The organism is Streptomyces barringtoniae (assembly GCF_020819595.1).
Classification (GTDB): Bacteria; Actinomycetota; Actinomycetes; order Streptomycetales; family Streptomycetaceae; genus Streptomyces; species Streptomyces barringtoniae.
In genome coordinates, this window is record NZ_JAJHNP010000002.1 from 341,180 (window position 1) to 396,099 (window position 54,920).

Genomic DNA, 54,920 nt, shown 5'->3' on the forward strand with positions numbered 1-54,920 from the left:
TGGCCGCCCTGGCCCTCGCCAACGGCGGCCACCAGGTGGCGTACGGCGAGGACGAGTACACCGAGAACCTCCAGCGGATCATCCGCAGCCACTTCGGGGCCACCGCGGAGGCCTTCCCGGTCTTCAACGGCACCGGCGCGAACGTGGTCGCGCTCCAGGCGGTCACCGACCGCTGGGGCGCGGTGATCTGCGCCGAGAGCGCCCACATCAACGTGGACGAGGGCGGCGCGCCCGAGCGCATGGGCGGCCTGAAGCTGCTCACCGTGCCCACGCCGGACGGCAAGCTCACGCCCGAGCTGATCGACCGGCAGGCCTGGGGCTGGGAGGACGAGCACCGCGCGATGCCGCAGGTCGTCTCGATCACCCAGAGCACGGAGCTCGGCACCCTCTACACGCCGGACGAGATCCGCGCGATCTGCGAGCACGCCCATGCACACGGCATGAAGGTGCACCTGGACGGCTCCCGGATAGCCAACGCGGCCGCCTCGCTGAACGTGCCCCTGCGGACGTTCACCAACGCGGTCGGCGTCGACATCCTCTCGCTGGGCGGGACCAAGAACGGCGCCGTCTTCGGCGAGGCGGTCGTGGTCCTCAACCAGGACGCGGTGCGGAAGATGAAGCACCTGCGGAAGCTGTCGATGCAGCTGGCCTCCAAGATGCGCTTCGTGTCGGTGCAGCTGGAGGCGCTGCTGGCGAAGGACCTGTGGCTGCGCAACGCCCGGCACGCCAACGAGATGGCCCAGCGGCTCGCCGAGGGCGTGCGCGCGGTGCACGGCGTGGAGATCCTCTACCCGGTGCAGGCCAACGGCGTCTTCGCCAAGCTCCCGAACGACGTGTCCGAGCGTCTGCAGAAGCGCTTCCGCTTCTACTTCTGGGACGAGGCCGCCGGAGTGGTGCGCTGGATGTGCTCCTTCGACACCACCGAGGAGGACGTGGACACCTTCGTGGCCGCGCTCAAGGAGGAGATGGCGCGCTAGCCGTCTATGCATAGGTATGCGGTCACTCGAAAAGTCATTGACTGGCGAGTGGCCGCATTCCTATGCTCTGCGGGCATGGAGCTGATCCAGAACACGCCTGACCTGTCCGCCTACTTGGCTGCGGACGAGGTCGTCGACCATCACCATCCCGTGGTCCGGGAGACGGCCGCAAGACTGGCCGCCGGGGCCGCCGACTCGTATGCCTATGCGCGGGCCGCCTATGAATTCGTCCGGGACACCATCCCGCACTCCCAGGACTCCGGCGACCTGCGCGTCACCTGGCGCGCCTCGGACGTGCTCGCTCTGGGCACCGGCATCTGCTACGCCAAAGCCCACGCCCTGGCCGCCCTGCTGCGCGCCGAGGACGTCCCGACGGCTCTCTGCTACCAGCGGCTGACCGACGACCAGGGCGGCCACGCCGTGCACGGACTGGTCGCCGTCCGCTTCCACGGCGCCTGGCACCGGCAGGACCCGCGCGGCAACAAACCCGGCGTGGACGCCCGGTTCTCCCTGGACGGGGAGCGGCTGGCCTGGATCCCCGACCCCGCGGCCGGTGAGCTGGACTATCCGGTCCTGTATGCCGAACCGCACCCGGTCGTCCTCGACGCCCTGAAGGCGGCCCCGGACCGGCCCTACCTGTGGAAGACGCTGCCCGACGCACTCTGAGGGCAGGGGGCACCCCCGCCCGGCGCCGTCGCGATCGCACTCGCTAATCTCCCCGCCATGAGCAACGGGGGAGCAGCAGAAGGCGACGTCAACGGCACGGAGCACGGTTCGGCGGACGACCACGGCGGCGCCGGCGTAGGTGGCCGGTTCGCTCGGCTGCGCAAGCACAAGGTGCTCGCCTCATCCGTGGCGGCGGCCCTCGCCGCGGGTGCCGTCGCGGTGCCGCTCGCGCTCGGCGTGTGGGACGACTCGTGCAAGGAACTGCCCGCCGCCACGCGCGCGTTGGCGAGGGACCCGGCGGCGGCGACCCGCACCCTCGACCCCCGGGACGACATGTCCCGCTACGACGCCGCGGCGGGACTCCTGCCCACCGGCAGGCTGTGCGGCGACGGCGGCCGGGTGCTGGGGCAGGTGGTGGACGCCGCCACCGGCTCCCCCGTCCCCGGCAAGCTGCACACCGCGGCCCAGTCCCGCGTCGTCCACGCGGTCAGTGCGATCTACCAGGACGCCGATGTTCCGTCCGGTGCCGAGCCCGGCGTGGCCCGCGTGCTCGCCGGTTACGTCGCCGACACCACCGCGTTCAGCTTCCTCGACCCCGATGCCGACACCCCGGCGGCCTCCGGCGCCGAGGCCGCCCCCGACCAGGCCGGCTGGTCCCGCTTCGGCCGGTTCCTCGCGCCCGGCGAGGCACACCCGCAGTTCGGCTTCGACCACACCGGCACGCTGACCGCCGACCCGGCACGGCTCTTCGAGAAAGTGGCCGGGGACCCGGAGGCGTTCGCGATCCTCTACGACGCCGAACGGGCCTACCTCGCCCACTACCTGGAGCGTCTCACCCCGCAGGGCACGGACCCGGACTACCACCCCGAGAAGGAGCCGGGGGAGGAGAAGACGCCCCTCACACACGGCCCCGACAGGGACCTCAACGACATGGCCAGACGCATCGGCGCCCTCATGTACGCCCGGGCGAACGGCGCCCGGGACGGCCGCATCGCCGACCTCGACTCCTTCGACGCGTCCGTGCGGCGGCACACGCGCGGCGCCTACCGGGCGGCCCCACGGCAGGTGACCGGCCGGCCCCCGATGAGCGGCATCGCCCGTCGGCCGGCGAGCGGGGCCGTGCCGGGCGATCTCATGGACGGGCGCCGTCAGATGTTCCTGACGGTGGACGCCTGGGCGAAGGCCCGCGGGGTGCCGGCCGCGCGGGTGTCGGTCATCCGGCAGGTCCTCGACGACGGGTACCTGGCGACGTACCGGTACGGGTCGATGTGACGGCGCCCGTGCCGGGAAGGGGCGTCACCCTGTCGTGCGCAGCCCCGTGCAGCCGCGCCGCTCTACCTGGTCCTCGGCGAAGGCCTTCAGCAGCCTGCGCTTCTCCGCCGTACCGATGCCAGGGATCCTGTGCTACGCGCTGACCGCGAAGTTGGCCGCCTCGCCGTCACAGCGGGCGGTCGCCGTCAGGGCGCTGCGCACCCCGCCGTCCGAGACCACTCGGTTGCTCCAGTCGCCGTACCAGGCGGAGAGGTACAGATACTCCTCCGAGTCCGGCGAAGCGGCCCTTTCCAGGTCGCACCGCACGGCCGGTGCCGTGTCGTTCGTCAGCGGCTCCACCCGCCACTTGGCGGCCTGGGGGAGCCGTGCGCGAGCCACCCATCCGCAGCCGGTGGCCGCCGCCTCGGTGACCGGGACCGACTCCCGTCCCTTGTCGGGATCCGGCGGCGCCGCGTCGCCCTTGGGTACCGCCAGCGGCCTGGCGCCGCAACCCAGGTGCCGCGACGCGGAGTTGACGAGGGGTACGACCATCTCGTACACGGCGTGGCTCGTGCGGGCGGTGGCGTAGCCGATGTCGGCGCTCACCAGCATCCTGCGCGGTCTGCCCGCCGCGTCCTTGCCGAGACCCGGACAGCGCAGCAGGAACTGGAGGTCGCCGAACTTGTCGACGTAACCGGGCAGACCCTGCGGCATGGGGTGCATGGGCGAGAAGCCCTGCTCCGGGAAGTCGAAGAGGAACTGGGCGTCCTGGTCGTCCCGCCCGGTGTAGGCGGTCATCCGCACCACCAGCGTGGACGCGCCGTGTCCCTCGAAGCTCAGGCTGCACCCGTAGTCGCCCAGCCGGGGATGCGCCGACGCGTCAGCCTTGGTGAAGTGGCCGCCACCGGCCGCGAGTTGGTGCAGCGGTCCGGAGGGGAGCGCGCCGTCGCAGGCGGTGCGCACCAGCCACCAGTCCTTCACATAGGGCGCGCTGACCCAGCCGGCCAGAGCCAGCACGGCCGCAGCCGCCAACGTCACCTTCCACCAGCGCCGCATCGTCGAGCCCCCGTACAGCGGTCGGCACACGAGAGCCTCCCGGCTCCCCCGTCACGATCGCGAACCCTATCGACAAGCGCCGCCGCCGCTGACTGCCGGGTATCCGTGAAAACGACGGCTCTGCAGTTCCCCGGGAGCGCGGGGCCGTGTCGGTTATGCGGCTCCGCCGCGCGGGCGCGCCCAGCCCTCACCGGTGCGCGGCCGAACGATCCCCCTGAAGCCCCCAAGCCCCCACCCGGCCAAGGCGCTGCAGGTCATGGCACCGCAGGTCACTGCGCGTCGGTCGCCCGCAGCTGCTCCACCGTCGGTGCCGTACCCCCCAGGTGCGCGGGCAGCCACCAGGAGTCCTCGGGGCCCTTGGGGCGGCCCGGGTAGGCGCGCTGGGCGGCGTCCAGCAGGTCCTGGACGCGCTCGCGCAGCCGGCGGGTTATGGCGCCGGCGTACTGGTCGCGGGGTGCCTCGACCGCCTCGCCGACCCGGATGGTGACGGGCAGGTGGTTGCGCTTGAAGTTGCGGGGGTGGCCCTTGGTCCACAGCCGCTGGGTGCCCCACACCGCCATCGGGACCAGCGGGACGCCGGCGTCCTGGGCGAGCCGGGCCGCACCGGACTTGAAGCTCTTCAGCGTGAACGACTGGGAGATGGTGGCCTCCGGGAAGACCCCGACGACCTCACCCGAGCGCAGCGAGTCCAGCGCGTGCGCGTAGGCCGCCTCGCCCTGGTTGCGGTCCACCGGGATGTGCTTCATGCCGCGCATGAGCGGACCGGAGATCCTGTGGCGGAAGACGGACTCCTTCGCCATGAAGCGCACCAGGCGCTTCTGCGGCAGGGCCGCCAGACCGTTGAAGACGAAGTCCAGATAGCTGATGTGATTGCTCACCAGCACGGCGCCGCCCGAGCGCGGGATGTTCTCCGACCCCTGGCAGTCGATCTTCAGGTCCCAGACCTTGAACAACGTCTTGGCGAATCCGACGACGGGACGGTAGACCAGCTCTGCCATGGGCGGGACGGACCCTTTCTGCTCTGCTCGGGAAAGGGGGCTCCCGGCGGGTAAGTTACGCAGCCGTAGGTTTACGGCGTCTCGCAGATCGTGCCCGAAGAACGGACGGGTAGCCAGCCCTGGTGCCCGGTGGCGGCGAGATTCTCGTCACGTCGGCCTACATCCCACCTCGGATTTTTGAGTACCCTTTACTCCGCCCGTACGGTGGCCCTCTTCAGAAGCAGGAACATCTCGCACCCCAGGCAGTAACCGAACGCCGCGTTCAGGAACGCGGCGGCGAGGGCCGCGCCGGTCGCGGCGAGACCGAGCCACTGCGGTCCCACGGTGAACCCGACGAGACCGAGCCCCGCGAACACCAGGCCCACGGCCTGCGCGAAGCGCGGCGGTTCCGGCGCCTCGAACTCCTTCGGCGGCCCGAGCCGCGGCCGTACGGCCGTGCGGAAGGCCCAGCCGTACGGCGAGTGCTGCACCCCCGCGGCCGCTCCCAGCGCGAACGCCAGCGTCTGCCAGCCCAGTACCCAGGCGTTCTCCAGGCTGAGTGCCGCGGCCAGAACGGCCGTCGTCACGGCCGCCCCGAAGCGCGGCCCCCTCACGTCGATGTCCATGAACCCAGCATTCCGCAACGGAAACTCGCGCGGGAGGCGGGAATCTTTTCAGTCTCGTGAATGCTTGGGCGGATGATGACCGGAGTGATGGTGTGCGTGGCGGTGCTCGTCGTGGCGAGCGCCGCCGGGGTGCTGCACAAGCGGCGGGGCGGGAGAGTACGGGTGCGCGGGCGGGACGAGGGCAAGCGGCTGGGAGCCGCCGAGCTGGGCGGCGACCTCGGCGAGCGCGCCACGCTGGTCCAGTTCTCCAGCGCCTTCTGCGCGCCCTGCCGGGCCACCCGCCGGGTCCTCGGCGAGGTCGCCGCAATGGTCCCCGGGGTGGCCCACGTCGAGATCGACGCCGAGGCCCGCCTGGACCTCGTACGCGAACTCGGGATTCTCAAGACGCCCACCGTGCTGGTGCTCGACGCCGGCGGACGCGTCGTGCGGCGTGCCACGGGACAGCCCCGCAAGGCCGACGTCATCGCGGCACTGGGCGAGGCCGTGTGAGGGGGCCTCAGGAGACGGGTCGGTGTCTTCCGTATCCCGGACCGTGCTTGACTGGGCGCACCAACTATCGTCAGCCTGACCGTATGCCGACCGAACTCCTTCTCCACGGGCGGGTCCACGTCGACCTCTCCCGCACCGCGAGCGCCATCTGTCCGGGCTGTTGAGACCCGACGGCCCAGCTCGCGACCTCCAGCAGAAGGACAACTCCATGACGGCCTCGCCCGACCTCGGCACTGTTCAGCTCGCCTCTCCCGACCTGTTGCGCTCCGCCTTCCGCCGGCACGCCGCCGGTGTGGCGGTGATCACCGCGCGTGGCGCCTCCGGCCCGGTCGGCTTCACCGCCACCTCGCTCACCTCGGTCTCCGCCGAGCCCCCGCTCGTGTCCTTCGGCATCGGCACGGGCGCCTCCAGCTGGCCGGCGATAGCCGAGACGGACCACGTCGGCGTCCACATACTCGCCGAGCACCAGAGCGAGCTGGCCGCCACCTTCGCGCGCAGCGGCGCCGACCGCTTCGGCGCGCCGACGGCCTGGCGCGAGGGCCCGGAAGGCGTACCGGTGCTCGACGGCGTGCTCGCCTGGCTGGTCTGCCGGATCGTCGAGCGCGTCGCGGCCGGTGATCACCGGCTCGTGCTCGCCGAGGTCGTCCTGGGTGACCCCACGGGCGCCGGCCGCCCCCTTCTTTACCACCAGGGCCGCTTCAACGGCCTGCGGGATTGATCACGCACGCCTCTCCTGCGGAGTCGTCGAGTTCCGGTTACGCTGCGTTGCGAAGGTCACAGTTCAAAGCGCTTGCTTAGCGGGCAGGAACTGGGTGTACTGACGAGTAATATTTCGGTCGGAGCGCGCGGACGCCCCGACCGGGATCGGCCGCTTGAGGCGCCTATGCTGCCTGCAAGAGGCAGCCCGGAAATGACGATGCAGTAGGAGAGCCGGCGTGAGCTTGAGGATCGTTGTCACTGTGAAGTACGTGCCCGACGCCACTGGCGACCGGCACTTCGCCGATGACCTGACCGTCGACCGCGACGACGTCGACGGTCTGCTCTCCGAGCTGGACGAGTACGCGGTCGAGCAGGCTCTCCAGATCGCGGAGAACGCGGACGACGCCGAGGTCACCGTCCTGACCATCGGCCCCGAGGACGCCAAGGACGCGCTCCGCAAGGCCCTGTCCATGGGTGCCGACAAGGCCATCCACGTCGAGGACGACGACCTGCACGGCACCGACGCCATCGGCACCTCCCTGGTCCTGGCCAAGGCGATCGAGAAGGCCGGCTTCGACCTGGTCGTCTCCGGCATGGCCTCCACCGACGGCACCATGGGCGTCGTCCCCGCGCTGGTCGCCGAGCGCCTGGGCGTCCCGCAGGTCACCCTGCTCTCCGAGGTCTCCGTCGAGGACGGCACGGTCAAGGGCCGTCGCGACGGCGACGCCGCGTCCGAGCAGCTTCAGGCCTCGCTCCCGGCCGTCATCTCCGTGACCGACCAGTCGGGCGAGGCGCGCTACCCGTCCTTCAAGGGCATCATGGCGGCCAAGAAGAAGCCGGTGGAGTCCTGGGACCTGTCCGACCTGGACATCGAGGCCGAGGAGGTCGGCCTGGACGGCGCCTTCACCAAGGTCGAGGCCGCGAACGAGCGCCCGGCCCGTACGGCCGGCACCATCGTCAAGGACGAGGGCGAGGGCGGCAAGCAGCTCGCTGAGTTCCTCGCGAGCCAGAAGTTCATCTAAGGGCTCGCCCCCGCTGACCGCCCCTCAACTTCGTTACGCAGGAGAGCAATCCCATGGCTGAAGTCCTCGTCTACGTCGACCACGTGGACGGTGCCGTCCGCAAGCCCACCCTGGAGCTGCTGACCCTGGCCCGCCGCATCGGCGAGCCCGTCGCCGTCGCGCTGGGCAACGGCGCCGCCGACACCGCCGCCACGCTCGCCGAGCACGGCGCGGTGAAGGTCCTCACCCACGACGCCTCCGAGTACGGCGAGTACCTGGTGGTGCCGAAGGTGGACGCCCTGCAGGCCGCCTACGAGGCCGTCTCCCCGGCCGCCGTGCTGGTCCCCTCCTCCGCCGAGGGCAAGGAGATCGCCGCCCGCCTGGCCCTGCGCATCGGCTCCGGCATCATCACCGACGCCGTCGACCTCGAGGCCGGCGACGAGGGCCCGGTGGCCACCCAGTCGGTGTTCGCCGCGTCCTTCACCACCAAGTCCCGTGTCATCAAGGGCACCCCGGTCATCACGGTCAAGCCGAACTCGGCCGCCGTCGAGGCCGCCCCGGCCGCAGGCAGCGTCGAGGCCCTGTCCGTGTCCTTCTCGGACAAGGCGACGGGCACGAAGGTCACCGCGCGTACGCCGCGTGAGTCGACGGGCCGTCCGGAGCTGACCGAGGCCGCGATCGTCGTCTCCGGTGGCCGTGGCGTCAACGGTGCCGAGAACTTCTCGATCATCGAGGCGCTGGCCGACTCCCTCGGCGCGGCCGTCGGTGCCTCCCGTGCCGCCGTCGACGCCGGCTGGTACCCGCACACCAACCAGGTCGGCCAGACCGGTAAGTCGGTCTCGCCGCAGCTGTACATCGCCAACGGCATCTCCGGCGCGATCCAGCACCGTGCCGGTATGCAGACCTCCAAGACGATCGTGGCCGTCAACAAGGACGCGGAGGCCCCGATCTTCGAGCTGGTCGACTACGGCGTCGTCGGCGACCTCTTCGACGTCGTCCCGCAGCTGACCGAGGAGATCAAGGCCCGCAAGGGCTGAGCCTCACCCGGCACACCCGAGGCCCCGGCGACCCGCGCGGTCACCGGGGCCTCGGTGCATCCTGGTGACGATCCGCCGGGCGCCGACCACGCTCCGGACGGGGTGTTGACCAGCGAGAACCACCCGGATAACTTCATTCTACGGATTGTTGATTCCGTACAGCGGAAAATTGGAGGGTGTGGGATGGGTCAGCAGGAGAAGGTGGCGACGAGCCTCGCGGGCGCCGTGAGCGAGGAGATCAGCGCCTCCCTCGCGCCGGTCGACGCGGAGCTGGAGCGCCGCTACCCCGGGGACCCCGGCACCCGGCAGCCCGTCCACACCGTCTACGTCCCCGGTGACGCCTTCGCCGCCGACACCATCCGCTCCTGGGGCGACCAGGCCCTCGCCGCCCTCGACGAACATGCCCCCGACGTGGCTTCCTTCGCCGCGGTCCTCGGCCTGTCCGACGAGCTCGCCGAGCCCGTCTACTCCCGCGTCCGCGCCAAGCTGGAACGCGAGCCGATCGAAGACCTGCGCGTCGACTTCGAGGACGGCTACGGCCCCCGCCCCGACGCCGAGGAGGACCGGGCGGCTGCCCGCGCGGCCCGCCTGATCGCGGAGGCGTACGCGAACGGCACGGCGGCGCCGTACATGGGCATCCGCATGAAGTGCATGGAGGCCCCCGTACGCGACCGGGGCATCCGAACCCTCGACGTCTTCCTGACCGGCCTCACCGAGTCCGGCGGCCTGCCCGAGGGCCTGGTGCTCACCCTGCCCAAGGTGACCTACCCGGAGCAGGTCACCGCGTTCGCGCGCCTGCTGGACGCCTTCGAGAAGGTGCACGGCCTGGACGCCGGCCGGCTCGGCTTCGAGATCCAGATCGAGACCAGCCAGTCCATCCTCGCCACCGACGGCACCGCCACCGTCGCCCGGATGATCCAGGCCGCCGAGGGGCGCGCCACCGGGCTGCACTACGGCACCTTCGACTACAGCGCCTGCCTGGGAGTCTCCGCCGCCTACCAGGCCAGCGACCACCCGGCCGCCGACCACGCCAAGGCAGTCATGCAGGTCGCGGCCGCGGGCACCGGGGTGCGCGTCTCCGACGGCTCCACCAACGTCCTGCCCGTCGGCCCCACCGCGAAGGTGCACGACGCCTGGCGCCTGCACTACGGCCTCACCCGCCGCGCCCTGGCCCGCGCCTACTACCAGGGCTGGGACATGCACCCCGGCCACATCCCGACCCGGTACGCCGCCGTCTTCGCCTTCTACCGCGAGGGCTTCGAGCAGGCCGCGGCCCGCCTCGCCCGCTACGCCAACCGGGCCGGCGGCGACGTCATGGACGAGCCCGCCACCGCCAAGGCCCTCAGCGGCTATCTGCTGCGCGGCCTGGACTGCGGCGCCCTCGACATCGCCGAGGTCGCCCGCCTCGCCCGCCTGACCCGCGCCGACCTGGAGGGCTTCGCCGCTCCCCGGCGCGGCGACCTGACCGCCTCCGCGAAGTAGAGGTCGCGGCCCGGTCACAGCCCCCGGCCGGGGGAGTGGCCCGGTACCGCCGCCCCGTACGCCGGACGCCACGCATCGACCAGGCGGACGCGACCAAGCACGACAGAGGAACGGGGCGGCGGTGGCAACACCGCGTCCACGTCAGCGACGTCTACGTCAAGGGCGGGAACAACGACGAACCGGTGCCCGGGCTCCCCGCCTGCCGACCGTCGGCGTACGGCTCGCAACCCGACTCCGTCACCCACTTCTGCTCGGCGAACAGCCGAGTGCCCCGCGCGCAGAGTTCGGGGTCACGGCGTGCCCGCGCGCAGAACTCCTCCGGCGTGACCCCGAACAGCGCGCGCAACGGAGTCGATCGGACGAGGAGTTCGCCGAGCAGGGCGCGCTGGTCGCCGGGATGGCGGCGGGGTGCGCCGGTGCCGTCGTGCAGCACGCCGTGCCGGTTGACGTAGGCGTACGCTCCGGTGAGCGCGCAACCGTCCGGCAGCTCGATCCGCACCTGGGGCGCGGGCAGCCAGCCCCGCCGGAAGTGGGGCTCGCTGGCGTCGATCACCTCCAGCTGGCGCCGGTCCAGCCAGATGACGAACAACTCCCGTAACGCCCGCGGTGACTTGACCGGAGACGCGGAGACATAGCCCAGGCGGCTGACGTGCGCCGAGATGCCCACCTCGAGCCCGGACACCCGCGACCGCACCATCGGCACGGGCGAGTCGATCCCGAACTCGGCCATCTTGTGGCGCAGTTGACCCGGACAGGCATTGGAGCCGACGGCGAGCACCGGCACTCGGTCGTCGTACACCAGGCGCTCCAGCGGGAACATCCGGTCGCCGTGCAGCAGGCCGGAGTCGCCGGGCCAGGCGCCGGGATAGGTCAGCGGATGGTCGCGGGGAGCGTCGGCGAGGCCGAGCTCCGCCAGGGTGCGGCCGGTCACGGGCGGCTCAGTCGGCCGGCGGGAGCTCGCCCGAGCCGCGCGTGATCAGCCGGGTGGGCAACTCGATGCGCTCCGGTGCGACGAGCCCGCCGTCCAGCTGACGGAACAGGCGCTCGGCGGCGGTACGGCCGAGGGCGGCCGAGTCCTGGGCGACGACCGTGACGCCCGGCTGGAGCAGATCGGCCAGCTCGATGTCGTCGAAACCGACGAGGGCGACCCGGCGGGACTGCTCGGCCAGCACCCGGATCACGGTGACCGTCACCCGGTTGTTGCCCGCGAAGATCGCGGTGACCGGCTCGGGACCGGAGAGCATCTCCTCGGCCGCCCGGCGCACCCGCTCCGGGTTCGTCTGCCCGAGGGACATCCAGGCGTCCTCGACCGGTATCCCCGCGTCCTCCATGGCCGCCCGGTAGCCGCGCAGCCGCTCGGCGGCGGTGTGGATGCGCGGCATGTCGCCGATGAAGCCGATCCGGCGGTGCCCGTGCGCGATGAGATGGGCGACGCCGTCTCGGGCACCGCCGTAGTTGTCGGAGAGGACCACGTCGGCGTCGATGCGCCCGGCCGGACGGTCCACGAACACGGTCGCCACGCCCGCCCTGATCTCCGGTTCGAGATAGCGGTGGTCGTCCCCGGCCGGGATGATCACCAGACCGTCCACCCGCCGTGCGCACAGGGCCAGCGCCAGCTCCTGCTCCCGCTCCGGGTCCTCGGCGCTGGAGCCGTTGATCAGCAGGGCGCCGTGGGCCCGGGCCACCTCCTCGACGGCGCGGCTGAGCGGGCCGTAGAAGGGGTCTGCGAGGTCCTCCAGGACCAGCCCGATGCTCGCCGTACGGCCCTTGCGCAGCACCCGGGCGCTGTCGTTGCGGCGGAAGCCCAGCGCGTCGATCGCCTCCTGCACCCGGCGCTCGGTGTCCGGGGTGACGCCGGGCTCGCCGTTGACCACCCGGGAGACCGTCTTCAGGCCGACCCCGGCCCGCGCCGCCACGTCCTTCATGGTCGGGCGGTTGCCGTAACGGGTGCCGGAAAGGCTGTCTGTGCGGCGGGTGGTCTCGGGCACGATGCGGTGTCCTGTCCTGTCGTCCGTCTTGTCGTCCCTCTCGGCCACGGAACCGGTGCGTGCCAGGTGGTGCGCCGGTGTGCAGGAGGTGGTGCACCCCGGTGATGCGCCGATCAGTAGCTTGTATGAGGATGTGGCGTCGAGCATAGAGCCTGGACAACGTTGTCAGATGCGCGAGACACTGTCCACCACTGTCTGTCGGCCTGCGCCCCACCGTGTGACCGGCCTGCGTGTCTTTGGTTCTCAAGCTTCAACGGGGAGATCTGACTCTGATGCACACCGACCTCGTGGCGGCCCTGGACATCGGCGGCACCAAGATCGCCGGCGCGCTGGTGGACGGCGACGGACGGATCCTGGCGCGGGCCCAGCGCGGCACGCCCGCCCAGCAGGACGGCGAAACGGTCATGCGGGCCGTCGCGGAGGTGCTCGACGACCTCGCCGGATCGCCGCTGTGGGAACGCGCCGGTGCCGTCGGCATCGGCAGCGCCGGCCCGGTGGACGCCTCTGCGGGCACGGTCAGTCCGGTGAACGTGCCGGGCTGGCGTGACTTCCCGCTGGTCGAGCGGGTGCGGGCGACCACCGGCGGACTCCCGGTCGAGCTGATCGGCGACGGCGTCGCGATCACGGCGGCCGAGCACTGGCAGGGGGCCGCGCGGGGCCACGACAACGCGCTGTGCATGGTCGTGTCGACCGGAGTCGGGGGCGGCCTGGTCCTGAACGGCCGGCTGCACCCCGGGCCGACCGGCAACGCCGGGCACATCGGTCACATCAGCGTCGACCTCGACGGCGACCCCTGTCCGTGCGGCTCGCGCGGCTGTGTGGAGCGGATCGCGAGCGGACCGAACATCGCCCGCCGCGCCCTGGACCGGGGCTGGCGGCCCGGCCCCGACGGCGACACCTCAGCCGCCGCCGTGGCCGCCGCCGCCCGCGAGGGCGACCCGGTCGCCGTGGCTTCCTTCGAGCGCGCGGCACAGGCCCTGGCCGCCGGCATCGCGGCCACCGCGACCCTCGTCGAGATCGACATCGCCGTGATCGGCGGCGGCGTCGGCAAGGCGGGCGACATCCTCTTCACCCCCCTGCGCAAGGCACTCACCGACTACGCCACGCTGTCCTTCGTCCAGCGTCTGCGGGTCGTGCCCGCGCAGATGGGTACGGACGCGGGGCTGGTCGGCGCGGCGGCAGCCGCGCTGGCCCGGCGGCCGGACGCGACGGCGGGGGTCTGAAGGGCGCGGGGCTGTATCGACATGCGGCTCCGCCGCGTGGGGGCGCCCAAGCCCGGACCCACCCGCAGTCGCGTACGGTCTCAACCGCCCCGACGGGTGGGCATCCTCAGCAACTCACTTGCGCATCCGCCCAGTCCGCATGGTCCGAGTCGTTGCCGTCTCCCGCGTCGGTGACGACCAGGCGGAACGCCTGGGCGCCGGTGATGTCGGCGGTGAGGTGCTGGGCGGGCATCGCGTTGGTCAGCACGCCGGTCGAGGCGACCTTCGTGCCGTCGGCCCAGATCTCGAAGGTGACGGTGCCCTTCGTGCCCTTCTCGTCGTCGACGCCGACGTCCGCGGTGACCTTGCTGCAGGCCTTGCCGGTGTAGAAGGAGACGTCGCTCGGGGCGTGGACTCCGAGGCCCTTGGTGTACACGGTGCCGCCGATGGTGATCGGGTGGCCGTCGCCCCCGGCGCTCTCGCCGTTGCTGGTGTCGCGTTCCACCGGCCCCCAGCCGCTGGTCGCCGACAGCCAGGACAGGTCGCTGAGGTACGACGTCCCGGCGGGCGGCCGGACGACGACGGACGCGGTCAGCGGGAGTGCGCTGGTGACGCGTTGCCCGGTCGGCGAGAGGTAGCGCGTCTGGAGCGTGAGGCCGTAGGAACCCGTGGGTGTCCCGGCCGGCGCGGTGACGGTCCAGCCGGTGCGCAGGGTTCCGCCGGTGGCGAGTGCGGTGGCCGTGGTCGCAGACGAGGGCCGTACGGTCCACCCGTCGGGGGCGGTCAGTGCCACGGACACCTGGCGTGCGGGGGTGCGGCCGAGGTCGGTGACGGTGCTGGTCAGCGTGGCCGGCCTGCCCGCCTCCAGCAACGGGCTGCCGTCCAGGCCCAGTTCGGCGGCGGGCGGGTGTGCGGCCCAGCGCGGGTCGGCCGAGACGCGCAGCAGGACCGTGCCGTGGGCGGGCACGGTGGCGGCGATGGTGCCGGCGGTGTTGTAGCTCTTGTGCTGCCACAGGTCCCGCTGGGTGTACGCGGTGGCGTCGGGCAGGCCGACGGCGGACGCGGAGGTGGCGATACGCTGCGCGGTACCGGACTCGTTGAACAGGGCCACCGCGCGGCTGCCGTCCTTCATCTCCTTGGCGATCACCCAGCGTCCGCCCGCCGACGTAACGACCGTGCCCTGCTTGCCCAGCGGGTCCTGGTCGACGGCGATGACCTCCTTGTCGTCCAGGATGTCGAAGGTCGCCTGGGAGGCCTTGCGCAGGTCGGTGCCGATCAGCAGCGGCGCGGCCATGACCGACCAGAGGGAGAAGTGCGAGCGGTACTCGGTGTCCGTCATGCCGCCGTTGCCGACCTCCAGCATGTCCGGGTCGTTCCAGTGGCCGGGTCCCGCGTACGGCGCGAGTGGCAGGTTCTGCTTCAGGATCGACAGCATCGAGCCCCAGTTGTCACTGATGTCGCCCGTGGTGCGCCACAGATGACCGACGTCCGCCGCCCATTCCCAGGGCTTGTTCTGGCCCCATTCGCAGATGCTGTAGACGATGGGCCGCCCGGTCGCCTTGAGGGCGTCCCGCATGGTGGTGTACCGCTGCCTGGCGTCGACGCCCTGGTTGTTGCAGTTGTCGTACTTCAGGTAGTCCACGCCCCAGTCGGCGAACTGCTGGGCGTCGCTGTACTCGTGGCCGAGTGCGCCCGGGAAACCCGCGCTGTTGCAGGTCTTGGTGCCGGCGCTGGTGTAGATGCCGAGTTTGAGCCCCTTGGAGTGGACGTAGTCGGCGACGGCCTTGATGCCGTTCGGGAAGCGGGCCGGGTCGGGCACCAGCTTGCCGTCGGCGTCGCGCTGCGGCAGCGCCCAGCAGTCGTCCAGGTTGACGTACCTGTAGCCGGCGTCCTTCAGGCCCTTCGCCACGAAGAGATCGGCGATGCCCTTGACCATGGTCTCGTTGAAGTCCGCGCGGCAGTGCGTGGAGTTCCAGTTGTTGAAGCCCATGGGCGGGGTGAGGGCCAGTCCGTCGGCCAGGGCGGGAGCGGCGGGCTCCTGTGCGGGAGCAACGGGCTCTTGGGCGGGGGCGGCGGCCAGGGCGGGGGCGGCGAGGCCCGCCGCGCACAGCAGGCCTGCGGTGGCTGCTCCGACGGCTCTTCGCAGGGTTGTGCGGGTGCGGCGGGTCGTGCGGGTGTGAGGGTTACGCATCGTTGACGTTCCTCCGACTCGCGAAAGGTGGCTGACGACAGGGCGGCGCCTGGGCGTCATGTATGTGTCAGCTGTGCGCGTTTACGGTAGGACGTGTCGGACTGTGTTGGAAGAGGTGCGACCTGACGGTTCGATATGCCGTCAGACGTGGTGACAGCAGGAGAGTTTGACTCGATGGCAGCTGTCGGGCGTTCGGATGTGTTCGCTTTCCGGGGCTCACGCCTCGTCGTCGACGCGGCCCCAGCCGGGCAGCGGAGGCTGCGGCCAGGCGGGCGGGGCGGGCAGGACAGGGACGGGACCGTCGGTCGTCAGCACGGCGGCCGGAGTTCGTCCGCTGAGCCAGCCGAGCACCTCGTGCCCGGCCCCGGCGACCGAGGGGCCCTCCGACGCCACGGACCAGCGCCGGCCGAGATCCACGGCCTCCACCGAGGCGACCGGAAAGCCCTGGGCGCGCAGCGTGGTGAGGGTGTCGTCCAGCGCCCAGGAGACATAGCCGTCGGGCCACTGCCCCGTGCCGTGGCCCACGCCCAGGTCGAAGTGATGCGTCTCCAGCTCCCGCAGGCAGCGCAGCAGGAGGTACCAGGCCGGGTGCCGCCAGCCGGCCAGCGCGGGGACCAGACGGTCCCAGGCGGGGGCGGGCAGCGCGTGCGCCTGTGCCGCGAATCGGTCGAGGCTCTCGCGCAGTCGGGACGCCAGGCGCTCGGCGGACAGCGCCGCGTCCCGCTCGACCGCGGCGGCCAGGGTCGCCGCGTCCGTGCGGGGGCCCGGTGGGCGCCCGGCGTGCGCGAGCCGCAGCAGCCAGACGTAGGCGTCGACGCTGTGGGCGACGTGGGCGAGCACATGGCCCCGAGTCCACCCCGGCAGCCCCGACGGGGCACGCAGTCCCGTGTCGGACAGGCCGGCCGCGGCCCGTACGAGCCGGTCGCCCGAGCGGACGACTGCGGCGCGGAAGACCGGGAGCCCGTTCACCGGAACTCCCGCACGAGCTCGATCCGTCCCACGATGTGGGCGTTGAACTCGTCCAACTCCTCTGCCGGAACCCACAGTTCCAGGATCGTCCGGCCGCCGGCCTGCCGGACCGGATACCGGGCGAGGAACTCCGTTTCGACCTCGAACCGGGTCACGAAGCCGGCGCCGTCGTGCTTGACGTTCCAGTCCCGGGCGATGCGGATCGCGTAGTCCTCGTTGAGGACCGGGTAGAAGATCGGCTGCTCCGGGAGCCGGGGCGGCCAGGCCCGCCAGTCGAGCGCGCGCACCAGCTCCAGCTCCTTGGGGCCCGTGGGGCGCCAGAGGGTCGTCGTCAGGGCCGCGCTGGTCATGATGGCGTGTCTCCGGTCGGCGCCTGCCGCGCCGGAGGGCAGGTCGGGACGTCGGACGATACCGGCCTCGCCCATCGGCGGACCAACGGATTTCGGCCGGGCCAGCCTCTCACGGCGCCGCGAACCGCCGTGCCGGATCGCGGTGATGGGCGACTGCCCGCCCGACCCGGTCCCGCTCGGCGGTCGTTCCCGGCCGGCCGGGCAGGTGGTGGTCGAGCCGGTCCGCGAGCCGCCGGTGCCCACCGCGGGCGTGTCCGCGGCGCGGCAGGCAGGTGACGAACTCGTGGTACCGGGACACTGAGGCGCGCGGCACTCGCAGGCCACAGCCGGTGGTGGCTTCGGCCGGGAGCGTGCCGACCGCGCCGAACGTGGCGGCCGGCATATTGCACACCGCCGCGGCGTCGCCCAGCGCCTAGACGAGGACGTGCGCCCGTCGGACTCCTCCCTACGCCTCCCACCCGGAAGGTGGCCCGGTCCTCGTGTCTGGAAGGTAGCCCGACCCTCGCATTGGGAAAGTAGCCCGGCCCTCGTGTCCGGACGATAGCCCGGCCCTCGCGTCCGGGAGGTAATCCTGCCCGCGCATCGGCAAGGTAGCCCGGCCCGCGGCCGGGACGGTAGCCCAGCCCTCCCGCCCGGAAGTCGACCCGCCGTTCCCATCAGGCCGGTATCCGCGTGCTTGCTGGGCCGGTAGCCCGTCGTGTCCGTTGGGCCGGTGGCCCGCGTGCTTGCTGGGCCGGTAGCCCGTCGTGTCCGTTGGGCCGGTGGCCCGCGTGCTTGCTGGGCCGGTAATCCGTCGTGTCCGTTGGGCCGGTGGCCCGCGTGCTCGCTGAGCCGGTAACCCGTCCTGTCCGCCGGGCCGGTACCCCGCCCCTCCCGCCGGGACGCCACCTCCAGTCGTCCGCTCGCGGGTATCCGCGTGACTCCTGGCCCCGTCCGCAGTTGATCAGCGCATGAAGAAGCGCAGCATGCTCGCCATCGCCTCCCTGGCCACCGGATTCGTCGTGGCCGCCGTCACCCCCTCCCACGCGGCGGACAAGGGCTCCCTCAACGGCCTCAACGGTCTCAACGCCCTCAACGTCCCGGACACACTCAGCTCGGCCGGTCACCCGGTCACCCTGGACAGCCTCTCCATCGACGACCAGCCCCACGGTCAGCGGTAGGCCCGACGGTTCACGGCGCGCGTGCCGGTGTCCCCGCCGAAGGGGGCACCGGCATTCCCGTTCCGGCGCCCTAACCGGGGCGGGGTTTCCGTGGCAGGGTGGAGCGGGCAAGCCTCAGGGGGCCAACACAAGAGGGGGGAGTCCGTGACCGTCGTCTGGATCAACGGCGCGTTCGGTGCGGGGAAGACCACCACCGCACGGGAGCTGATCGAGCTGATCCCGAACAGCACGCTCTTCGACCCCGAGGTCATCGGCGCGGGGCTCACGCACCTCCTGCCGGCCAAGCGCCTCGCCGAGGTCGGTGACTTCCAGGACCTGCCGATCTGGCGCCGGCTCGTGGTCGACACGGCGGCCGCGATGCTCGCCGAGCTCGGTGGGACCCTCGTGGTGCCGATGACCCTGCTCCGCCAGGAGTACCGCGACGAGATCTTCGGCGGCCTCGCCGCCCGCAGGATCACCGTGCACCATCTGCTGCTCGCCCCGGCTGAAACGATCCTGCGGCAGCGGATAGCCGGGCGGCAGATCCCGCCGGACCTGCCCGACGGCGAGATACGGCAGCAACAGTGGGCCTACGACCACATCGAGCCCTACCGCGCCGCCCTCGCCTCCTGGCTCACCGCCGACGCCCACCTCGTGGACACCAGCGCCCTCACGCCGTACGCGACCGCGGTCCGCATCGCCGACGCCGTCGGCAGCGGTGCCGTATCGCCCTGTGACATCGTGCAGACCCCCGAGCCGACCGCCGAGACCCTCGCCGCCGGGGTGCTGCTCTTCGACGAGCACGACCGGGTCCTGCTCGTGGACCCCACCTACAAGCCCGGCTGGGAGTTCCCCGGTGGCGTGGTGGAGCGCGGCGAGGCACCGGCCCGTGCCGGGATGCGCGAGGTCGCCGAGGAGACGGGGATCCGGCTGCGGGAGGTGCCCCGGCTGCTCGTCGTGGACTGGGAACGGCCGGTGCCGCCCGGCTTCGGGGGGCTGCGGCTGCTGTTCGACGGCGGCCGGCTGGAGTCCGGTGAGGCGTCCCGGGTGCTGCTGCCGGGCCCGGAGCTGCGCGGCTGGCGCTTCGCCAGCGAGCAGGAGGCCGCCGGGATGCTGCCGCCGGTGCGCTATGAGCGGCTGCGCTGGGCCCTGCGGGCCCGTGAGCGCGGGACCGCGCTGTATCTGGAGGCCGGGGTGCCGGTCGGCTGAGCCGGTCGCCGCGACGGCCGGGACCGCCGCAGGACCACGCGACGGGACAGGCGCCGTGCGACGGTCACCCGCTCTCCCGCGCCGGGGCCCGGGCCCCCACGTCGGCGGGCGGCCGGCGCCGGGCGGCAGCGGGTGCGCCCGGTGATCAGGCGGTGGCCGCCACCTCGCGCAGGGCCGTCGCGGCGCCGGTCAGCACCGCGTCCCCGTGCCCGAAGCACGCCACCTCCGCCTCCAGCTCGGCCAACCGGCGCAGGGATGCCAGGAGTTGGGGTCGATCGAGGTTGAACACCCCCGGCATCACCGATCCGTCGAGCGGCGAGGCCGCCACCGTGTCCCCGGTGAACAGCACGCCATGCTCGGGCAGGAACAGCGCGATGCTGCCGTCGGTGTGCCCCGGCACGTGGATCACCCGGGCGCCCCCGCCGAAGTCCAGCACATCGCCGTCCGACACGCCGGTGACCGCGGCGGGCGGCACCGGCCTACCGTCGGGGAGATGCTCGGCCACCGCCGCGTGGATCGGCAGCTCCCAGTCCTCGAACCGCGGGGACGGGCCGGGGAGTTCACCCCGGACGAACGGCGCGTCCAGGTGGTGTGCCAGCACCTCGGCACCGCTCAGCGCGGCGAACTCGCCCGCCCCGCCCACGTGGTCCTCGTGGAAGTGGGTCAGCACGATCCGCCGTACGTCCCCGGGTGCGTGCCCCAGTTCCTCGACCGCCTCGGCGATCGCACGGCCGGCGCCGATCGTGCCCGCGTCGATCAACGTCAACTCCTCGGCGTCGCGCCAGAGATAGGCCTGACCGACGGGGAAACGCAGGAGGTGCAGCCGGGGGAGCAGTTCGATGACGTCCATGCGCCGACGGTAGGCGGCGCCCCCGCCCGTGGGCGAGGGCGCTCTGCCGGAGGCAGAAGGGCTCAGTCCGCCGCGTAGTTGCGCAGGAAGAGCGCCTCGGCGACCGACAGCCGCTCCAGCTCCTGCGGGTGCACGCTCTCGTTGACCGCGTGGATCTGCGCCTCCGGCTCGCTGAGGCCGATGAGCAGGATCTCCGCCTGCGGGTACAGGCCGGCCAGGGTGTTGCACAGCGGGATGGAGCCGCCCTCGCCGGCGTACTGCATGGTCTCGCCCGGGTAGGCGACCGCCATCGCGTCGGCCATCGCCTGGTACGCCGGGCTGGAGGCGTCGGCGCGGAAGGCCTGGCCCTGGCCGATCTGCTCCGTGGTGACCCGGGCGCCCCAGGGGGTGTGTGCCTGGATGTGCGCCTGGAGCAGCTTGGTCGCCTCCGTGGCGTCCACGCCCGGCGGCACCCGCAGGCTGATCAGCGCGCGGGCGCTGGAGTGCACGGACGGGGTGGCGCCGACGACCGGCGGGCAGTCGATGCCGAGGACGGTGACGGCCGGACGGGCCCAGAGGCGGTCGGCGACCGAGCCGTTGCCGATCAGTTCGACCCCGTCGAGCACCTTGGCGTCCGCGCGGAACTGCCCCTCGGTGTACTCCAGGCCGTCCCACGTCCCGGTGGCGTCAAGACCGTCGACCGTCGTGGAGCCGTCCTCGGCGCGCAGCGAGTCCAGCACGCGGATCATCGCGGCGAGCGCGTCCGGGGCGGCGCCGCCGAACTGGCCGGAGTGCAGGTTGCCCGCGAGGGTGTCGATCCGCACCCGGACCAGGGTCATACCGCGCAGCGTGGTGGTCACCGTCGGCAGGCCGACGCGGAAGTTGCCCGCGTCGCCGATCACGATGGTGTCGGCCTCCAGCAGCTCCGGGTGCTCCTCGGCGTACCGCTCCAGGCCGCCCGTGCCCTGCTCCTCGGAGCCCTCGGCGATCACCTTGATGTTCACCGGAACGCCGCCGTTCGCCTTCAGGGCGCGCAGCGCGAGCAGGTGCATGATCACGCCGCCCTTGCAGTCGGCGGCCCCGCGGCCGTACCAGCGGCCGTCGCGCTCGGTCAGCTCGAACGGCGGGGTGGTCCAGCCCGCCTCGTCCAGCGGCGGCTGCACGTCGTAGTGCGCGTAGAGAAGAACCGTTTTAGCGCCCTCCGGGCCCGGTAGGTAGCCGTAGACCGACTGCGTGCCGTCCGGGGTGTCGAGCAGGGCCACGTCGACGAATCCCTCGGCACGCAGCGCGTCGGCGACCCAGTTCGCCGCGGCCTCGCTCTCGCTCTTCGGGAACTGCGTGAAGTCGGCCACCGACTTGAAGGCGACCAGTTCGGCCAGCTCCGCCTTGGCCCGGGGCATGAGCGAGGCGACGGTCTCGGCGACCGGATTCGACGACATGGGCACGCTCCTCGTGGGTGCGACGTTGAACGGTTTGAACAGGGTATGTGCCCGATACTCCCACAGTGGCCTGCGACGACGGCCGCCGTAGGATGCGAGGGACACTACGGCAGCGGCTTGATCGGAGCGGTAGACCAACGTGAGCGGCGAGAACTCTTCGGCGGACGGCGTGGAGCGGGTGTGGGACGTCGTCGTGGTGGGCGCGGGACCCGCGGGGGCTTCGGCCGCCTACGCGGCGGCGGTCGCGGGACGCCGCGTGCTCGTGCTGGAGAAGGCCGAACTGCCGCGGTACAAGACCTGCGGCGGCGGCATCATCGGCCCCTCGCGCGACGCGCTGCCGCCCGGCTTCGAGCTGCCCCTCCGCGACCGGGTGCACGCGGTCACCTTCTCGAACAACGGCCGCTTCACCCGCACCCGCCGCTCCAAGCAGACGCTGTTCGGGCTGATCAACCGGCCCGAGTTCGATCAGCAGCTGGTGGAGCACGCGCAGAAGGCGGGCGCCGAGCTGCGTACGGGCGTCACGGTGCAGCGGGTCGAACAGCACGGCTCGGCGGTCCCCGACCGGCGCACGGTCGCCGTCGTCCTGCAGGGCGGCGAGACGGTGCTGGCCCGCGCGGTCGTCGGCGCCGACGGCAGCGCCAGCCGCATAGGGGCGCACGTCGGGGTGAAGCTGGACCAGGTGGACCTCGGCCTGGAGGCGGAGATCCCGGTCCCGGAGTCGGTCGCCGAGGACTGGAGGGGACGGGTGCTCATCGACTGGGGCCCGATGCCGGGCAGTTACGGCTGGGTGTTCCCCAAGGGCGACACCCTGACGGTCGGCGTGATCTCCGCGCGCGGTGAAGGCGCCGCCACCAAGCGGTACTTGGAGGACTTCGTTGCCCGTCTCGGCCTGTCCGGCTTCGAGCCGGCCATCTCCTCCGGGCATCTGACCCGCTGCCGCGCAGACGACTCGCCGCTGTCCCGGGGCCGGGTGCTGGTCTGCGGTGACGCGGCCGGGCTGCTGGAGCCGTGGACCCGCGAGGGCATCTCCTTCGCGCTCCGCTCGGGCCGGCTCGCGGGGGAGTGGGCCGTGCGCATCGCCGAGGCGCACGACGCGGTGGACACCCGCCGCCAGGCCCTGAACTACGCGTTCGCGATCAAGGCCGGGCTCGGCGTCGAGATGAGCGTCGGCAAGCGGATGCTCGCCGTGTTCGAGAAGCGTCCCGGCCTCTTCCACGCGGCCCTCACCGGCTTCCGTCCCGCATGGAGGGCCTTCCGGGACATCACCCAGGGCTCGACCTCCCTGGGCGAGATGGTCCGCGCCCACCCGATCGCCCAGCGCGCCCTGACCGCGCTGGACCGGGAGCAGGCGGTCCCGCTCGAGGAGCCGGCCGGTTCCTGACCGGCCCGGCCCGGACGGGGCTGCGCGGACCGCGCAGGTGGGGGACGGCACGGTCCGGGGGCCGGGCTGCAGCCCGGCGGAGGATCCGGTCAGTTCATGACCGTGATGTGGAAGACGGGGTGGTCGGGGGCGATGCGGCGCAGGTCCTCGTCCGGGGAGTCGGGGCCGACGCTGTCGAAGAAGACACCGACCTCCGCCTTCCAGCGCCTGAGGTAGGCGCGCAGCAGCGGGACCTTGTCGTCGTCGGCGATCTCGGTGGCGCTGAAGACGTCCACGTTCTTGCCGAGCCGCAGCTCGCCGCCGCCGGCCGCCCGCATGTTGTGGGTCCACTGGACATGCCCCCGGGGTGCGAGCAGGTACTGCTGTCCGTCCACCGTCAGCAGGTTCACCGGAGTGGTGCGCCACTGTCCGCTCTTGCGACCGCGCACCGCGAGGACCCGGGAACCCCAGACACTGACGCCGCGCCGGGTGAGCCAGCTGACTGCCCGGTTGAAGACGTTCACGGTGAACCAGCCCGGCTTCTTGACGTGTGTCGACATGGTGACCCCCACGGTTTGGGAGAGCGGTGCTCTCGCTCGACTTCAGTGTGGGGGAAACAGGCGCTCCAGAGCAAGAGCGGTGCTCTCTTTTGTGTGCGCCGCTCTCTGTTCATGGCACACTGCTCGCATGAGCACCGCACAGGGCGCCCGGGCGCGGGCCAGGACGGAAGTCACGGCAGCCATCAAGGAAGAGGCGCGCAGACAACTGGGGAAGGAAGGCGCGGCCAAGCTCTCGCTGCGGGCCGTCGCCCGCGAACTGGGCATGGTCTCCTCGGCGCTCTACCGCTACTTCCCGAGCCGTGACGAGCTGCTCACCGCCCTGATCATCGATGCCTACGACTCCCTCGGCGAGGCGGCCGAGGCGGCCCATGCAGCGGCCGCGGGCGCGGATCATGTGCGGCGCTGGACGGCCGTGTGCGAGGCGGTGCGGGCGTGGGCCCTCGCCCATCCGCACGAGTACGCCCTGATCTACGGATCGCCGGTACCCGGCTATTCCGCCCCCGAGGCCACCGTCCCGGCGGCCTCGCGCGTCGGCCTGCTCCTCATCGGCATCGTCCGCGACGCCCTCCAGGGGCCCGGCCTCGTCGACCTCCCGCTGCCCGCCGAGCTGCGTCCCGAGGCCGAGCGCATGGCGGCGGACCTCGCGCCCGACCTGCCCCCCGAGGCGGCCGTGGCGCTGGTCGCGGCCTGGTCCCAGCTGTTCGGGCTGGTCGGATTCGAGCTGTTCGGGCAGTTCCACCGAGTGGTGGAGGACCGGGACGCCTTCTTCCGGCATGCGGCGGCCCGGCTCGCCCGGGGCGTGGGGCTGGTCGGCCCGTGACGCCCGCAGGCCGGGCCCGGCTCCTGGCTATGCACCGGGAATCAGGACGACCTTCCCGGTCACCGTGCCGGACTCCGCCAACCGCATCGCCTCCGCGACCTCGGTGAGCGGCAGCCGGGCGGCGATCCGTGCGGTGACCTCGCCGCGTTCCAGGGCGTGGAACACCTGGGTGAGGTCGGCGCGCAGCCGACTCCGGAAGCGGTCCTTGTTCACGGCGCGACCCGCCCAGACGTTGAAGAAGCAGGCGCGGCGGCCGTTGGGCAGCGCGTTCCACCACCACACCCGGCCGAGGATCTTCAGAACGGGCCACTGCTTCGAGCCCGAGTCGTCCCGGGTGGTGGCGCTGCCGTAGGCGACGAGGGTCCCGCCGGGGCCGAGCAGCCGCCAGGAGTCGGTGACGCTGCGCCCGCCGAGGTGGTCGAAGACGGCGTCGACCCCGTCGGGCGCGAGTTCCCGGACCCGGGCCGGGACGTTCTCGGTGCGGTAGTCGACGGGGGTGACACCCAGTTCGCGCAGGGCCTCGTGGTGGCGCGCGGACGCCGTGCCGATCACCTTCAGGCCGGCCGCACGCGCGAGCTGGACCAGGACTGTGCCGACACCACCGTTGGCGCCGTGCACCAGGACCGTTCCGCCGCTGCGCACCCGGGCCTTGCGATGCAGCATCTGCCACGCCGTGATCCCGTTGACCACCAGTGTCTCCGCCTCCGCCGCCCCGATCCCGGCGGGCACCTCGACGGCGTCGGCGGCGTCGAGCACCACATGGCTCGTCCAGCCGCCGACCTTGACCAGCGCCGCCACCCGCTTGCCGACGAGGCTCGGTGTCACGCCGGTGCCGGTCGTGAGAACCGTGCCGACCAGGTCGTAGCCGGGCACGAACGGGAACGGCGGCTGGTCGTAGTAGCGGCCGCGGCGCATCTGCTGCTCGGCGAAGGACACGCCGGTGGCCTCCACCCGCACCACGATCTGCCCGGCCCCGGGCAGCGGGACGTCCCGGTGCCGGAGCACCAAGTCCTCCGGCTCGACCGTGCCCGGCAGGACGACCTCGACGAGTTTCTGGCTTTCCATGACGACCTCCGGGTCGGAGAGGGGTGGCTCGTGCAGCACTCATGGCTAGAGTGCTTCGCTTGAGTTAGAAGCTATAACTAAAATGACTTCTCCTAGTCCTGGTGTCAAGGCTTCGCCGTCGGTTTCGTTACGGCCTCTCCCTGTAGTGATAGGTTGAAACAAAAGGGCGAGGAGGGCGAAGGCGATGGCGGCAGGTGCGGCGAATCCCCGGGAGCGATACCGGAGCCAGGTGCGGGCGGAGATCAAGTCGAAGGCCTGGGAGCAGATCGCCACCTCGGGCGCGTCGGGGCTGTCCCTCAACGCCATTGCCAAGGAGCTGGGCATGAGCGGCCCTGCGCTCTACCGGTACTTCGACGGCCGGGACGACCTGATCACCGAGCTGGTCCGAGACGCCTACCGCAGCCTCGCGGACACCTTCCGTGCCGCGGCGGACGCGGGCTCGGGGCTGTCCGGCCTGGCCCGGGCGATGCGCCGCTGGGCGCTGGAGGATCCCCAGCGCTATTTCCTCGTCTACGGCACACCGGTCCCCGGCTACCGGGCGCCGGACGACACCACCGCGACCGCCCGGGAGATCATGGCGGCCCTGCTGGACGTCTGCGCGGCCGAACAGCCCCGGGCCGCGTCTCCCGACGCGCTCGAGAGTCACCTCGCGGACCATCACGGCTGGGCGGGCGACCACCCCGCCCCACCGTCCGTGCTGCGCCGGGCCCTGGCGTTCTGGACCCGGCTGCACGGGGTCCTCTCCCTGGAACTCGCCGGCCACTTCACGGGCATGGGCTTCGATCCGGAGACGCTCTTCACCGCCGAGGTGAATGCCCTGGCGGACGGGGAGTGAGCGGAGGGGCGGCCGTACTTCGCCGGGAGTACGCGTGATCACCTCGTCCGGCTGACGTCCGTGCCGCCCGGCGGCGTCTACCGTGGCCTGCATGGAAGAGCAGCGCGCCCCAGGTCAGTGGTGGCGGCACGGGCCGCCGTGGGGGAGCGCACCCGGCGAGACGGAGCCGCCCCGGGCCCACTGGCCCTGGCGCAGCACGGTGCTGCTCACCGCGTTCGTCCTGATCGGCACCCACTTCGCGGCCCACAGCCAGCCCCACCGCCTGCCCCTGGACGGCTACGCACGCGTGCTGCTGCTGGTCGCCCCGGTCCTGCTGCTGTGGCGGCACCGGCACCCGGTGGCCGTGGCCTACGGCACCGCGGCCGCGACCCTCGGCTACCTCGCCGCGGGCTACCCCTACGGACCGGTCTTCCTGACCGTCGCCGTCGGCTGCTTCAGCGCGGTCGTCGCCGGTCACCGGCGCGCGGCCTGGGGGGCCGTCGGCCTGCTGTGGGTGGGGCACGCCCTGGTCGCCCTCTGGCTCTACCGCTGGCTCCCGCCCTCGGGGGACAAGGGGGCGAGCGTCTATCAGGAGATCGGCATCGGCGCCTGGGTGCTGGCCGTCATAGCCCTGGCGGAACTGGTGCGGGTGCGGCGCGAGCAGTGGGCGCGGGAGCGTGCCGACCGGGCTCAGGCGGCGCGGCGCCGCGCGGACGAGGAACGGCTGCGGATCGCCCGCGAGTTGCACGACGTCCTCGCGCACAGCATCTCCGTCATCAACGTCCAGGCCGGCATGGGGCTCGCGCTGCTCGACAGCGAGCCCGAGCAGGCGCGGGCCGCGCTCGCCACCATCAAGGCCGCCAGCAAGGAGGCCCTCGGCGAAGTGCGCCAGGTGCTCGACACCCTGCGCGCCCCCGGCGCCGCGCCGCGCGCCCCCGCTCCCGGCCTGGGCCGGCTGCCGGAGCTGGTGGAGCAGGCGGCCGCGGCCGGGCTGACCGTGGAGACCGAGGGCGAGTCGCCGCAGCTGCCGCCCGGTGCCGACCTCGCCGCCTTCCGTATCGTCCAGGAGGCGCTGACCAACGTCGTACGGCACTCCGGATCGCGGCACGCGCGCGTGCGGTTCGCCCACGACGGCGACGCGCTGCGGCTGCGCATCGACGACGACGGTCCGGCCACCGGCGCCCACGCCGGGGGCAGCGGGAAGGGGCTGGCCGGCATGCGGGAACGGGCGGCCGCGCTGGGTGGCACCATCGAGGCGGGCCCGCGCCCCGACGGCGGCTTCCGGGTGCTCGCCGTACTGCCGTCGCACCCCAGGGAGGACCAGTGATCCGGGTACTGCTCGCCGACGACCAGTCGCTCGTGCGGGCCGGTTTCAGGGCGTTGCTGGACGCCCAGCCGGACATCGAGGTGGCCGGGGAGGCGTCCGACGGCGAGGAGGCGCTGCGCCAGGTGCGGGAACTGCGGCCGGACGTCGTCCTGATGGACATCCGCATGCCCCTGCTGGACGGTCTCGCCGCGACCCGGCGCATCACCGGCGACGCGGAGCTGAAGGACGTGAAGGTGGTCATGCTCACCACCTTCGAGCTGGACGAGTACGTTTTCGAGGCGATCCGCTCCGGCGCCTCCGGTTTCCTGGTCAAGGACACCGAACCGGAGGAACTCCTGCGCGCGGTGCGGGCGGTGGTCCAGGGCGACGCGCTGCTGTCGCCGGGCGTCACCCGCCGGCTGATCGCGGAGTTCGCGGCCCGCTCCAAGGAACCCGCGGCGGCGGACGCCCTCGGCCGGCTCACCGAGCGCGAGCGGGAGGTGATGGCGCTGGTCGGCATCGGCCTGTCCAACGAAGAGATCGCCCGCCGGCTGGTGGTCAGTCCGCTCACCGCCAAGACCCATGTGAGCCGCACGATGGTGAAGCTGGGCGCGCGGGACCGCGCCCAACTCGTGGTCCTGGCCTACGAGTCGGGGTTGGCACGGCCCGGCTGGCTGGGCTGAGCCGCCTGCCGGAAGCGCACCAGCACGCTCACCACCCGGGCCACGAACACGACCGGTGCGACCGTCATGCCGAGCCGCAGCAGGACCTCGGACAGCAGCGGCGGCAGCTCGAAGAGCAGTGCCGGCCCGGCCACGGCCCCGAACAGCACTGCCGCCGCGAAGGCGGCGCTCACCAGCGCGTAGCCGATCTCCACCGTCGCCGCGTCCTGTTGGGCCTTGCGGCGTCCCCCGTATGCGTACATTCCCTCAGCTTCACAGACGGGCGCCCGGCGGGGCAATCGGCCCCGCCGGGCGCCCGGTTGGAGGCTTCCCCCTAGTCACGGACCGCCACGCGCTCCGCTTCTGCCTCCTCCACGGTGGACCTGGCGACCACGAGGGACCGCTGTGTACGCCGGCCGCGCAGACCGGTGAGGGTGATCAGCAGACCGGCCGCCGCGATGCCCGTGACGACCATGAAGCCCGGCCGGTAGCTGTCGAGGACGGCCTGCGGGGTGGCGTGCGCGGGGGTGTTCGCGGTCACCACGGCCGTGACCACGGCCAGGAAGATCGCGCCGCCCACCTGCACCGAGGTGTTGAGCAGACCGGAGACCATGCCCTGCTCGTGGTCCTCGACCCCGTTGGTGGCCTGGATGTTGAGCGAGGGGAAGACCAGCGCGCAGGCCGCGCCGATCAGCAGCATGGACGGCAGGATCACGGCCGCGTACACCGGGTCGAGGTCGACCCGCAGGAACAGGGCGTAGCCGAGGACCATGAAGGCGAAGCCGGTGGCGATCAGCCGCGGGGTGCCGAACCGGTCGACGATTCCGCCGACCTTCGTCGAGGACACCGCCACCAGCGCGCCCGCCGGCAGGAACGCCAGTGCCGTGTGCAGCGCGGACCAGCCGAGCAGGGACTGCATGTACAGCGTGGTCAGGAACTGGAAGCCCACGTAACTGCCGAAGAAGGCGATCGCGCCGAGCTGGGCGCGCACCTGGCTGCCCGAGCGCAGCACGCCCAGCCGGATCAGCGGGCTCGGCGAGCGCCGTTCGAGCAGGACGAAGGCGGTCAGCAGGACTGCGACGGCGACGAAGGACAACAGCGTGCGGGCCGAGGCCCAGCCGGCCTCGGGCGCCTGGACGACGGTGAAGACCAGCAGCAGCATCGCCGCGGTACCGAGGACGGCGCCCGGGATGTCGTAGCCGTCGTGGTTGTCCTCGCGGGCGCTGCGCGGCAGCAGCCGCAGGCCGGCGAGCAGCGCGAGGAGGGCGATCGGCGCGGGCAGCAGCATGGTGAAGCGCCAGCTGGCCTCGGTGAGCAGGCCCGAGAGCACCAGGCCCATGGAGAAGCCGGTGGCGGCGCAGGTGGTGTAGATGGAGAGGGCGCGGTTGCGCAGCGGGCCCTCCGGGAACGTCGTGGTGATGATCGACAGGCCGGCCGGGGCCGTGAAGGCCGCGCTCAGGCCCTTGACGAAACGGCTGGCGATCAGCAGTGGACCCGAGTCCACGAGCCCGCCGAGCAGCGAGGCGAGCGCGAAGACACCGAGGGCGACGAGGAACACCTGACGCCGGCCGAGCAGGTCGGCGGTGCGGCCGCCGAGGAGGAGCAGGCCGCCGTAGCCCAGGATGTAGCCGCTGACGATCCATTGCAGCGTCGATGTGGACAGGTGGAGGTCGGAGCCGATGGACGGCAGCGCGACGCCGACCATCGACACGTCCAGCGCGTCCAGGAACATCGCCGCGCAGAGCACCAGCAGGGTGCCCCACAGCCGGGGGGTCCAGCGAACCGCCGGGGACGGGGCCGCGGAGGGGGTGAGCGGAGAGGTCATGGCGAAGACACTACATGCGCATGCATCGAATGCAAATGCATTTAATTCCGATGCAATAATCTTGTTTCTCTGCTACGGTGCGCCCATGGCGTCGAACAGGGCCGAGCAGGCGCTCGTGGAGCAGTGGCGGGACATCCTCGCGCTGCATGCCCGCACCCAGTGCGAGCTGGACCGGGCGCTGCACGGACACGGCCTGTGCGCCAGCGACTTCGAGGTCCTCGACCTGCTGGCCGAGGGCGCGGCGGCGGACGGCGGCTGCGCCTACCGCGTCCAGGAGATCTCCGACCGCGTCCACCTCAGCCAGAGTGCCCTGTCCCGGCTGATCGGGCGCCTGGAGAAGGACGGCCTGGTCGAGCGCGCCATGTGCGCCGAGGACCGGCGAGGGGTGCGCGTGGCGCTCACGGCGAAGGGGCGCGCGCTGCACGGCGAGGTACGGCCGGTGCAGCGCGCGGTACTGAGCCGGATGCTGACGGACTGAGCGCCGTCAGCTCCAGGTGACGGCGGACTTCTCGCGCCACAGTGCGGCGACCGAGGCGTCCCCGGTCACGCTGGGGAACGGCACCCGGTTCCACAGCGACAGGTACAACTCGCGGCCGGCCCGGCGACTTCGCAGTCGGCCTCCCCGGTCGCCTCCCGCACGGTCACGGGCGGTTCCGGCGACAGGCGTACGGTCCACACCGCGCCGTCCACGTCCGTCGCCCGCATCCTGAGCACCCGCGGCTCTTCGCTCCGAACCCTGCTCTTGGCGCGCGCGTGGAACCCGCACAGCAGCTCGTCGACGCCGTCCGCGGCGAAGCCGGGCGCGATCTCGCCGGGGGCGCCGCCCCTCGCGGACTCGGCGTCGACCCGGTGCACGGTCGTCTCGTGCGCCTGCCTCCGGACCCAGAACGCGAGCGGCGACGGCGCCGGCAGGAAGTGCCAGCACTCCACGTCGGGCGCGGCGGAGGCAAAGGTGTCGACGAGATACCGGTGCCCTTCCCGGAACCAGGCGAGCAGCTCGGCGCCGTCCAGGTCGGGCAGTCCGCCGTCGGGGTGGTAGGAGGTGTGCCCCTCGGCGACGAAGGCGGCGGCCCAGCGGTGCACCATCCCGGTGTGCCGCAGCAGGTCGCTCACCTGCCATTCCGGGCAGGTCGGCACCTTGGCATCGGTCCCCGCCGCGGCGGCGGCCGCCGCGAGCAACCGGCCCTCCCGGTCCAGGGTCTGAAGGAAGTCGGCAGTGTCCATGGGCGTGAGTTTGCCGGACGGGTGCTTGCCGGGCCGGTGAATTACGGAGTGCTGGCCGGGTCCGGTGGGGTTCGGTGGGGTCGGCTGGGACCTCCCTGGGGTGGCCGGCCGGGCGTGCTCGGTGCGGGGCCGATCGTGCCGGACGGATGTGACCGGGCTTGTGGGCGGGGCTCGACACGCGCACGGGCACCTTCCCGCCGGACAACTGCCCGGACCGGCACGCTGGAAAGACCCCTGGGCAACCCCGCGGGCCGGGTTCCGTCGGCCGCCGGCTCACGCGCCCATCGTCCGCCGCGTGGACACCCCGATGGCCGCGGCGACGGCGGCCAGCGCCGCGACGCTGGTGAGCGCGGCCGACAGGGAGAACCAGTCCGCCATGAACCCGATCGCGGGCGGCCCGAGCAGCATGCCGCCGTAGCCGAACGTCGAGGCGACGGCCACGCCGGACGGGCCGGTCAGCGCACCGGCCCGCTCCACGGCGACCGGGAAGAGGTTGGCGAGCCCGAGCCCGGTGACGGCGAAGCCGATCAGCGCGGCCCACACGGACGGTGCGAGTGAGCCGAGCAGCATCCCCACCGCCGCGACGGTGCCGCCGCCGATCACCGTGCGGGCACGGCCGAGGCGCTCCAGGAGGCTCGTGCCGGTCGCCCTGCCCACGGTCATGGCCAGCGCGAAACACGAGTACCCGGCCGCCGCCGCACCGGACGACGCCGCGAGGTCCTGCTGGAGGTGGAGCGCGCCCCAGTCGGCCATGGCGCCTTCGCCGTAGGCCGTGCACAGCGCGATCAGCCCGAAGACGACGACCAGCCCGCGGCCGCCGGTCCGCCGCGCCGCGGCACGGTGCGTCTCCGGGGGCGAGGAGGGCGCGCGGTCCACCGGGGCGGGCGGCTCCTGCCGCAGCAGGGTTCGCCCGGCGACGGCCGTGACGAGCAGTCCGACCAGGGACAGGCCGAGCAGATGCCGCGTGGGGGAGAGCGCACCGGCGACCAGTCCGCCGAGACCGGCGCCGATCATGCCGCCGAGACTGAACGCGGCATGGAACGACGGCATGATCGGCCGCCGCAACGCGGCCACCAGATCGACGGCGGCGCTGTTGAAGGCGACGTTGATGCCACCGTAGGCGGCGCCGAAGACGAGGAGTACGGCGCCGAGCGCGGGCGCGGAGTGGGTCAGCGGGGGCAGGCTGACGCTGAGGGAGAGCAGGACGGCGCAGACCACGGTGACCGGGTGGCTGCCGTAACGGCGGCACAGCCGACCGGTCAGCGTCATGGTGATGACGGCGCCCGCGGAGACGCCGAGGAGCGCCAGGCCGAGGGCGCCGGCGGAGGAGCCTGTCTGCTGCTTGATGGCAGGGATGCGGACCACCCAGCCCGCGAAGACGAAGCCGTCGAGGGCGAAGAAGGCGGTGAGCGCGATGCGGAGCCGGGAGAGATCGCGGCTGTCACCCGGCACGACGCTGTGCGATCGGGGTTTGTTTATTAGCGGCACAAAGTCAGGCTAGGCGGGGCGGCGGGGCGGGGCAAGGGATATCGCGAGGGTGCGGCAGCCTGGGCGGCGTGGGTGAGGCGAGGGGGCGTACCCGGGGCGCGTTCCCCCGGTGAACGGTTCCCGTGCCCCGCCCGCTTTCGTGTGCCGTGCCGACCATGCCGCCCGAGCCGCTCGGTTCGGCAGCTGCCCGCGCGAGCCCGGCAGCCCCGCCGCACACCCACGGGCTTGTCGTTCTCACACTGCGAGACGGCCCCGATCTGCGCCATCACTCGCTTCGGCGACAACGCCTTCTGCCCCGCTTCGGGCCGCCCCGGGTATTTCCGTGACCAGAGCCCGAGTGGCCGGGAATCGACCGATGTGCCCTTGACCTGCACCGACTTGTGCTCGCGCGGACCGGTGGGCGCGTCAACGCGGCGGGACGCATGCCTCGTTGAGTGTGCTCCGAGGCCGTCCATGGGCGCCCCGCGGTCGGATACAGGTCGGTTAATGCTTGCTCACGAGCTGGTTGCCGAGGGGTGAGCGGGCCATGATGGGCCCATGACGTTGGCCTCGCGCGCGCTCGCGCAACTGGCGACCTGGCCCGACCTGAGCCAGGCGGTCCCGAGCTGCGGCCTTGGGCAGGCGGTGAGTTCGGCCCAGGGCGAGATCGCCCACTTCCACTCGGAGCGCGATGTGGATCTGCGGCTGACCGACCGGGCGATCCGCCGGTTCGCCAAGGATCTCAGGGGCTCGGGCGCGATCAGGATCGTGCCCGGTTCGCAGTGGGTGACCCTGCGCCTCGACGCGGCGAGCGATGTCGACCTGTTGCTGACCCTGGTGAGTGTGGCGCTCCAGGCCCAGCAGACCTGGCCCGACCCGCTCGACCGGCCACCGGCGGGCTGCAACGACCAACGCGGCGCGGGGTTCGTGAAGGCCGACCGCAGCGGCATCTGAGCCGGGCTGGCGTGGTGCGGTGGCCGTGGAGGGCGACGGCGGTGGAGTCTGCGCGGGGCGGTGTGGCGACGGCGGTGGAGTTTGAGCCGGGCGGTGTGGTGCGGTGGCGATGAGGGTCGACGGCAGGGGTATTTGAGCCGGGCGGCACGGCGTCGTGGGTACGAAGGCCCACTGCAGCGGCACCTGAGCCGGGCTGGCGTGGCGCGGTGGCCGTGGAGGGCGACGGCGGTGGAGTCTGCGCGGGGCGGTGTGGCGACGGCGGCGGAGTGTGAGCCGGGCGGTGTGGTGCGGTGGCGGTGAAGGCCGGCCGCGACCGAGTCGCGTGCGGTGTCACACCGGGACGACCCGGACGCCCGCCTCCTCGAAGCGGCGCACCGTTTCCTGTGCCACCGCCGTGTCCGTCACGAGCGTGTCCACCAGCTCCGCGCCGCAGATCCGGGCGAACGCCCGCTGGCCCAGCTTGCTGGAGTCCGCGGCGACCACGACCCGCTCGGCGCGCTCGCACAGGAGCCGGTTGATCGCGGCCTCCGCCTCGTCATGGGCCGCCGCGCCGTGCGTGACGTCGAAGGCGACGACCCCGAGCACCGCCACGTCGAGCGTGATCTGACCGAGCACACCGTCCGCGAGCGGTCCGATGAGCTCGTACGACTGCGGGCGTGCCACACCGCCCGTCACCACGATCTTGAACTGGGGCCGTACGGCGAGCTCGTTGGCGATGTTGAGCGCGTTGGTGACGATGGTCAACGCGGGCGATCCGGTGGACAGATCGCCGCGCACGGCCAGGGCGCGGGCCACCTCCGTGGTGGTCGTGCCGCCGGTCAGCCCCACCGCCTCGCCGGGCGCGACGAGTTCGGCCACGGCCTTGGCGATGCGCTGCTTCTCCGAGGCGCGGCGGGCCGTCTTGTAGCGCAGGGGGAGTTCGTACGACACCCCGTGCACCACGGCCCCGCCCCGGGTGCGCACCAGCATCTGCTGCTCGGCGAGCTGGTCGAAGTCCCGGCGGATCGTCGCAGCCGACACCTCCAGCTCGGCCGCCGCCTCCTCGACGTCCAGCCGGCCGCGCTCGACGAGCAGTTCCAGCAGCGCCTTCCAGCGGGCGTCCCGGGACATCCGCAGCCTCCGTTCCCAAGTGTTCCCGGTGACCCTAGCGCACCTCTCTCTGCGCTCGAATGCTTGATGCTGCTCGAAAACTCGCTATATCTTGCAGGAACAATCAGCAAGGGGAGGGTATGGCCATGAGCCATGTCGAGAGCGAGCTGAACAGCCAGCCGGAGTGCTGGATACGGGCGGCCGAGGAGGCGGGGCGGTACCGGGACGCCCTCCCGGGGCCGGGGGAGCGGGTCGCGATCGTGGGGTGCGGGACCTCGTACTTCATGGCGCAGGCGGTGGCCGGCCTGCGGGAGCGCGCCGGCCAGGGCGAGACCGACGCGTTCGCGGCCTCCGAGTTCCCGTACGGACGGTCGTACGACCGGGTGGTGGCCCTCACCCGCTCCGGCACCACCACCGAAGTGCTGGAACTGCTCGGCGAGTTGAGCGGCAGGACGCGGACCACGGCCGTCACGGGGGATCCGGACACCCCGGTGATGTCGGCCGCCGACGACCTCGTGGTGCTGGACTTCGCCGACGAACGCTCCGTCGTCCAGACCCGGTTCGCCACCACCGCCCTCACCCTCCTGCGCGCCCACCTCGGCCTGCACACCGACTCCGTCGTCGCCGACGCGCGCACGGCCCTCTCCACTCCTCTTCCCGAACGGCTGGTCGCCTGCACCCAGTTCACCTTCCTCGGGCGCGGCTGGACCGTCGGGCTCGCGAGCGAGGCCGGGCTGAAGATGCGCGAGGCCTCGCTGTCCTGGACCGAGGCCTATCCGGCGATGGAGTACCGGCACGGCCCGATCAGCATCACCACCGAGGGCACCGCCACCTGGATGTTCGGCGAGGCACCCGAAGGGCTCGCCGAACAGGTCCGTGCCACCGGGGGGTTGTGGGTCGGCGGCGGGCTCGACCCGCTCGCCGAACTCGTCCGTGTGCAGCGGCTCGCGGTCGCCGTCGCCGCCGCCCGTGGCCTCGACCCCGACCAGCCGCGTCATCTCACCCGCTCGGTGATCCTCGCCCCCTGAAGTCCGACCCGCCGTCCGCGCCCCGGAAGGACACCTCAGTGCCCCTCGCATCCACCGGCGAGCTGGTCACCGCAGCCGCCGCAACCAGATCAGCCGTCGCCGCGTTCAACGTCATCACCCTGGAGCACGTCGAGGCCGTCATCGCCGGTGCCGAGTCGGCCGGCGCGCCCGTCGTGCTCCAGGTCAGCGAGAACGCCGTCAAGTTCCGTTACGGGCGGCTGCTGCCCCTGGCCCGGGCGGCCGTCGCCGCGGCGGAACGCGCCGCCGTCCCCGTCGCGTTGCACCTGGACCACGTGCAGAGCGACCACCTGCTGCGCCAGGCGCCCGACGCCGGGTTCAGCTCGGTGATGTACGACGCGGCCCGGCTGCCGTACGCCGACAACCTCTTCGCCACCCGGTCGGCCGCCGACTGGGCTCATACCCAAGGGCTCTGGATCGAGGCCGAGTTGGGCCAGATCGGCGGCAAGGACGGCAGGCTCCCGCTGGACGCCCACGCGCCCGGCGCCCGCACCGACCCGGACCAGGCCCGCGACTTCGTGGCGGGCACCGGTGTCGACGCGCTCGCCGTCGCCGTCGGCAGCGTGCACGCGATGACCACCCGCACTGCCGCCCTCGACCACGGCCTGCTGAAACGGCTGTCCGCCGCGCTGTCCGTCCCGCTCGTCCTGCACGGCTCCTCCGGAGTCCCGGACGACGGCCTGGTCGCGGCGGTCGCCGGCGGCATCGCCAAGGTCAACGTCGGCACGGCGCTCAACGTGGCCATGACCGGAGCGATCCGGGAGTTCCTCGCCGCCCACCCGGAGGCCGTCGACTCACGCAAGTACCTCAGCGTGGGGCGGGACGCGATGGCCGAGGAGGTGCGGCGGATCATCGGGGTCCTCTCCCGGGCGGCCTAGCCCCTCTTGACGGCCCTCAGCACCACGAACTTCGGGTCGGAGGCCACCAGTTCACAGTTGCCGAACAACCGCCTCAGCTTCACGTGGTACCCCAGGTGCCGATTGCCGATCACCCACAGCTCACCCCCCGGCCGGAGCGAGCGCAGCGCCCCCGTGAACATCCGCCACGACGTCGCGTCGGTCGTGGCCTGGTGGGAGTGGAACGGCGGGTTGTTCAGGACCAGGTCCACGCTGCCCGGCGCCACCCCGGCCAGCCCGTCGCCGACCCGGAACTCCGCGTGTCCGGGCACCCCGTTCGCCTTGTACGTCGCCTCCGCCGAGGCCACCGCCTGGAAGGACTCGTCCACGAACAGCACCTCGGCCGACGGATCGGCGAGGGCCACCGCCGTACCGACGACGCCGTTGCCGCACCCGAGGTCGACCACGCGGCCGGCGCCCGGTCCGGGCAGGTGCTGGAGGAAGAAGCGGGTGCCGATGTCCAGGCGCTCGGCGCAGAAGACACCGGCGTGGTTGACGACCGGGCGCCCGGAGACCGCGCCGATGCCGTCCGGGAGGTCGTAGCCGTACGGCCACGGGTTCGCCGGCCGCTCCAGCGCCGGGTCCGGGGTGCAGAAGATCAGCCGGGCCTTCTGGCGCGCCAGCGAGGTCCGGGTCGGGCCCAGGATCCGCTCGAACAGCTGCAGCGTGGAGGTGTGGATCTCCTTCACCATCCCGGTGCCGACGACGACAGTGTCGGCGTGCACGGCGGGAGCCAGCCGCAGCAGCTGGTCCTCCAGCAGCGCCAGGCTCTTCGGCACCCGCACCAGCAGCAGGTCCACCCGCTGCGGCGGGGGATCCTGGGTGGTCAGCAACTGGACGGCGCCGGGCTCGACACCCGCCCGCGCCAGATTCGCCCGGGTCGCCTCCTGGCTCAGGAAGGAGTCGGTGATCTGCGTCGGCCGGTGCTCCGCGAGCGCCGTGGCCAGCGCCCCCCAGCGGTCCCCGACCACCACGACGGAGCCCGTGAGCGGCACCCCCTCCTCGGCCAGGTGGCGCAGCAGGTACGCGTCGGAGGCGTCCCAGGCACGCAGCCGGTCGCGGGGATCCTCGGGGAAGCGGGACAGCTCGACCTCGCCCCACGGTGTCGTCATACGGTCGCTCATCGTGCCTCCCAGGCTAGCGGAGCCGCAGCTCAGGGCGGGTGGGGCGGGCCTGCGGCAAGATGGAGCGTGTGGACGCGGAGCTGTTTCCCAGGGAGCGCGCTCAGGTCGCGCCGGGCGCCGTGCACGTCCCGGACTGGCTGGACGCCGGGCGGCAGCGCGAGCTGCTCGCCGCCTGTCGGCAGTGGGCGCGTCCGCCGGCCGGACTGCGCACCGTACGCACCCCGGGCGGCGGCGCGATGAGCGCCCGGCAGGTCTGTCTCGGCTGGCACTGGCACCCGTACGCCTACGCCCGCACGGCCGTCGACGGCGACGGCGCCCCCGTGAAGCCGTTCCCGGCCTGGCTCGGCGAGCTGGCGCGCCGCGCCGCCGTCGCCGCGCTGGGCCCGCAGGAGCCGTACACCTACGACATCGCACTGATCAACTTCTACGACGGCGACGCCCGCATGGGCATGCACCGCGACAGCGACGAGAAGGCGGACGCACCGGTGGTCTCCCTCAGCCTCGGCGACACCTGCGTGTTCCGCTTCGGCAACACCGAGACGCGCGCGAAGCCGTACACCGACGTGGAGCTGCGCAGCGGTGACCTGTTCGTCTTCGGCGGGCCCTCCCGGCTCGCCCATCACGGGGTTCCGCGGGTGTACGGCGGCACCGCGCCGGACGAGTTGGGGCTGTCCGGACGTCTGAACATCACGCTTCGGGTCAGCGGCCTGTAGGCCGCCGCACCTGCGGATCATGGGAGACTCGCCCTCATGAGCGGCAAGGCGGATCCCCGGACGGCGGGGGAGAGGACCACCTCGAGGGCGCGGCTGGACCGGGGGCGCGGAGCGCTCGGCCCCGCGCTGGAGCTGGTGCACACCGGGCGGGCGCCGACCCGGGCCGTACTCACCGCGGAACTCGGGGTGACCCGGGCGACCGCCGGTGCGGTGGCCGCCGAGCTGGAGGCGCTCGGACTGATTCGCGTGGATGCCCGGCCGGGCGCGGCGGCCGGTTCGCAGGGCCGCCCCTCGCACCGGCTGGAGGTCGCCGGGGACGGCCCGGTGGCGCTCGCCGCGCAGGTCCACGCCGACGGCTTCCGGGCCGCTCTGGTGGGCCTCGGCGGGCGGATCGTGGCGACCGCGCCCGGCTGCGAGACCGTCGACGCCGATCCGGCGAAGGTGCTCGGCTCGGTCGTCGAGGCGGGCGCGGAACTGCTGCGCACGACCGGCCGGCGCTGCGTCGGCGCCGGACTCGCCGTACCGTCCGCCGTGGCCGAACCCGACGGTCTCGCCCTCAACCCGCTGCACCTGGCCTGGCCCGTCGGCGCCCCGGTCCGGCGGATCTTCGCGGAGTGCGTGCGCGCGGCGGGCATCACCGGACCGGCCTTCGCCGGCAACGACGTCAACCTCGCCGCGCTCGCCGAACACCGGCACGGCGCCGGCCGGGGCGCCCGGGACCTGCTGTGCGTGGCCACCGGGCACCGCGGTGTCGGCGGCGCACTGGTCCTGGACGGCCGTCTGCACACCGGCAGTTCGGGGCTCGCCCTGGAGGTCGGCCACCTCACCGTCAACCCGGAGGGCCGGCCCTGCCACTGCGGCAGCCGCGGCTGCCTGGACGTCGAGGCCGACCCGCTGGCGCTGCTCGTCGAGGCAGGCCGCGAGCCCGGCCCCGAGGTGTCGTTGCTCCAGCAGGCCAACGACCTGCTGCGCACCCAGTACGACGACCCGGCCGTCCGTACGGCCGCCGAGGCGCTGATCGACCGCCTGGGCCTGGGCCTGGCGGGACTGGTCAACATCCTCAACCCCGACCGCATCATCCTCGGCGGCCTGCACCGCACCCTCCTGGACGCCGACCCCGGCCGGCTCCGCGCGGTCGTCGCGGACCGCAGCCTGTGGGGCCAGAGCGGTGGCGTACCGATTCTGCCCTGCACGCTGGACCACAACAGTCTGGTCGGGGCGGCAGAGCTGGCCTGGCAGCCGGTCCTCGACGACCCACTGGGGGCACTGCGCTGACGGCGCGCCCGGCGGCCCGGGACACTGCGTGCAGCCGGGAGCCATCGGTATGAGGTTCTCGGTTCCCGAGACACCGAGGTCAACCTCTTGACCACTGTGGCCGCAGTCACTACTTTACGGTGGGAGTAGACCCGTAACTACCGGAAGGAGGCGACCAGCGGATGTACACCAGCTCTGATCTCGGTCGCCTCGCCCACAGCACTGTCTGGATTCCGGGTCGGATCGCGCACGGCTGCTGAGCACGCCGTTCTGATGTGCCCCTCTGTGGCACGTTCCTGATTCCCCGTCACCATCTCTCGGCACCTCGCTGTCGCGTGTCGTTTTGCGCCCGCTCATCTCACGTGGCGCGTCTGAACACAGAAAGCTGCCTGAAATTGGCGAACATGATGAATCGATCGATCGCGCACGGAAACGAAGGCCTGTCATGGTAGCGGCGCGGATCACGGTCAACGGGCAAGAAAAACCGATTTCACCGGCTGCGCCCCACACCACGGTATTGGACTTTCTGCGCGAGCGTGGCCTCACCGGCACCAAGGAGGGCTGCGCCGAGGGCGAGTGCGGCGCCTGTTCGGTGCTGGTGGCCCGGCCGGGGGTGAACAAGCCCACCGACTGGGTGGCGGTCAACGCCTGCCTGGTCCCGGTCGCGGCGCTCGACGGTCAGGAGATCGTCACCTCCGAAGGTCTCGCCACCGCCGGCGAACCCGGCATGCCGCCCACCCTGCACCCCGTGCAGGAAGAGATGGCGGTCCGCGGCGGCTCCCAATGCGGTTACTGCACACCGGGATTCGTCTGCAGCATGGCGGCCGAGTACTACCGGCCCGACCGCTGCGCGCACGCGGACTCGGCCGACACCACCGATGCCGAGCACGGTCCGAACGGTTTCGATCTGCACGCGCTGAGCGGAAACCTCTGCCGCTGCACCGGCTACCGACCGATTCGCGATGCCGCGTTCGCCGTCGGTGCGCCCACCGACGAGGACCCGCTGGCGCGGCGGCGCGAGCAGTCCCCGCCCGCACCGGTTGCCACCGAGTACGCCCAGGACGACAGCGCGTTCCTGCGCAAGAGCACCCTGGCCGAAACGCTGCGGTTGCTGCGCGAGCGGCCCGACGCGGTGGTGGTCGCCGGTTCCACCGACTGGGGCGTGGAGGTGAACATCCGCTCCCGCCGGGCGGATTGCGTGGTCGCCATCGACCGGCTGCCCGAACTGCGGGAGCTGCGCGTCGAATCCGACCGCATCGAGATCGGGGCGGCGCTGACGCTCACCGAGATCGAACGCCGCCTCGACGGCGAAGTCCCGCTGCTGGCAGAGCTGTTCCCGCAGTTCGCATCCCGGCTCATCCGCAACGGTGCCACCCTCGGCGGCAACCTGGGTACCGGATCCCCCATCGGTGACAGCCCGCCGGTGCTGCTCGCGCTCGAGGCGTCGCTGGTGCTCGCCGACGCCGACGGTGAGCGCGAGGTCCCGCTGGCGGACTACTTCACCGGCTACCGGCAGAGCGTGCGCCGTCCCGGCGAGCTGATCCGCTCGGTGCGCATCCCGCTGCCGCTGTCCCCGATCGTGGCCTTCCACAAGATCGCCAAGCGGCGCTTCGACGACATCTCCAGCGTGGCAGTCGCCTTCGCGCTCGACATCGAGGACGGGATCGTCCGCAAGGCGCGGATCGGCCTGGGCGGCGTGGCCGCCACCCCGATCCGCGCCCTCGCCACCGAGGCGGCCCTGGAGGGCAGGCCGTGGTCGGCACAGACCGTCGAGGGTGCGGCCCAGGCGCTGCAGGCGCAGGGCACGCCGATGAACGATCACCGTGCCAGCGCCGAATACCGCTCCGCGATGCTCGGCCAGAGCCTGCTGAAGCTGTACGCGCAAACCACCGAGGCGGTGTCGTCATGAGCCATCTGTCCGAGCGTCCCGAAAAGCCCGTCGTCGGCGTTTCGATGCCGCACGAGAGCGCCAACCTGCACGTCACCGGCACCGCGCTCTACACCGACGACCTGATTCATCGCACCAAGGACGTGTTGCACGCCTATCCGGTCCAGGTCATGAAGGCCCGCGGCAGGATCACCGCGCTGCGCACCGAGCCCGCGCTCTCCGTGCCCGGTGTGGTCCGTGTGCTGACCGGTGCCGACGTGCCCGGCGTCAACGACGCCGGCATGAAGCATGACGAACCGCTGTTCCCCGACGAGGTCATGTTCCACGGCCACGCGGTCGCCTGGGTGCTCGGCGAGACCCTGGAGGCGGCCCGGCTCGGTGCGGCGGCCGTCGAGGTGGAACTCGAGGAACTGCCCTCCCTGATCACGCTGCGGGACGCGATCGCGGCGGGCAGCTATCACGGCGCCCAGCCCCTGATGCTGGCCGGTGACATCGACGCCGGCTTCGCCGACTCCGCGCATGTGTTCACCGGCGAGTTCCAGTTCTCCGGTCAGGAGCACTTCTACCTCGAGACGCACGCGGCGCTGGCCCAGGTCGACGAGAACGGGCAGGTGTTCATCCAGAGCAGCACCCAGCACCCGTCGGAGACCCAGGAGATCGTCTCCCACGTGCTCGGCGTGCCCGCCCACGAGGTGACCGTGCAGTGCCTGCGGATGGGGGGCGGTTTCGGCGGCAAGGAGATGCAGCCGCACGGGTTCGCGGCCGTCGCCGCGCTCGGCGCCAAGCTGACCGGCCGGCCGGTCCGGTTCCGGCTCAACCGGACCCAGGACCTGACCATGTCCGGCAAGCGGCACGGGTTCCACGCCACGTGGAAGATCGGCTTCGACGCGGACGGCCGTATCCAGGCCCTGGACGCCACCTTGGTCGCGGACGGCGGCTGGAGCCTGGACCTCTCCGAGCCGGTGCTGGCCCGAGCGCTGTGCCACATCGACAACACCTACTGGATTCCCAACGCGCGCGTCGCCGGTCGCATCGCCAAGACCAACACGGTCTCCAACACCGCCTTCCGCGGCTTCGGCGGACCGCAGGGCATGCTGGTGATCGAGGACATCCTGGGCCGCTGCGCGCCGCAGCTCGGCCTGGATCCCATGGAGCTGCGGGAGCGCAACTTCTACCAGCCGGGCCAGGGGCAGACGACACCGTACGGACAGCCGGTCACACAGCCCGAACGGATCTCCACCGTCTGGCGGCAGGTGCAGGAGGACGCCGGCATCGCCGATCGCAAGCGCGAGATCGCGGCCTTCAACGCCGCGCACCCGAACACCAAGCGGGCCCTTGCGATCACCGGCATCAAGTTCGGCATCTCGTTCAACCTCACCGCCTTCAACCAGGGCGGCGCGCTGGTGCTGATCTACAAGGACGGCTCGGTCCTGATCAACCACGGCGGCACGGAGATGGGCCAGGGCCTGCACACCAAGATGCTCCAGGTGGCCGCGACCACGCTGGGCATCCCGCTGCACAAGGTCCGGCTGGCCCCGACGCGCACCGACAAGGTGCCCAACACCTCCGCCACCGCCGCCAGTTCCGGAGCGGATCTCAATGGTGGGGCGGTGAAGAACGCCTGCGAGCAGCTGCGCGAGCGGCTGCTGCAGGTGGCCGCCTCCCAGCTGGGCGCGAACGCCGCGGATGTGCGCATCGTCGACGGCGTCGCGCGGGCGCTGGGGAGCGACAAGGAGCTGGCCTGGGACGATCTGGTGCACACCGCGTACTTCCAGCGGGTCCAGTTGTCGGCGTCCGGCTTCTACCGGACCGAGGGGCTGCACTGGGACGCGAAGGCGTTCCGGGGTTCACCGTTCAAGTACTTCGCCCACGGCGCCGCGGCGACCGAGGTGGAGGTCGACGGCTTCACCGGCGCGTACCGCATCCGGCGGGTGGACATCGTCCACGATGTCGGCGACAGCCTGTCCCCGATGATCGACATCGGTCAGGTCGAGGGCGGTTTCGTGCAGGGCGCGGGCTGGCTGACGCTCGAGGACCTGCGGTGGGACACCAGCGAGGGGCCCAACCGCGGCCGGTTGCTGACCCAGGCCGCGAGCACCTACAAGCTGCCGAGCTTCTCGGAGATGCCCGAGGAGTTCAACGTCACCCTCCTGGAGAACGCCACCGAGGAGGGCGCGGTCTACGGATCCAAGGCGGTGGGTGAGCCTCCGCTGATGCTGGCCTTCTCGGTACGAGAGGCGCTGCGGCAGGCGGTCGCCGCGTTCGGACCGAGCGATGTCAGCGTCGACCTGGCCTCGCCCGCGACGCCGGAGGCGGTGTACTGGGCGATCCAGTCGGCTCGCCAGGGCGAGGCCTCCCGCAATGGTCACGTCCGCAACGGGTCTGCCGTCAACGGCAACGCCGCCGACGGCAAGGTCCGAACCGACGCAAAAGCGTTGAGCGGTGCCTGACATGACGTGGGTCGCCGCGGTCGCGCGGTTGCGAGCACGCCGGGAGGCCGGCGTGCTGGTGACCGTCGCGACCGTGCGCGGTCATGCCCCGCGCGACGCCGGTGCGAAACTCGTTGTGGGGCAGACACAGACGTGGGGCTCGATCGGTGGCGGCAATGTCGAGGCCGTCGCGATCGACCGGGCCCGGGAGATGATCGCCGTGTGCAAACCGGAGCCCGAGCTGATCGATTTCGCCCTGAACGACAAGGTGACCAACCAGCATGGCGTGCAGTGCTGCGGTGGCACGGTCTCGGTGCTGCTCGAACCGCTGCCGGTGGTACGGGCCGTGGCGATCTTCGGCGTCGGGCACGTCGGGCTGGAACTGGCGCGCATCCTGGCACGTCAGGACCTCGACCTCCATCTGATCGACTCCCGCTCCGACGTCCTCACCGAGGAGCGGCTCGACGTGCTGGCGGACGCGGTGGCACAGGTGCACGTGCATCACACGCCGCTGCTGCCGGAGGAGGTGCTGGAGGAGTTGCCGCGCGGCACCCACATCCTGATCATGACCCATGATCACGCCGAGGATGCCGCGCTGTGCGACGCCGCCTTGCGCACAAGCCATCTCGGCTCCATCGGGCTGATCGGGTCGGCGGCCAAGTGGGCACGGTTCCGCAAACGCCTCGCCACCGAGGGCGGTCACGACGAGGCCACCATCGATCGGATCAAGACCCCGATCGGGCTGGCCGACATCACCGGCAAGGAACCCGCGACCATTGCCGTGAGCGTCGCGGCCGATCTGCTGCGCACCTTCGAAACCGAGCCGAACTGACGCTCCAACCGGATCGACAGGGGGCGCCCCCGCGCGTGCGAACGCACACATGCGGGGCACCCTCTCGGCACGACTGTGCGCAGAACGGGGCTCACTTCCAGTCGGCCGCGAACGCCCGCCCAGGATGCTCGTCGAGGATCCGGTCCACCGGCTCCGCGCCCAACTCGGCCGCCAGCCGTGCCCGCACCCTGCGCAGCAGATACGGCATCCCGGGCCCGCCGTCGACCGAGCGGGCCCCGGCGACCACCGTGTCGCCGCCGAGCAGCAGCCGGTCACCGAAGCCGGCCTCCGCCAGGGCCCGTACCGCCTCCGGCATCCGCCAGTCGGTGGCGTGATGGGCGCGGGAGGGCCCGTCGAAGGCCAGCCAGCAGCCCGACCCGGCGGCCTGACGCTGCACGACCGGGTCGGGGAAGCGGTTCGCATGGCCCAGGATCACCCGCTCGCCGGGCACGCCCAACTCGCCGCACAGCAGGTCGAGTACGTCCAGCGCGGCGGTGCCCAGCTCCAGGTGGACGGCGATGGGCGCGCCGGTGGCGTGGTGCGCCTCGGCCGCCGCCCGCATGGTCCAGTGGGCGTGCGCGTCGAGCGTGTGGAAGCCGCCCGCCACCTTGATCAGACCGGCACGCACCCCGGTCGTGCCGATGCCGTCGGTCAGCTCGGAAACGAACAGCCCGGCCAGGCCGTCGCCGCGCAGCCTGTCGAGCAACCCGGGGTCGTAGTGCGCGGCCTGGTGCAGTCCCGTGGCGCAGACCAGCCGCACCCCGGTGGCCCGGGACAGCTCCGGCAGGTCCGCCGCCCGCCGCCCCATTCCGTACGGCGTCCACTGCACGACGGCCGCTCCGCCCGCCGCCCGGAACGCGGCCAGCTCGGCTCGCGCCGCCGCCAGGTCGTCGAGCTCCTGGCCCGGCAACTGCGGGCTGCGCAGAAAGAGATGGTCGTGCGCGTCGCACACGCCCAGCTCCTCGGGCCGGATGTCGCCGAGGACCGTACGGACGTGGCTCACCACTGCCGTCCGCGCGGGAGCCGGTCCCGGCCGGGCGCGGACAGGTGCAGCACCTGGTAGAGGTCCCCGTCGGCCTTGGGCGTGTCGTGCTCCCAGAGCGAGAAGTGGACCAGCTCCCACGCGCGCGTGTCGACGGCCGCCGCAGCGAGGACCGCACCGTCCTCCGCGGCGAGCCGCTCGGTCTCGGCCGCCGCGTCCGCCATGAACGCCGCCAACTCCACGCCTTCCGGGACCGGTTGACGCCGCCGTACGGCGAAGGCGGGCGCGGCCCCGGTCGCGGTGCCCTCCTCGAACGCCAGGCCCGTCCACTGCCGGATCGCCGGCCGCCCGAAGTCGTCGACCGGCCCCTGGAAGGCTCCTCCCCACAGGAAGCTGTTCATGCCCTCCACGGTGTTCCACAGGTAGAACGGCCCGTACTGGTTCACCGGCGAGCCGTGCACCCCGCGCTCGCGCAGCACGTACGTCTTGATGCCGAGGCCGTCCCAGTCGTCCAGCAGATGCGCGACGCGGGCGACACGGGAGCGGATGACGCCCATGTCGTAGTCCGCGGGCAGGGTGAACTCGTACTGCATGGCGTGCATGTCCCGGATCCTTTCGCGGGTCTCAGGTCTCAGGTCTCAGAGTTCAGGTCTCAGAGTTCAGGTCTCAGGGTCCAGGCCTCGTCGGTCTCAGTTCTCCGCCGGGCCCTGCCGGGTCTCGGGACGCCGTCTGGTGATGAGCCCTTGAACTCACGTCCGGTGTCAGGGAGTTCGGGGTGCGAGCAGGGAGAGCAGACCGCGCACCCCGGCGTCGAAGGCGGTGGGGGATCCGGAGGCACGGGCGAGGACGTAGCCGCCCTGCACGGTGGCGAGGACGGCCGCGCCGATCTCCTCGCCGTCCAGCTGCGGCGCGAACTGGCCCTGCCGCTTGCCCTCTTCGACGAGCCCGGCGATCCGCTCGCGGATGGCGGCGATCGTCTCGTCGACCGGCGCGCGCAGCTCCTCGCTCGCGATCACGTCGGGGTCCATGGTCAGCCGGCCGACCGGGCAGCCGCGCAGCACGTCACGCTCGCGCAGCAGGTACGCCTCGATGCGCTCGTACGGTGTGCCCGGCCCGTCCAGGACCCGCTCGGCGGTGGCGCGCAACTCCTGTGCGGTCCGCCGGATCGCCGCCAGGGCGAGATCCGGCTTGCCCTTGAAGTGGTGGTACATGCTGCCCTGGCCGGCGCCCGCGCGCTCCAGGATCGCCTTCGGGCTCGTGCCCACGTACCCGCGCTCCCACAGCAGCTCACGGGTGGACTCGATCAGTCGTTCCGAGGTGCTCATGTGATCACTGTACATACTGGTAGTTACAGTCGCCAGTCCCCAGGGCCCTCCGGGCCTCCCCAGGAGGTGTCCGGGAGCCTCCATGGAGCAGCCCGCCGCCCCCGCCGTACTCCCCGGGAGGTACCCGCACTGCCGCCGGCCGCACGACGACCCGGACCCCCTGCCGGAGGGAGTCTCGTGGCATCCCCGAAGAGCGGGGACGACGACACCGACGAGGGAGATGACCGAGATGCAGACCCTGGCCGACTGGGGCGGCGGCGGACCCGGCCCCTGGATCCTGTTCTTCCCGCTGATCTGGGCGGCCGTCGTGATCGGCGCCGTCACCTTCCTGCGCCGCACCGGCGTGCGCGGGCGCGGCGGCCCCTGGCGGCGCATGGACGGCTCACGCCCCGCCGGTGACTCGCCGCTCGCGGTCCTCGGCCGCCGCTTCGCCTCCGGCGAGATCGACGAGGACGAGTACTGGCGCCGCCTGTCCGTCCTGGAGGAGCAGTTCGGCCCTACGGGCAAGGGAGGCGCGGCATGACAGCGACGACCGCACTGCGGGCCGCGTCCCGCGTGGTGGACGCGGTGAAGGTGTACGGCGGTGGCGACACCGCCGTACGCGCCCTGGACGGCGTCGACGTCTCCTTTCCCGCCGGACGCTTCACGGCGATCATGGGTCCCTCGGGCTCCGGCAAGTCCACCCTCATGCACTGCGCGGCCGGCCTCGACACGCTCACCTCCGGCGCCGCCTACATCGGGGACACCGAACTCGGCACGCTGGACGACCGGCGCCTGACCCTGCTGCGCCGGGACCGGGTCGGCTTCGTCTTCCAGGCGTTCAACCTGGTGCCGACGCTGACCGTCGCGGAGAACATCACCCTGCCCCTGGACCTGGCGGGCCGGCGCGGCGACCGGGAGTGGATCGACGCGCTCGTCGACGTCGTCGGCCTGCGCGACCGGCTGCACCACCGTCCCTCGGAACTCTCCGGCGGCCAGCAGCAGCGCGTCGCCGTGGCACGGGCGTTCGCCGGGAAGCCCGACGTCGTGTTCGCCGACGAGCCGACCGGAAACCTCGACTCCCGCTCGGGGGCCGAGGTGCTCGGCCTCCTCGGCTCCGCCGTGCGGGACATGGACCGTACGGTCGTCATGGTCACCCACGACCCGGTGGCCGCCGCGCACGCCGACGAGGTTCTCTTCCTCGCCGACGGCCGACTGGTCGACCGCATGGAGTCGCCCACGCCGGACAAGGTGCTGGACCGTATGAAGGCCTTCGAGGTGCGGTCATGAACGCCTCCATCCGGCTCAGCCTCACCTCCCTGCGCGCACACCGTCGGCGGTTCGCCGGCACCTTCCTCGCCGTGTTCCTCGGCGTCGCCTTCCTGGCCGGCACCCTCGTCATGGGCGACACGCTGCGCGCCGGCTTCGACAGCATGTTCGGCGAGGCCACCAGCGGTACGGACGCCGTCGTACGCGGCGCCGACGCCATCACCACACCCGGCGAGGCCCAGGGCGTACGGCGGCCGGTGGACACCTCGCTGGTGAAGACCGTCGAGCGGGTGCCCGGCGTGGCCGCCGCGGTCCCGAACATCCAGGGCGCCGCCCAGCTCGTCGGCTCCGACGGCAAACCGGTCGGCGGCCAGGGACCGCCCACGCTCGCCGGGAACTGGATCACGGACACCCGCCTCAACCCGTACCGGCTCGCCGAAGGCCGGGCTCCCGCCGAGTCGGGCGAGGTCGTGGTGAACCGGGGTGCCGCGAAGAAGGGCGGTCTGAAGATCGGTGACACCACGATCCTGCGCACCCCGGATCCGGTGAGGGTCACCGTCGTCGGGCTCGCCACCTTCGGCGGTCAGGACGGCATGGCCCAGGTGACGTTCACCGGCATGACCCGGGCCGACGCCGAGAAGTACCTCACCGCGCGGCCCGGCCAGGCGGCGTCCATCGCGGTGCGGGCCGAACCCGGAGTCAGCCAGCGGGACTTGGTCCACCGGCTGACTCCGGTGCTGCCCAAGGGGGTTGAAGCCATCACCGGTCAGCAGTCCGCGCAGGAGAACACCGACATGATCTCCAGCCAGTTCCTGACCATCTTCACCACCTTCCTGCTGGTCTTCTCCGGCGTCGCCCTGCTCGTCGCCACCTTCTCCATCCACAACACGTTCGCCATCGTGGTCGCCCAACGCACCCGCGAGAACGCCCTGTTGCGCGCCCTCGGCGCGGCCCGCCGCCAGGTGACCGCCGCCGCCCTCGCCGAGGCCTGCCTGGTCGCGCTCACCGCGTCCCTCGCCGGACTCGCGGGCGGCATCGGTGTCGCCGCGGGCCTCCAGGCGCTGTTCCCGGCGATCGGGTTCCCGTTCCCCGACGGCAACCTGGTGATCAAGACCCTGTCGATGGTGCTGCCGCTCGCGGTGGGGATCGTGGTCTGCCTGGGCTCCGCACTCCTGCCGGCTCGGCGCGCCGGACGGACGGCGCCGCTCGCCGCCCTGCGCGAGACGGCCGTCGACACCGCCGGTGCCTCCCGGGTCCGTGCGATCGCCGGGAGTGTCCTCGGCGCGCTGGCGCTCGCCACGACCCTGACCGGCGTCCTCGTCTCCCCGTCCGTGTGGCTGGCGGGACTCGGGGCACTGCTCGCCCTGGCGGCCTTCGTGGTGCTCGGCCCGGTCGCCGCCACCACGGCCGTACGACTGCTCGGCGGCCCCCTGGACCGGCTGCGCGGGGTCACCGGCTCCCTGGCCCGGCGCAACGCCCTGCGCAGCCCGAAGCGGACGGCGGCCACCGCGAGCGCGCTGATGATCGGCGTGGCCGTCGTGTCGCTGTTCACCGTCTTCGGCGCCTCGCTGAAGGCCACGATGGACCAGACGGTGTCCCGGTCCTTCGCCGGCGACGTCGCCGTCAGCAGCCCGTCCTTCGGCGCGGGCGGCAGCGGCCTCAGTCCCCGGCTCGCCCCCGCGCTCCAGCGGCTGCCCCAGGTGGACACGGCCGTGGGGCTCGGGCGCGGCGTCGCCGAAGTGGACGGCAGGGGAAGGGCGTTGACCGTCACCGACCCGTCCGCGCTCGCCCGCACCTTCGACCTCGGTGCGGTCACCGGGTCCCTGCGCGACCTCGGCACCGACGGCATCGCCATCACCCGGAAGGAGGCAGACCGGCAGCACCTGCACACCGGTGACACGGCCAGGCTGACCTTCACCGACGGCAGGACCGAAGGCTTCACCGTCCGTGCCGTGTACGGCCAGTCGGAACTCGCCGGCGACTACGTCATCACCCGTGCCGCCTGGGCTCCGCACCGCACCCAGGACGCGGACACCGTGATCGCCGTCACCTTCAAGCACGGGGTGGGCACCGACGCGGGCAAGTCGGCCGTACGGAAGGTCGCCGCGCGGTACGGCAACCCGTCCGTGCAGACCCGGGACGAGTACGCGCAGTCGTCGGCGGGCGGCATCGACATGATGCTGACCCTCGTCTACGCGCTGCTCGCCCTCGCGGTGGTCATCGCCCTGCTCGGCATCGCCAACACGCTGACCCTCGCGCTGCACGAGCGCACCCGGGAACTCGGCCTGCTGCGCGCCGTCGGCCAGACCCGGGCGCAGTTGCGGGCCATGGTCCGCTGGGAGTCGGTCCTGGTCGCCGCGTTCGGCACGGCCGGCGGTCTCGGACTCGGTGCCTTCCTGGGCTGGGTGCTGGTGAAGGCGTCCGACGGTGCGAGCGACACCGCGTTCGCCTTCGCCCTCCCGCCCGCACGGCTCGCGGTGGTGGCCCTCGTCGGCCTCACCGCCGGCGCGTTGGCGGGCCTGCGCCCGGCGCGGCGGGCGGCCCGGCTGGACGTCCTGCGGGCCATCGCGACGGAGTGACTGCGTCGCTTCGGCCGGGGCGCGCCCAGTCATTGGGTCGCGTGAGACCGTTCGCGGGTGCGGGTGCGGGTGCGGGTGCGGGTGCGGGTGCGGGTGCGTCGTGGCTGGTCGCGCAGTTCCCCGCGCCCCTCAGGGTGTTGCAGTGCCGTCGGTTGCCATGCGCCAGCGACGGCAAGCGAAACCCCCGCCGCCCAGCCGCCGCTTCCCGTACCCTGCCGGCGCCGGGCAGCGAGCCGCTCGTCGGCCCCCGGCACGGGCAGGGTCACCGCCCGGTCAACCGGCAACGGTCGACCGGGCGGGAGCCTGCGCTCCAGCGGGAGTGCGAGCCGCGCTCGCCGCCGGAGCCGCCGCGAGGGGCGCTTCGGCACCCAGCGCGACCCCGGCGCCGACGGGCGTCCCCGCCGGAGCCTTGGCCGCCACGCCGACGCGGACGGGCTCGGGCGCCGGCCGTACCTCGGCGGCGCGGCGCGGGGCGTGGGCCGGTTGCGGTCGTACCACCGCAGGGGCGGGCAGCGTGAACCAGACGACCTTGCCGTTCTCGCCGTCCGGCCGGGCGCCCCAGCTCTCGCTGACCGCCGCCACCATCGCCAGCCCTCGCCCGCAGGTCGCCAGCGGGCCACCGTCCGGCAGGTCCGCGACGTCGGCCGGCACCGGAAGCCGTGGGTCGTTGTCGCGCACCGAGACCGTGAGCCGGTCCGGCGCCAGCTCCAGCTCGACCGTGCACGACTTGTCGGGCCTGGCATGCCGGTGGACGTTGCTGAGCAGCTCCGTCACACCGAGCGCGGCCCGGTCTATCAACGCGTCCATGTGCCAGTAGCGCAACTGCGCAGATACGATTCTGCGGACCTGGCCGATCCGCGACGGCAGGGCTTGGAGCTCCACCGTGCAGTGCCTGCTTGGGTGACTGATCACGGCTGCGACTCCCCGATGTAGAGGTCCGACAGGACCGGAAGAACACGGAGAACAACGGATCCAGCAGGGTGCTTGCGTCCAAACGTCCGCCTGCTGTCGTGGCCGGCGGGCTGGTTCGCAGCGTTATCGCCGGTAAACCCAGAGTGACGTGAGACCAGCGTGACGCAGCGGATGCGGTCCCGCAACTCGCCGCGACGGACCGCTGCTCGGAGTAATGCGACCGGCCGTTCCCCGGCCGGCGGCCGTACGGCCTTCAGCGGCCGCGTCCGGCGGCCCGGCGCACCGCCTCGATGAACCGCCGTGCCGCGGGCGGACCCGGCTCGCCCGGTGCGGGGTCGTGCTCGCCCAGCGTCAGCAGGTACCGCTTGCCGTTGAGATCGGCCAACGCCTTGTCGTCCGGCCGGAACCACGGCCTGGACGCGCGCACCGCCTGCACAGGGGCACTGTCGATCTCGCTGCCGTAGCTGGTGAGCAACTCCAGCCTGCCGTCGTTGATCCGGACCTGACCGGCCCGGGTGAGCGAACGCAGCCGCTTGCCGATCCGCACGCCCGTGGCTGTGAACTCCGGCTCCGCCATCCTTCGCCGCCCCCTTGCCCGTGTGCTTCCGCGATCCAGTGTGCGCTCGCGTCCGATCCGGTGTGCGCCCGCGTCCGGTGACGGCGTGCGCCTGCGTTCGGGACGATCGTCCCGTCGCGTGCAGTCTGCCCCGATGCGGCCGGGAGCACCAGTACGCGCGAGGCGGCCGCCCAAGCCGCCCGGAGCACTCCCGCCAATGCGCCCCCGCATGCCCCCCACGCCATGGGCCCCAGGGCCGCTTTGGGTGGCTCAAAGATGCGTTTATGCAGGTGGGAAGCGGTGTGAAAGATGCCTATGCTCGAGATGCCGGCCGCGTCAGGCGTCGTCGGCGCCCAGCGTAAGGAGCACCGCCGTGAGCACCACCGACCAGACCCGGACCGGCGCCACCCTCGACGTCGACCGCAGCGACGCCGCCTACCGCAACTGGCTGAAAGAGGCCGTCCGCAAGGTCCAGGCCGACGCCAACCGATCGGCGGACACGCACCTGCTGCGCTTCCCCCTCCCCGAGCACTGGGGCATCGACCTCTACCTCAAGGACGAGTCGACCCACCCCACCGGAAGCCTCAAGCATCGCCTCGCCCGCTCCCTGTTCCTGTACGGCCTCTGCAATGGCTGGATCCGCCCCGGCCGCCCGGTCATCGAGGCCTCCAGCGGCTCCACCGCCGTCTCCGAGGCCTACTTCGCCAAGCTGATCGGCGTGCCCTTCATCGCGGTCATGCCCCGCACGACGAGCGCCGAGAAGTGCCGCCTCATCGAGTTCCACGGCGGACAGTGCCACTTCGTGGACGACTCGCGGAAGATGTACGAGGAGTCCGCCCGCCTCGCGGTGGACACCGGCGGCCACTACATGGACCAGTTCACCTACGCCGAGCGGGCCACGGACTGGCGCGGCAACAACAACATCGCCGAATCGATCTTCCGCCAGCTGGAGTTGGAGCGGTTCCCGGAGCCGGCCTGGATCGTCGCCACCGCCGGCACCGGCGGCACGTCCGCGACCCTCGCGCGCTATGTCCACTACATGCAGTACGACACCCGTATCTGCGTCGCCGATCCGGACAACTCCTGCTTCTTCGAGGGCTGGACCACCGGCGATCCGGACGTCACCTGCGACTGCGGCTCGCGGATCGAGGGCATCGGGCGGCCGCGCATGGAGCCGAGCTTCGTGCCCGGGGCGATCGACCGGATGATGAAGGTCCCCGACGCGGCGAGCGTCGCCGCCGTACGGGCCCTGGAGCGGGCCATCGGCCGCAAGGCGGGCGGCTCCACGGGCACCGGGCTGTGGAGCGCGCTGAAGATCGTCTCCGAGATGGTGGCCGAGGGCCGCCGGGGCAGTGTCGTCACCCTGCTGTGCGACCCGGGCGACCGCTACCTCGACAAGTACTACTCCGACGCCTGGCTCGCCGGGCAGGGCCTGGACATCACGCCGTACACGGCGGCGATCGAGACCCTGCTGGCCACGGGTGTGTGGCCGGACTGAGCCGGTCCCCGTCGCTCCGGCGGCCGGTGCCCAACGGGCGGGTGACGGGGTGGTGAGGGTTTGGTGACGTCTCAATTGGGGTTCTGGGCAAGGCGGTTGCGCCTGTACGACTGATAAGATCATCCCACTTTTCGGTGGGCTGACGGCGTGTCATGAACGCGTACGGGGGGACAGTCTCAAAGGCACCATCGCGCTCGCACGATCCCGGGCGCGATGCGACTTGAAGAGAGTCTCATGACGTCATTGACCACGGATCCACTGCTGTGGATCTTGCTGGTGGTGCTCGTCGCTGCGGTCGTCGCAGTGATGCGGGCCCGGAGAACCAACATGGCGCTCCGAAGAACGAGAAAGGATCTCGAGGCAGGACTGGGACAGGCCCGCGGCGACGTCGGGCAGCTCCACACGCACATCGCCGCGCTGACCGCACAGCATCAGCGTGACCTGGCCGACGTACGGGCCGACGCGGAGGCTTCGACCAAGGCGGTGCTGAAGTCCGCGATGGGCACCCTCCAGTCGCTCGCCGAGGAACAGCAGGTCCTCCTGGACAGCCTGCTGAGGAAGTACGGCGACACCACGGACGTCCTGGCCGACCTGATGACGGTCGACCACACCGGCAGCCAGTTCGGCCGCCGGGCCAAGGGCATCTCCGTGCTGTGCGGCGGATGGCTGGGCCGGCGCGAGGGCGCCGCCACGGTCTACGACGTCGCCCGCAGCGCCCAGGGCAGGATCAAGGACTTCGACCGGGTCAGCGTCCACTCGCAGGTCAACGTCTCCCTCGTCGGCAAGGCGGTCGAGCCGGTGGCCGTCGTACTGGCCGAACTGCTGGACAACGCGACGACCTACAGCGCGCCCGGAACGCCGGTCGAGGTCAACATCCAGACCGTGCCGACCGGGGTCTGCTACATCGTCGACGAC

Annotated in this window: 54 protein-coding genes and 1 pseudogene (2 of these 55 running past the window's edge); 31 read left to right on the top strand and 24 right to left on the bottom strand. The window is 72.2% G+C overall.

What is annotated here, in order from left to right:
* From LMU33_RS03895 to LMU33_RS03905, 3 genes are all read left to right on the top strand, one after another.
* A protein-coding gene (locus tag LMU33_RS03895) for a threonine aldolase family protein (RefSeq protein ID WP_228617362.1) crosses the window boundary here: on the top strand, window positions 1–977 show its 3' portion. 94 nt of this gene lie to the left of the window's left edge; the window shows 977 of its 1,071 coding nt (coding positions 95–1,071); its start codon lies off the left edge, out of view; its stop codon occupies window positions 975–977.
* Window positions 978–1,052: 75 nt separating this feature from the next.
* Entirely contained in the window at window positions 1,053–1,643 is a 591-nt protein-coding gene (locus LMU33_RS03900) for a transglutaminase domain-containing protein (RefSeq protein WP_228617363.1), read from the top strand.
* Window positions 1,644–1,700: 57 nt separating this feature from the next.
* Window positions 1,701–2,915, top strand: coding sequence for a hypothetical protein (locus LMU33_RS03905; RefSeq protein WP_228617365.1), 1,215 nt, complete (start codon window positions 1,701–1,703; stop codon window positions 2,913–2,915).
* Between the two features lie 132 nt (window positions 2,916–3,047).
* Here the strand turns inward: LMU33_RS03905 and LMU33_RS03910 are convergent, their stop codons facing one another.
* The 3 genes from LMU33_RS03910 to LMU33_RS03920 form a co-directional block, all read right to left on the bottom strand.
* Complete coding sequence (locus LMU33_RS03910) at window positions 3,048–3,980, bottom strand: hypothetical protein (protein ID WP_228617367.1); 933 nt, start codon at window positions 3,978–3,980, stop codon at window positions 3,048–3,050.
* Between the two features lie 239 nt (window positions 3,981–4,219).
* Entirely contained in the window at window positions 4,220–4,948 is a 729-nt protein-coding gene (locus LMU33_RS03915) for a lysophospholipid acyltransferase family protein (protein WP_228617368.1), read from the bottom strand.
* Window positions 4,949–5,136: 188 nt separating this feature from the next.
* On the bottom strand, window positions 5,137–5,553 hold the full coding sequence (locus tag LMU33_RS03920) for a DUF4395 domain-containing protein (RefSeq protein ID WP_228617370.1): 417 nt from the start codon (window positions 5,551–5,553) through the stop codon (window positions 5,137–5,139).
* A 75-nt stretch (window positions 5,554–5,628) separates the two neighbouring features.
* Here LMU33_RS03920 and LMU33_RS03925 point away from each other — a divergent pair, with 75 nt between their 5' ends.
* The 6 genes from LMU33_RS03925 to LMU33_RS03945 all read left to right on the top strand — a co-directional run bounded on the left by LMU33_RS03925 (window position 5,629) and on the right by LMU33_RS03945 (window position 10,261).
* On the top strand, window positions 5,629–6,042 hold the full coding sequence (locus tag LMU33_RS03925) for a TlpA family protein disulfide reductase (protein WP_228617629.1): 414 nt from the start codon (window positions 5,629–5,631) through the stop codon (window positions 6,040–6,042).
* A gap of 83 nt (window positions 6,043–6,125) precedes the next feature.
* Window positions 6,126–6,206 (top strand): putative leader peptide, encoded by an 81-nt coding sequence (locus LMU33_RS41890; protein WP_365732241.1) that lies wholly within the window; start codon window positions 6,126–6,128, stop codon window positions 6,204–6,206.
* A 44-nt stretch (window positions 6,207–6,250) separates the two neighbouring features.
* Window positions 6,251–6,760: a flavin reductase family protein gene (locus LMU33_RS03930; protein ID WP_228617371.1), complete on the top strand. Its 510-nt coding sequence runs from the start codon at window positions 6,251–6,253 to the stop codon at window positions 6,758–6,760.
* A gap of 217 nt (window positions 6,761–6,977) precedes the next feature.
* A complete protein-coding gene (locus LMU33_RS03935; RefSeq protein ID WP_228617373.1) occupies window positions 6,978–7,763 on the top strand; it encodes an electron transfer flavoprotein subunit beta/FixA family protein in 786 nt (261 codons plus the stop codon).
* A 53-nt stretch (window positions 7,764–7,816) separates the two neighbouring features.
* Window positions 7,817–8,779, top strand: coding sequence for an electron transfer flavoprotein subunit alpha/FixB family protein (locus LMU33_RS03940; RefSeq protein ID WP_228617374.1), 963 nt, complete (start codon window positions 7,817–7,819; stop codon window positions 8,777–8,779).
* 183 nt (window positions 8,780–8,962) lie between these two features.
* Window positions 8,963–10,261, top strand: coding sequence for a DUF6986 family protein (locus LMU33_RS03945; protein ID WP_228617376.1), 1,299 nt, complete (start codon window positions 8,963–8,965; stop codon window positions 10,259–10,261).
* 151 nt (window positions 10,262–10,412) lie between these two features.
* On the opposite strand, the gene LMU33_RS03950 is transcribed toward LMU33_RS03945, so the two are convergent.
* Complete coding sequence (locus tag LMU33_RS03950; RefSeq protein ID WP_228617378.1) at window positions 10,413–11,192, bottom strand: hypothetical protein; 780 nt, start codon at window positions 11,190–11,192, stop codon at window positions 10,413–10,415.
* A gap of 7 nt (window positions 11,193–11,199) precedes the next feature.
* Window positions 11,200–12,249, bottom strand: coding sequence for a LacI family DNA-binding transcriptional regulator (locus tag LMU33_RS03955; protein ID WP_228617630.1), 1,050 nt, complete (start codon window positions 12,247–12,249; stop codon window positions 11,200–11,202).
* Between the two features lie 272 nt (window positions 12,250–12,521).
* Here LMU33_RS03955 and LMU33_RS03960 point away from each other — a divergent pair, with 272 nt between their 5' ends.
* Entirely contained in the window at window positions 12,522–13,472 is a 951-nt protein-coding gene (locus tag LMU33_RS03960) for an ROK family protein (protein WP_228617379.1), read from the top strand.
* A gap of 106 nt (window positions 13,473–13,578) precedes the next feature.
* Here LMU33_RS03960 and LMU33_RS03965 read toward each other — a convergent pair whose 3' ends face one another.
* From LMU33_RS03965 to LMU33_RS03980, 4 genes are all read right to left on the bottom strand, one after another.
* A complete protein-coding gene (locus tag LMU33_RS03965; protein ID WP_228617381.1) occupies window positions 13,579–15,642 on the bottom strand; it encodes an NPCBM/NEW2 domain-containing protein in 2,064 nt (687 codons plus the stop codon).
* Window positions 15,643–15,858: 216 nt separating this feature from the next.
* Window positions 15,859–16,611, bottom strand: a complete 753-nt coding sequence (locus LMU33_RS03970; protein WP_228617383.1) for a maleylpyruvate isomerase family mycothiol-dependent enzyme — start codon at window positions 16,609–16,611, stop codon at window positions 15,859–15,861.
* On the bottom strand, window positions 16,608–16,961 hold the full coding sequence (locus tag LMU33_RS03975) for a hypothetical protein (protein WP_228617384.1): 354 nt from the start codon (window positions 16,959–16,961) through the stop codon (window positions 16,608–16,610). The genes LMU33_RS03970 and LMU33_RS03975 overlap by 4 nt, the downstream gene beginning before the upstream one ends.
* Window positions 16,962–17,070: 109 nt before the next feature.
* The gene (locus LMU33_RS03980) at window positions 17,071–17,343 is read right to left on the bottom strand and encodes a hypothetical protein (protein ID WP_228617386.1); all 273 of its coding nucleotides are present in this window, start codon (window positions 17,341–17,343) and stop codon (window positions 17,071–17,073) included.
* Between the two features lie 568 nt (window positions 17,344–17,911).
* Here LMU33_RS03980 and LMU33_RS03985 point away from each other — a divergent pair.
* Window positions 17,912–18,121, top strand: coding sequence for a hypothetical protein (locus tag LMU33_RS03985; protein ID WP_228617388.1), 210 nt, complete (start codon window positions 17,912–17,914; stop codon window positions 18,119–18,121).
* A gap of 144 nt (window positions 18,122–18,265) precedes the next feature.
* Window positions 18,266–19,309, top strand: a complete 1,044-nt coding sequence (locus tag LMU33_RS03990) for an NUDIX hydrolase (RefSeq protein WP_228617389.1) — start codon at window positions 18,266–18,268, stop codon at window positions 19,307–19,309.
* Window positions 19,310–19,454: 145 nt separating this feature from the next.
* Here the strand turns inward: LMU33_RS03990 and LMU33_RS03995 are convergent, their stop codons facing one another.
* A complete protein-coding gene (locus LMU33_RS03995; RefSeq protein WP_228617391.1) occupies window positions 19,455–20,159 on the bottom strand; it encodes an MBL fold metallo-hydrolase in 705 nt (234 codons plus the stop codon).
* 62 nt (window positions 20,160–20,221) lie between these two features.
* Complete coding sequence (locus tag LMU33_RS04000) at window positions 20,222–21,577, bottom strand: dipeptidase (protein WP_228617392.1); 1,356 nt, start codon at window positions 21,575–21,577, stop codon at window positions 20,222–20,224.
* A gap of 139 nt (window positions 21,578–21,716) precedes the next feature.
* Between LMU33_RS04000 and LMU33_RS04005 the strand changes: the two genes are divergently transcribed.
* Window positions 21,717–22,958: a geranylgeranyl reductase family protein gene (locus LMU33_RS04005; protein WP_228617394.1), complete on the top strand. Its 1,242-nt coding sequence runs from the start codon at window positions 21,717–21,719 to the stop codon at window positions 22,956–22,958.
* Window positions 22,959–23,047: 89 nt separating this feature from the next.
* On the opposite strand, the gene LMU33_RS04010 is transcribed toward LMU33_RS04005, so the two are convergent.
* Entirely contained in the window at window positions 23,048–23,497 is a 450-nt protein-coding gene (locus LMU33_RS04010) for a nitroreductase family deazaflavin-dependent oxidoreductase (RefSeq protein ID WP_228617395.1), read from the bottom strand.
* A 127-nt stretch (window positions 23,498–23,624) separates the two neighbouring features.
* Here LMU33_RS04010 and LMU33_RS04015 point away from each other — a divergent pair, with 127 nt between their 5' ends.
* A complete protein-coding gene (locus tag LMU33_RS04015; protein WP_228617397.1) occupies window positions 23,625–24,317 on the top strand; it encodes a TetR/AcrR family transcriptional regulator in 693 nt (230 codons plus the stop codon).
* A 27-nt stretch (window positions 24,318–24,344) separates the two neighbouring features.
* Here LMU33_RS04015 and LMU33_RS04020 read toward each other — a convergent pair whose 3' ends face one another.
* Window positions 24,345–25,382, bottom strand: a complete 1,038-nt coding sequence (locus LMU33_RS04020) for a medium chain dehydrogenase/reductase family protein (RefSeq protein ID WP_228617399.1) — start codon at window positions 25,380–25,382, stop codon at window positions 24,345–24,347.
* Between the two features lie 184 nt (window positions 25,383–25,566).
* Between LMU33_RS04020 and LMU33_RS04025 the strand changes: the two genes are divergently transcribed.
* The 3 genes from LMU33_RS04025 to LMU33_RS04035 all read left to right on the top strand — a co-directional run bounded on the left by LMU33_RS04025 (window position 25,567) and on the right by LMU33_RS04035 (window position 28,185).
* A complete protein-coding gene (locus tag LMU33_RS04025) occupies window positions 25,567–26,217 on the top strand; it encodes a TetR/AcrR family transcriptional regulator (protein WP_228617400.1) in 651 nt (216 codons plus the stop codon).
* A gap of 91 nt (window positions 26,218–26,308) precedes the next feature.
* On the top strand, window positions 26,309–27,523 hold the full coding sequence (locus LMU33_RS04030; protein WP_228617402.1) for a sensor histidine kinase: 1,215 nt from the start codon (window positions 26,309–26,311) through the stop codon (window positions 27,521–27,523).
* A complete protein-coding gene (locus tag LMU33_RS04035; RefSeq protein WP_228617403.1) occupies window positions 27,520–28,185 on the top strand; it encodes a response regulator transcription factor in 666 nt (221 codons plus the stop codon). The genes LMU33_RS04030 and LMU33_RS04035 overlap by 4 nt, the downstream gene beginning before the upstream one ends.
* Here the strand turns inward: LMU33_RS04035 and LMU33_RS04040 are convergent.
* Both LMU33_RS04040 and LMU33_RS04045 read right to left on the bottom strand, forming a co-directional pair.
* Complete coding sequence (locus LMU33_RS04040) at window positions 28,146–28,427, bottom strand: DUF6332 family protein (RefSeq protein WP_228617405.1); 282 nt, start codon at window positions 28,425–28,427, stop codon at window positions 28,146–28,148. The genes LMU33_RS04035 and LMU33_RS04040 overlap by 40 nt on opposite strands.
* Window positions 28,428–28,498: 71 nt before the next feature.
* Complete coding sequence (locus LMU33_RS04045; protein ID WP_228617406.1) at window positions 28,499–29,989, bottom strand: MFS transporter; 1,491 nt, start codon at window positions 29,987–29,989, stop codon at window positions 28,499–28,501.
* Window positions 29,990–30,074: 85 nt separating this feature from the next.
* On the opposite strand from LMU33_RS04045, the gene LMU33_RS04050 reads away from it, so the two are divergent.
* A complete protein-coding gene (locus LMU33_RS04050; RefSeq protein ID WP_228617408.1) occupies window positions 30,075–30,467 on the top strand; it encodes a MarR family winged helix-turn-helix transcriptional regulator in 393 nt (130 codons plus the stop codon).
* A 6-nt stretch (window positions 30,468–30,473) separates the two neighbouring features.
* Here LMU33_RS04050 and LMU33_RS04055 read toward each other — a convergent pair.
* A pseudogene (locus LMU33_RS04055) lies at window positions 30,474–31,213 on the bottom strand (maleylpyruvate isomerase family mycothiol-dependent enzyme).
* Between the two features lie 273 nt (window positions 31,214–31,486).
* Window positions 31,487–32,665, bottom strand: coding sequence for an MFS transporter (locus LMU33_RS04060; RefSeq protein WP_228617410.1), 1,179 nt, complete (start codon window positions 32,663–32,665; stop codon window positions 31,487–31,489).
* 573 nt (window positions 32,666–33,238) lie between these two features.
* On the opposite strand from LMU33_RS04060, the gene LMU33_RS04065 reads away from it, so the two are divergent.
* Window positions 33,239–33,634: a luciferase domain-containing protein gene (locus LMU33_RS04065; protein ID WP_228617411.1), complete on the top strand. Its 396-nt coding sequence runs from the start codon at window positions 33,239–33,241 to the stop codon at window positions 33,632–33,634.
* 330 nt (window positions 33,635–33,964) lie between these two features.
* On the opposite strand, the gene LMU33_RS04070 is transcribed toward LMU33_RS04065, so the two are convergent.
* Window positions 33,965–34,744 (bottom strand): DeoR/GlpR family DNA-binding transcription regulator, encoded by a 780-nt coding sequence (locus LMU33_RS04070; RefSeq protein WP_228617413.1) that lies wholly within the window; start codon window positions 34,742–34,744, stop codon window positions 33,965–33,967.
* Window positions 34,745–34,869: 125 nt separating this feature from the next.
* Here LMU33_RS04070 and LMU33_RS04075 point away from each other — a divergent pair, with 125 nt between their 5' ends.
* Both LMU33_RS04075 and LMU33_RS04080 read left to right on the top strand, forming a co-directional pair.
* Entirely contained in the window at window positions 34,870–35,751 is an 882-nt protein-coding gene (locus LMU33_RS04075) for an SIS domain-containing protein (RefSeq protein ID WP_228617415.1), read from the top strand.
* Between the two features lie 38 nt (window positions 35,752–35,789).
* Complete coding sequence (locus LMU33_RS04080; RefSeq protein ID WP_228617416.1) at window positions 35,790–36,647, top strand: class II fructose-bisphosphate aldolase; 858 nt, start codon at window positions 35,790–35,792, stop codon at window positions 36,645–36,647.
* On the opposite strand, the gene LMU33_RS04085 is transcribed toward LMU33_RS04080, so the two are convergent.
* Entirely contained in the window at window positions 36,644–37,777 is a 1,134-nt protein-coding gene (locus LMU33_RS04085; RefSeq protein ID WP_228617632.1) for a methyltransferase, read from the bottom strand. The two genes, LMU33_RS04080 and LMU33_RS04085, sit on opposite strands and share 4 nt — an antisense overlap.
* Before the next feature lie 80 nt (window positions 37,778–37,857).
* Here LMU33_RS04085 and LMU33_RS04090 point away from each other — a divergent pair, with 80 nt between their 5' ends.
* The 5 genes from LMU33_RS04090 to xdhC all read left to right on the top strand — a co-directional run bounded on the left by LMU33_RS04090 (window position 37,858) and on the right by xdhC (window position 44,905).
* Window positions 37,858–38,502, top strand: a complete 645-nt coding sequence (locus LMU33_RS04090) for an alpha-ketoglutarate-dependent dioxygenase AlkB family protein (protein ID WP_228617418.1) — start codon at window positions 37,858–37,860, stop codon at window positions 38,500–38,502.
* 36 nt (window positions 38,503–38,538) lie between these two features.
* Window positions 38,539–39,777 (top strand): ROK family protein, encoded by a 1,239-nt coding sequence (locus LMU33_RS04095; protein ID WP_228617420.1) that lies wholly within the window; start codon window positions 38,539–38,541, stop codon window positions 39,775–39,777.
* A 424-nt stretch (window positions 39,778–40,201) separates the two neighbouring features.
* Window positions 40,202–41,665: a xanthine dehydrogenase small subunit gene (locus LMU33_RS04100; protein WP_228617633.1), complete on the top strand. Its 1,464-nt coding sequence runs from the start codon at window positions 40,202–40,204 to the stop codon at window positions 41,663–41,665.
* Window positions 41,662–44,094 carry a xanthine dehydrogenase molybdopterin binding subunit gene (xdhB, locus tag LMU33_RS04105; protein WP_228617421.1) on the top strand — a complete coding sequence of 811 codons (2,433 nt, stop codon included), beginning with the start codon at window positions 41,662–41,664 and terminating at the stop codon, window positions 44,092–44,094. The genes LMU33_RS04100 and xdhB overlap by 4 nt, the downstream gene beginning before the upstream one ends.
* A 1-nt stretch (window position 44,095) precedes the next feature.
* Window positions 44,096–44,905, top strand: a complete 810-nt coding sequence (xdhC, locus tag LMU33_RS04110) for a xanthine dehydrogenase accessory protein XdhC (protein ID WP_228617423.1) — start codon at window positions 44,096–44,098, stop codon at window positions 44,903–44,905.
* A gap of 91 nt (window positions 44,906–44,996) precedes the next feature.
* Here xdhC and LMU33_RS04115 read toward each other — a convergent pair whose 3' ends face one another.
* The 3 genes from LMU33_RS04115 to LMU33_RS04125 form a co-directional block, all read right to left on the bottom strand.
* Window positions 44,997–45,908, bottom strand: a complete 912-nt coding sequence (locus LMU33_RS04115; protein ID WP_228617424.1) for a phosphotriesterase family protein — start codon at window positions 45,906–45,908, stop codon at window positions 44,997–44,999.
* Window positions 45,905–46,489, bottom strand: a complete 585-nt coding sequence (locus LMU33_RS04120) for a DUF4865 family protein (protein ID WP_228617426.1) — start codon at window positions 46,487–46,489, stop codon at window positions 45,905–45,907. The genes LMU33_RS04115 and LMU33_RS04120 overlap by 4 nt, the downstream gene beginning before the upstream one ends.
* A 159-nt stretch (window positions 46,490–46,648) precedes the next feature.
* A complete protein-coding gene (locus LMU33_RS04125; RefSeq protein ID WP_228617427.1) occupies window positions 46,649–47,212 on the bottom strand; it encodes a TetR/AcrR family transcriptional regulator in 564 nt (187 codons plus the stop codon).
* A gap of 229 nt (window positions 47,213–47,441) precedes the next feature.
* Here LMU33_RS04125 and LMU33_RS04130 point away from each other — a divergent pair, with 229 nt between their 5' ends.
* From LMU33_RS04130 to LMU33_RS04140, 3 genes are read left to right on the top strand one after another with little or no spacing between them, the layout of a single operon-like run.
* Entirely contained in the window at window positions 47,442–47,735 is a 294-nt protein-coding gene (locus tag LMU33_RS04130) for an SHOCT domain-containing protein (RefSeq protein WP_228617634.1), read from the top strand.
* The gene (locus LMU33_RS04135) at window positions 47,732–48,481 is read left to right on the top strand and encodes an ABC transporter ATP-binding protein (protein ID WP_228617429.1); all 750 of its coding nucleotides are present in this window, start codon (window positions 47,732–47,734) and stop codon (window positions 48,479–48,481) included. The genes LMU33_RS04130 and LMU33_RS04135 overlap by 4 nt, the downstream gene beginning before the upstream one ends.
* Window positions 48,478–51,039 (top strand): ABC transporter permease, encoded by a 2,562-nt coding sequence (locus LMU33_RS04140; RefSeq protein ID WP_228617430.1) that lies wholly within the window; start codon window positions 48,478–48,480, stop codon window positions 51,037–51,039. Before LMU33_RS04135 ends, LMU33_RS04140 begins: the two co-directional genes overlap by 4 nt.
* A gap of 273 nt (window positions 51,040–51,312) precedes the next feature.
* Here LMU33_RS04140 and LMU33_RS04145 read toward each other — a convergent pair whose 3' ends face one another.
* Together LMU33_RS04145 and LMU33_RS04150 are read right to left on the bottom strand one after the other, a co-directional pair.
* On the bottom strand, window positions 51,313–51,951 hold the full coding sequence (locus tag LMU33_RS04145; protein WP_228617432.1) for an ATP-binding protein: 639 nt from the start codon (window positions 51,949–51,951) through the stop codon (window positions 51,313–51,315).
* A gap of 253 nt (window positions 51,952–52,204) precedes the next feature.
* Window positions 52,205–52,528 carry a hypothetical protein gene (locus LMU33_RS04150; RefSeq protein ID WP_228617434.1) on the bottom strand — a complete coding sequence of 108 codons (324 nt, stop codon included), beginning with the start codon at window positions 52,526–52,528 and terminating at the stop codon, window positions 52,205–52,207.
* Between the two features lie 352 nt (window positions 52,529–52,880).
* Between LMU33_RS04150 and LMU33_RS04155 the strand changes: the two genes are divergently transcribed.
* Together LMU33_RS04155 and LMU33_RS04160 are read left to right on the top strand one after the other, a co-directional pair.
* The gene (locus LMU33_RS04155; RefSeq protein ID WP_228617435.1) at window positions 52,881–54,005 is read left to right on the top strand and encodes a PLP-dependent cysteine synthase family protein; all 1,125 of its coding nucleotides are present in this window, start codon (window positions 52,881–52,883) and stop codon (window positions 54,003–54,005) included.
* Window positions 54,006–54,239: 234 nt separating this feature from the next.
* A protein-coding gene (locus tag LMU33_RS04160) for an ATP-binding protein (RefSeq protein WP_228617437.1) crosses the window boundary here: on the top strand, window positions 54,240–54,920 show its 5' portion. 531 nt of this gene lie beyond the right edge of the window; 681 of the gene's 1,212 nt are visible here — the first part of the coding sequence; it begins with the start codon at window positions 54,240–54,242; its stop codon lies off the right edge, out of view.

What these genes read in the sequence shown, in the direction of transcription:
- LMU33_RS04030 (WP_228617402.1), top strand. Translation starts at nt 26,309, where the DNA reads ATGGAAGAGCAGCGCGCCCCAGGTCAGTGGTGGCGGCACGGGCCGCCG.
- LMU33_RS04050 (WP_228617408.1), top strand. Translation starts at nt 30,075, where the DNA reads ATGGCGTCGAACAGGGCCGAGCAGGCGCTCGTGGAGCAGTGGCGGGAC.
- LMU33_RS04010 (WP_228617395.1), bottom strand. Translation starts at nt 23,497, where the DNA reads ATGTCGACACACGTCAAGAAGCCGGGCTGGTTCACCGTGAACGTCTTC.
- LMU33_RS03965 (WP_228617381.1), bottom strand. Translation starts at nt 15,642, where the DNA reads ATGCGTAACCCTCACACCCGCACGACCCGCCGCACCCGCACAACCCTG.
- LMU33_RS04085 (WP_228617632.1), bottom strand. Translation starts at nt 37,777, where the DNA reads ATGACGACACCGTGGGGCGAGGTCGAGCTGTCCCGCTTCCCCGAGGAT.
- LMU33_RS03925 (WP_228617629.1), top strand. Translation starts at nt 5,629, where the DNA reads ATGACCGGAGTGATGGTGTGCGTGGCGGTGCTCGTCGTGGCGAGCGCC.
- LMU33_RS04025 (WP_228617400.1), top strand. Translation starts at nt 25,567, where the DNA reads ATGGCGGCAGGTGCGGCGAATCCCCGGGAGCGATACCGGAGCCAGGTG.
- LMU33_RS04130 (WP_228617634.1), top strand. Translation starts at nt 47,442, where the DNA reads ATGCAGACCCTGGCCGACTGGGGCGGCGGCGGACCCGGCCCCTGGATC.
- LMU33_RS04065 (WP_228617411.1), top strand. Translation starts at nt 33,239, where the DNA reads ATGACGTTGGCCTCGCGCGCGCTCGCGCAACTGGCGACCTGGCCCGAC.
- LMU33_RS04150 (WP_228617434.1), bottom strand. Translation starts at nt 52,528, where the DNA reads ATGGCGGAGCCGGAGTTCACAGCCACGGGCGTGCGGATCGGCAAGCGG.
- LMU33_RS03985 (WP_228617388.1), top strand. Translation starts at nt 17,912, where the DNA reads ATGAAGAAGCGCAGCATGCTCGCCATCGCCTCCCTGGCCACCGGATTC.
- LMU33_RS04045 (WP_228617406.1), bottom strand. Translation starts at nt 29,989, where the DNA reads ATGACCTCTCCGCTCACCCCCTCCGCGGCCCCGTCCCCGGCGGTTCGC.
- LMU33_RS04070 (WP_228617413.1), bottom strand. Translation starts at nt 34,744, where the DNA reads ATGTCCCGGGACGCCCGCTGGAAGGCGCTGCTGGAACTGCTCGTCGAG.
- LMU33_RS03940 (WP_228617374.1), top strand. Translation starts at nt 7,817, where the DNA reads ATGGCTGAAGTCCTCGTCTACGTCGACCACGTGGACGGTGCCGTCCGC.
- xdhB (WP_228617421.1), top strand. Translation starts at nt 41,662, where the DNA reads ATGAGCCATCTGTCCGAGCGTCCCGAAAAGCCCGTCGTCGGCGTTTCG.
- LMU33_RS04135 (WP_228617429.1), top strand. Translation starts at nt 47,732, where the DNA reads ATGACAGCGACGACCGCACTGCGGGCCGCGTCCCGCGTGGTGGACGCG.
- xdhC (WP_228617423.1), top strand. Translation starts at nt 44,096, where the DNA reads ATGACGTGGGTCGCCGCGGTCGCGCGGTTGCGAGCACGCCGGGAGGCC.
- LMU33_RS04120 (WP_228617426.1), bottom strand. Translation starts at nt 46,489, where the DNA reads ATGCACGCCATGCAGTACGAGTTCACCCTGCCCGCGGACTACGACATG.
- LMU33_RS04020 (WP_228617399.1), bottom strand. Translation starts at nt 25,382, where the DNA reads ATGGAAAGCCAGAAACTCGTCGAGGTCGTCCTGCCGGGCACGGTCGAG.
- LMU33_RS04140 (WP_228617430.1), top strand. Translation starts at nt 48,478, where the DNA reads ATGAACGCCTCCATCCGGCTCAGCCTCACCTCCCTGCGCGCACACCGT.
- LMU33_RS04040 (WP_228617405.1), bottom strand. Translation starts at nt 28,427, where the DNA reads ATGTACGCATACGGGGGACGCCGCAAGGCCCAACAGGACGCGGCGACG.
- LMU33_RS03915 (WP_228617368.1), bottom strand. Translation starts at nt 4,948, where the DNA reads ATGGCAGAGCTGGTCTACCGTCCCGTCGTCGGATTCGCCAAGACGTTG.
- LMU33_RS03975 (WP_228617384.1), bottom strand. Translation starts at nt 16,961, where the DNA reads ATGACCAGCGCGGCCCTGACGACGACCCTCTGGCGCCCCACGGGCCCC.
- LMU33_RS03920 (WP_228617370.1), bottom strand. Translation starts at nt 5,553, where the DNA reads ATGGACATCGACGTGAGGGGGCCGCGCTTCGGGGCGGCCGTGACGACG.
- LMU33_RS03945 (WP_228617376.1), top strand. Translation starts at nt 8,963, where the DNA reads ATGGGTCAGCAGGAGAAGGTGGCGACGAGCCTCGCGGGCGCCGTGAGC.
- LMU33_RS03900 (WP_228617363.1), top strand. Translation starts at nt 1,053, where the DNA reads ATGGAGCTGATCCAGAACACGCCTGACCTGTCCGCCTACTTGGCTGCG.
- LMU33_RS04000 (WP_228617392.1), bottom strand. Translation starts at nt 21,577, where the DNA reads ATGTCGTCGAATCCGGTCGCCGAGACCGTCGCCTCGCTCATGCCCCGG.
- LMU33_RS04095 (WP_228617420.1), top strand. Translation starts at nt 38,539, where the DNA reads ATGAGCGGCAAGGCGGATCCCCGGACGGCGGGGGAGAGGACCACCTCG.
- LMU33_RS04075 (WP_228617415.1), top strand. Translation starts at nt 34,870, where the DNA reads ATGAGCCATGTCGAGAGCGAGCTGAACAGCCAGCCGGAGTGCTGGATA.
- LMU33_RS03960 (WP_228617379.1), top strand. Translation starts at nt 12,522, where the DNA reads ATGCACACCGACCTCGTGGCGGCCCTGGACATCGGCGGCACCAAGATC.
- LMU33_RS03930 (WP_228617371.1), top strand. Translation starts at nt 6,251, where the DNA reads ATGACGGCCTCGCCCGACCTCGGCACTGTTCAGCTCGCCTCTCCCGAC.
- LMU33_RS04125 (WP_228617427.1), bottom strand. Translation starts at nt 47,212, where the DNA reads ATGAGCACCTCGGAACGACTGATCGAGTCCACCCGTGAGCTGCTGTGG.
- LMU33_RS03980 (WP_228617386.1), bottom strand. Translation starts at nt 17,343, where the DNA reads ATGCCGGCCGCCACGTTCGGCGCGGTCGGCACGCTCCCGGCCGAAGCC.
- LMU33_RS04100 (WP_228617633.1), top strand. Translation starts at nt 40,202, where the DNA reads ATGGTAGCGGCGCGGATCACGGTCAACGGGCAAGAAAAACCGATTTCA.
- LMU33_RS04015 (WP_228617397.1), top strand. Translation starts at nt 23,625, where the DNA reads ATGAGCACCGCACAGGGCGCCCGGGCGCGGGCCAGGACGGAAGTCACG.
- LMU33_RS03995 (WP_228617391.1), bottom strand. Translation starts at nt 20,159, where the DNA reads ATGGACGTCATCGAACTGCTCCCCCGGCTGCACCTCCTGCGTTTCCCC.
- LMU33_RS41890 (WP_365732241.1), top strand. Translation starts at nt 6,126, where the DNA reads ATGCCGACCGAACTCCTTCTCCACGGGCGGGTCCACGTCGACCTCTCC.
- LMU33_RS03905 (WP_228617365.1), top strand. Translation starts at nt 1,701, where the DNA reads ATGAGCAACGGGGGAGCAGCAGAAGGCGACGTCAACGGCACGGAGCAC.